The 57,671-nt window shown below is 64.5% G+C and carries 51 protein-coding genes (1 of these 51 running past the window's edge); 25 read left to right on the forward strand and 26 right to left on the reverse strand.

Annotated features, from left to right (window positions below):
- Positions 1–330 precede the first annotated feature (330 nt).
- The 5 genes from VFZ66_12740 to VFZ66_12760 all read left to right on the forward strand — a co-directional run bounded on the left by VFZ66_12740 (position 331) and on the right by VFZ66_12760 (position 6,216).
- The gene (locus VFZ66_12740) at positions 331–1,062 is read left to right on the forward strand and encodes an NUDIX domain-containing protein (GenBank protein HEX6290056.1); all 732 of its coding nucleotides are present in this window, start codon (positions 331–333) and stop codon (positions 1,060–1,062) included.
- 143 nt (positions 1,063–1,205) lie between these two features.
- Positions 1,206–2,450 (forward strand): quinolinate synthase NadA, encoded by a 1,245-nt coding sequence (gene nadA, locus VFZ66_12745; GenBank protein ID HEX6290057.1) that lies wholly within the window; start codon positions 1,206–1,208, stop codon positions 2,448–2,450.
- 30 nt (positions 2,451–2,480) lie between these two features.
- Positions 2,481–4,070 (forward strand): L-aspartate oxidase, encoded by a 1,590-nt coding sequence (nadB, locus tag VFZ66_12750; protein HEX6290058.1) that lies wholly within the window; start codon positions 2,481–2,483, stop codon positions 4,068–4,070.
- Between the two features lie 81 nt (positions 4,071–4,151).
- A complete protein-coding gene (gene nadC, locus VFZ66_12755) occupies positions 4,152–5,072 on the forward strand; it encodes a carboxylating nicotinate-nucleotide diphosphorylase (GenBank protein ID HEX6290059.1) in 921 nt (306 codons plus the stop codon).
- On the forward strand, positions 5,062–6,216 hold the full coding sequence (locus VFZ66_12760) for a cysteine desulfurase family protein (protein ID HEX6290060.1): 1,155 nt from the start codon (positions 5,062–5,064) through the stop codon (positions 6,214–6,216). Before nadC ends, VFZ66_12760 begins: the two co-directional genes overlap by 11 nt.
- Before the next feature lie 241 nt (positions 6,217–6,457).
- Here the strand turns inward: VFZ66_12760 and VFZ66_12765 are convergent, their stop codons facing one another.
- The 12 genes from VFZ66_12765 to VFZ66_12820 form a co-directional block, all read right to left on the reverse strand.
- The gene (locus tag VFZ66_12765) at positions 6,458–7,588 is read right to left on the reverse strand and encodes a TMEM43 family protein (GenBank protein ID HEX6290061.1); all 1,131 of its coding nucleotides are present in this window, start codon (positions 7,586–7,588) and stop codon (positions 6,458–6,460) included.
- Between the two features lie 192 nt (positions 7,589–7,780).
- Entirely contained in the window at positions 7,781–8,800 is a 1,020-nt protein-coding gene (locus VFZ66_12770; GenBank protein HEX6290062.1) for a zinc-dependent alcohol dehydrogenase family protein, read from the reverse strand.
- A gap of 18 nt (positions 8,801–8,818) precedes the next feature.
- Positions 8,819–9,319: a vitamin K epoxide reductase family protein gene (locus VFZ66_12775; GenBank protein HEX6290063.1), complete on the reverse strand. Its 501-nt coding sequence runs from the start codon at positions 9,317–9,319 to the stop codon at positions 8,819–8,821.
- A gap of 1 nt (position 9,320) precedes the next feature.
- Positions 9,321–10,040, reverse strand: coding sequence for a thioredoxin domain-containing protein (locus VFZ66_12780; GenBank protein ID HEX6290064.1), 720 nt, complete (start codon positions 10,038–10,040; stop codon positions 9,321–9,323).
- 82 nt (positions 10,041–10,122) lie between these two features.
- Positions 10,123–11,547, reverse strand: a complete 1,425-nt coding sequence (locus VFZ66_12785; protein HEX6290065.1) for a multicopper oxidase domain-containing protein — start codon at positions 11,545–11,547, stop codon at positions 10,123–10,125.
- A gap of 326 nt (positions 11,548–11,873) precedes the next feature.
- Positions 11,874–12,101 (reverse strand): DUF542 domain-containing protein, encoded by a 228-nt coding sequence (locus VFZ66_12790; GenBank protein HEX6290066.1) that lies wholly within the window; start codon positions 12,099–12,101, stop codon positions 11,874–11,876.
- 58 nt (positions 12,102–12,159) lie between these two features.
- A complete protein-coding gene (locus VFZ66_12795; GenBank protein ID HEX6290067.1) occupies positions 12,160–12,609 on the reverse strand; it encodes a hypothetical protein in 450 nt (149 codons plus the stop codon).
- Positions 12,610–12,612: 3 nt separating this feature from the next.
- Positions 12,613–13,044: a hypothetical protein gene (locus tag VFZ66_12800; GenBank protein ID HEX6290068.1), complete on the reverse strand. Its 432-nt coding sequence runs from the start codon at positions 13,042–13,044 to the stop codon at positions 12,613–12,615.
- Between the two features lie 115 nt (positions 13,045–13,159).
- Positions 13,160–14,155 carry an NAD(P)/FAD-dependent oxidoreductase gene (locus tag VFZ66_12805; protein HEX6290069.1) on the reverse strand — a complete coding sequence of 332 codons (996 nt, stop codon included), beginning with the start codon at positions 14,153–14,155 and terminating at the stop codon, positions 13,160–13,162.
- A gap of 29 nt (positions 14,156–14,184) precedes the next feature.
- Positions 14,185–15,435, reverse strand: a complete 1,251-nt coding sequence (locus tag VFZ66_12810) for a universal stress protein (GenBank protein HEX6290070.1) — start codon at positions 15,433–15,435, stop codon at positions 14,185–14,187.
- Between the two features lie 12 nt (positions 15,436–15,447).
- The gene (locus VFZ66_12815; GenBank protein HEX6290071.1) at positions 15,448–15,726 is read right to left on the reverse strand and encodes an SHOCT domain-containing protein; all 279 of its coding nucleotides are present in this window, start codon (positions 15,724–15,726) and stop codon (positions 15,448–15,450) included.
- 75 nt (positions 15,727–15,801) lie between these two features.
- A complete protein-coding gene (locus VFZ66_12820; GenBank protein ID HEX6290072.1) occupies positions 15,802–16,218 on the reverse strand; it encodes a response regulator in 417 nt (138 codons plus the stop codon).
- Between the two features lie 184 nt (positions 16,219–16,402).
- Here VFZ66_12820 and VFZ66_12825 point away from each other — a divergent pair, with 184 nt between their 5' ends.
- Both VFZ66_12825 and VFZ66_12830 read left to right on the forward strand, forming a co-directional pair.
- Positions 16,403–18,577, forward strand: a complete 2,175-nt coding sequence (locus VFZ66_12825) for a PAS domain S-box protein (protein HEX6290073.1) — start codon at positions 16,403–16,405, stop codon at positions 18,575–18,577.
- An 18-nt stretch (positions 18,578–18,595) separates the two neighbouring features.
- Positions 18,596–19,399: a response regulator transcription factor gene (locus VFZ66_12830; protein ID HEX6290074.1), complete on the forward strand. Its 804-nt coding sequence runs from the start codon at positions 18,596–18,598 to the stop codon at positions 19,397–19,399.
- A gap of 105 nt (positions 19,400–19,504) precedes the next feature.
- Here the strand turns inward: VFZ66_12830 and VFZ66_12835 are convergent, their stop codons facing one another.
- From VFZ66_12835 to VFZ66_12860, 6 genes are all read right to left on the reverse strand, one after another.
- The gene (locus VFZ66_12835; protein ID HEX6290075.1) at positions 19,505–19,954 is read right to left on the reverse strand and encodes a CBS domain-containing protein; all 450 of its coding nucleotides are present in this window, start codon (positions 19,952–19,954) and stop codon (positions 19,505–19,507) included.
- Positions 19,955–20,446: 492 nt separating this feature from the next.
- Entirely contained in the window at positions 20,447–21,469 is a 1,023-nt protein-coding gene (gene adhP, locus VFZ66_12840; GenBank protein HEX6290076.1) for an alcohol dehydrogenase AdhP, read from the reverse strand.
- A 160-nt stretch (positions 21,470–21,629) separates the two neighbouring features.
- Positions 21,630–22,217 carry a flavodoxin domain-containing protein gene (locus VFZ66_12845; protein HEX6290077.1) on the reverse strand — a complete coding sequence of 196 codons (588 nt, stop codon included), beginning with the start codon at positions 22,215–22,217 and terminating at the stop codon, positions 21,630–21,632.
- Between the two features lie 70 nt (positions 22,218–22,287).
- The gene (locus VFZ66_12850; GenBank protein HEX6290078.1) at positions 22,288–23,226 is read right to left on the reverse strand and encodes a DUF5668 domain-containing protein; all 939 of its coding nucleotides are present in this window, start codon (positions 23,224–23,226) and stop codon (positions 22,288–22,290) included.
- On the reverse strand, positions 23,223–23,690 hold the full coding sequence (locus VFZ66_12855; protein HEX6290079.1) for a PspC domain-containing protein: 468 nt from the start codon (positions 23,688–23,690) through the stop codon (positions 23,223–23,225). Before VFZ66_12855 ends, VFZ66_12850 begins: the two co-directional genes overlap by 4 nt.
- Entirely contained in the window at positions 23,659–24,387 is a 729-nt protein-coding gene (locus tag VFZ66_12860; GenBank protein HEX6290080.1) for a hypothetical protein, read from the reverse strand. Before VFZ66_12860 ends, VFZ66_12855 begins: the two co-directional genes overlap by 32 nt.
- Before the next feature lie 265 nt (positions 24,388–24,652).
- Here VFZ66_12860 and VFZ66_12865 point away from each other — a divergent pair, with 265 nt between their 5' ends.
- From VFZ66_12865 to VFZ66_12895, 7 genes are all read left to right on the forward strand, one after another.
- A complete protein-coding gene (locus VFZ66_12865) occupies positions 24,653–25,807 on the forward strand; it encodes a GntR family transcriptional regulator (GenBank protein ID HEX6290081.1) in 1,155 nt (384 codons plus the stop codon).
- A gap of 71 nt (positions 25,808–25,878) precedes the next feature.
- The gene (locus VFZ66_12870; GenBank protein HEX6290082.1) at positions 25,879–27,345 is read left to right on the forward strand and encodes a sugar ABC transporter substrate-binding protein; all 1,467 of its coding nucleotides are present in this window, start codon (positions 25,879–25,881) and stop codon (positions 27,343–27,345) included.
- A gap of 102 nt (positions 27,346–27,447) precedes the next feature.
- On the forward strand, positions 27,448–28,386 hold the full coding sequence (locus tag VFZ66_12875; GenBank protein ID HEX6290083.1) for a sugar ABC transporter permease: 939 nt from the start codon (positions 27,448–27,450) through the stop codon (positions 28,384–28,386).
- A 106-nt stretch (positions 28,387–28,492) separates the two neighbouring features.
- Positions 28,493–29,419 carry a carbohydrate ABC transporter permease gene (locus tag VFZ66_12880; GenBank protein ID HEX6290084.1) on the forward strand — a complete coding sequence of 309 codons (927 nt, stop codon included), beginning with the start codon at positions 28,493–28,495 and terminating at the stop codon, positions 29,417–29,419.
- Between the two features lie 2 nt (positions 29,420–29,421).
- On the forward strand, positions 29,422–32,031 hold the full coding sequence (locus VFZ66_12885) for a glycoside hydrolase family 38 C-terminal domain-containing protein (GenBank protein ID HEX6290085.1): 2,610 nt from the start codon (positions 29,422–29,424) through the stop codon (positions 32,029–32,031).
- Positions 32,028–34,337 carry a beta-L-arabinofuranosidase domain-containing protein gene (locus tag VFZ66_12890; protein HEX6290086.1) on the forward strand — a complete coding sequence of 770 codons (2,310 nt, stop codon included), beginning with the start codon at positions 32,028–32,030 and terminating at the stop codon, positions 34,335–34,337. The genes VFZ66_12885 and VFZ66_12890 overlap by 4 nt, the downstream gene beginning before the upstream one ends.
- Positions 34,321–35,397 (forward strand): glycoside hydrolase family 172 protein, encoded by a 1,077-nt coding sequence (locus tag VFZ66_12895; protein ID HEX6290087.1) that lies wholly within the window; start codon positions 34,321–34,323, stop codon positions 35,395–35,397. Before VFZ66_12890 ends, VFZ66_12895 begins: the two co-directional genes overlap by 17 nt.
- A 362-nt stretch (positions 35,398–35,759) precedes the next feature.
- Here VFZ66_12895 and VFZ66_12900 read toward each other — a convergent pair whose 3' ends face one another.
- On the reverse strand, positions 35,760–38,240 hold the full coding sequence (locus VFZ66_12900; protein HEX6290088.1) for an EAL domain-containing protein: 2,481 nt from the start codon (positions 38,238–38,240) through the stop codon (positions 35,760–35,762).
- Positions 38,237–40,048, reverse strand: coding sequence for a PAS domain S-box protein (locus tag VFZ66_12905; protein ID HEX6290089.1), 1,812 nt, complete (start codon positions 40,046–40,048; stop codon positions 38,237–38,239). The genes VFZ66_12900 and VFZ66_12905 overlap by 4 nt, the downstream gene beginning before the upstream one ends.
- A 510-nt stretch (positions 40,049–40,558) precedes the next feature.
- On the opposite strand from VFZ66_12905, the gene VFZ66_12910 reads away from it, so the two are divergent.
- On the forward strand, positions 40,559–41,296 hold the full coding sequence (locus tag VFZ66_12910) for an SDR family oxidoreductase (protein HEX6290090.1): 738 nt from the start codon (positions 40,559–40,561) through the stop codon (positions 41,294–41,296).
- Between the two features lie 47 nt (positions 41,297–41,343).
- Here VFZ66_12910 and VFZ66_12915 read toward each other — a convergent pair whose 3' ends face one another.
- Complete coding sequence (locus VFZ66_12915) at positions 41,344–43,074, reverse strand: hypothetical protein (protein ID HEX6290091.1); 1,731 nt, start codon at positions 43,072–43,074, stop codon at positions 41,344–41,346.
- 74 nt (positions 43,075–43,148) lie between these two features.
- Between VFZ66_12915 and nagA the strand changes: the two genes are divergently transcribed.
- The 6 genes from nagA (at position 43,149) to VFZ66_12945 (ending at position 50,487) form a co-directional block, all read left to right on the forward strand.
- The gene (nagA, locus tag VFZ66_12920; GenBank protein ID HEX6290092.1) at positions 43,149–44,336 is read left to right on the forward strand and encodes an N-acetylglucosamine-6-phosphate deacetylase; all 1,188 of its coding nucleotides are present in this window, start codon (positions 43,149–43,151) and stop codon (positions 44,334–44,336) included.
- Positions 44,337–44,494: 158 nt separating this feature from the next.
- Positions 44,495–46,270, forward strand: a complete 1,776-nt coding sequence (gene argS / locus VFZ66_12925) for an arginine--tRNA ligase (GenBank protein HEX6290093.1) — start codon at positions 44,495–44,497, stop codon at positions 46,268–46,270.
- Positions 46,271–46,335: 65 nt separating this feature from the next.
- Complete coding sequence (locus VFZ66_12930) at positions 46,336–47,172, forward strand: HAD-IIA family hydrolase (GenBank protein ID HEX6290094.1); 837 nt, start codon at positions 46,336–46,338, stop codon at positions 47,170–47,172.
- Complete coding sequence (locus VFZ66_12935; GenBank protein ID HEX6290095.1) at positions 47,165–47,938, forward strand: PIG-L family deacetylase; 774 nt, start codon at positions 47,165–47,167, stop codon at positions 47,936–47,938. The genes VFZ66_12930 and VFZ66_12935 overlap by 8 nt, the downstream gene beginning before the upstream one ends.
- Positions 47,939–48,348: 410 nt before the next feature.
- Positions 48,349–48,792 (forward strand): AP2 domain-containing protein, encoded by a 444-nt coding sequence (locus VFZ66_12940; protein HEX6290096.1) that lies wholly within the window; start codon positions 48,349–48,351, stop codon positions 48,790–48,792.
- A gap of 273 nt (positions 48,793–49,065) precedes the next feature.
- On the forward strand, positions 49,066–50,487 hold the full coding sequence (locus VFZ66_12945) for a hypothetical protein (protein HEX6290097.1): 1,422 nt from the start codon (positions 49,066–49,068) through the stop codon (positions 50,485–50,487).
- Between the two features lie 130 nt (positions 50,488–50,617).
- On the opposite strand, the gene VFZ66_12950 is transcribed toward VFZ66_12945, so the two are convergent.
- The 3 genes from VFZ66_12950 to VFZ66_12960 all read right to left on the reverse strand — a co-directional run bounded on the left by VFZ66_12950 (position 50,618) and on the right by VFZ66_12960 (position 53,664).
- Positions 50,618–51,682, reverse strand: a complete 1,065-nt coding sequence (locus VFZ66_12950) for a PLP-dependent cysteine synthase family protein (protein ID HEX6290098.1) — start codon at positions 51,680–51,682, stop codon at positions 50,618–50,620.
- 180 nt (positions 51,683–51,862) lie between these two features.
- Entirely contained in the window at positions 51,863–52,339 is a 477-nt protein-coding gene (locus VFZ66_12955; GenBank protein ID HEX6290099.1) for a hypothetical protein, read from the reverse strand.
- 68 nt (positions 52,340–52,407) lie between these two features.
- Positions 52,408–53,664, reverse strand: a complete 1,257-nt coding sequence (locus tag VFZ66_12960) for an ATP-binding protein (GenBank protein HEX6290100.1) — start codon at positions 53,662–53,664, stop codon at positions 52,408–52,410.
- Between the two features lie 281 nt (positions 53,665–53,945).
- Between VFZ66_12960 and VFZ66_12965 the strand changes: the two genes are divergently transcribed.
- The 3 genes from VFZ66_12965 to VFZ66_12975 all read left to right on the forward strand — a co-directional run bounded on the left by VFZ66_12965 (position 53,946) and on the right by VFZ66_12975 (position 56,512).
- Complete coding sequence (locus VFZ66_12965) at positions 53,946–55,148, forward strand: nucleoside hydrolase (protein ID HEX6290101.1); 1,203 nt, start codon at positions 53,946–53,948, stop codon at positions 55,146–55,148.
- Positions 55,149–55,353: 205 nt separating this feature from the next.
- Positions 55,354–56,136, forward strand: coding sequence for a HipA family kinase (locus VFZ66_12970; protein HEX6290102.1), 783 nt, complete (start codon positions 55,354–55,356; stop codon positions 56,134–56,136).
- Positions 56,114–56,512, forward strand: coding sequence for a DUF3037 domain-containing protein (locus VFZ66_12975; protein HEX6290103.1), 399 nt, complete (start codon positions 56,114–56,116; stop codon positions 56,510–56,512). Before VFZ66_12970 ends, VFZ66_12975 begins: the two co-directional genes overlap by 23 nt.
- A 56-nt stretch (positions 56,513–56,568) precedes the next feature.
- Here the strand turns inward: VFZ66_12975 and VFZ66_12980 are convergent, their stop codons facing one another.
- A complete protein-coding gene (locus tag VFZ66_12980; protein HEX6290104.1) occupies positions 56,569–56,997 on the reverse strand; it encodes a peptidylprolyl isomerase in 429 nt (142 codons plus the stop codon).
- A 223-nt stretch (positions 56,998–57,220) separates the two neighbouring features.
- Between VFZ66_12980 and VFZ66_12985 the strand changes: the two genes are divergently transcribed.
- Positions 57,221–57,622, forward strand: a complete 402-nt coding sequence (locus VFZ66_12985) for a hypothetical protein (GenBank protein HEX6290105.1) — start codon at positions 57,221–57,223, stop codon at positions 57,620–57,622.
- Here the strand turns inward: VFZ66_12985 and VFZ66_12990 are convergent.
- On the reverse strand, positions 57,619–57,671 hold the final stretch of the coding sequence (locus VFZ66_12990; GenBank protein ID HEX6290106.1) for a diguanylate cyclase. 1,189 nt of this gene lie beyond the right edge of the window; 53 of the gene's 1,242 nt are visible here — the last part of the coding sequence; its start codon lies beyond the right edge, outside the window — the gene reads right to left on this strand; its stop codon occupies positions 57,619–57,621. The two genes, VFZ66_12985 and VFZ66_12990, sit on opposite strands and share 4 nt — an antisense overlap.

Consider the following 57,671-nt stretch of genomic DNA (forward strand, 5'->3'; position numbering starts at 1 on the left):
CGCCCGTGATGGTCGAGCGACTTCTGGCGGAAGGCTGTATGCCCAACCTCCAGCGACTACGTGAGATGTGTCGTCGGCTGATTGTCGTTGACGAACCACAGGGAGTCCCCACTGGCTTCCACAATCGGGATACCGCGCTGGGGCTGCGATTCAGACGCAGCCCCACAACTGCACGCCTGTCAGAATCCAGACAGGCCAGTAGCGCTGCTCGCCTACTTCGTTCTCTCGATATTGCAGCTTCCCTGTTCGCTGCCGATGATGGATTTACCGAACACGCCGAATGTGGTATCATAGTTAGGGTAAAGGTACATCTAACTATTAGTATCAAGCATGAGCGATCAGCCGAGCCAGCTTCCAGCACAGAGCCCGCCCGATCTCGTCGATGCCGAACCCTGGCCGACGGTCGGCGTGAGCGTGGTTATCTTCAGCCTCCAGCCAGGCGCGCAGCAGCAAGAGCTATCGGTGCTGCTCGTGCGGCGCAAAAAGCCGCCCTACGCGGGCCTGTGGGCGCTGCCCGGCGGCTGGGTGCGTACCGGGGAGGGCCTGGAAGAGGCCGCGCGGCGGCATCTGCACACCAAAGCGGGGCTGACGCCGACCTATCTTGAGCAGCTGTACACCTTTGGGCGGCCCGACCGCGACCCGCGCGAGCACCGCATTGCGGTGGCCTACTACGCGCTTGTGTCCAGCACGGCGGCGCAGTTGCCGGAGGCGCAGACCGATCGCGAGGCGCGCTGGTTTCCGGCTGAGCAGGTGCCCAGGCCGCTGGCCTTCGATCATGATGCGATCTTGAGCTATGCGCTATGGCGGCTGCGCAATAAAGTCAGCTATGCCTATGTCGCCTACCAGTTGTTGCCGCCGACGTTTACCCTGGCCGATCTGCGCAATGCGTACGAGGTCATCCTGGGCCATCCGCTCGACCCGACCAACTTTCGGCGCAAGGTCGAGGCCAGCGGCACGATCGTCTCGACCGGCAAGCGCGTCGAGGGCGGCGCGCACCGACCGCCGCAGCTTTACCGCTGTAAGCTGACGCCCGAACAGCTCTTTCCAGGCCCGCCGAGCTGAAGCACCGAGAACCAGGTTCAAAGTTCAAAGTTCGACGAGCTCGAAACTTGAACCCTGGAACTCGAATCGTTGAACTTTGAACTCGTTTTTTTTATAGCTCAAGTAAAGGTATCTATAACCTTTACTTTCCAAAGGACACCGCTATGGCTATCCTGTTGCCCGAACGCCCGCTTGAGACGACATGCTCTCCGCAGCTCAGCTTCGATCCGTGGCACTTCGACGCGCCGCTACGCCCGCAGTACGGCCCCGGTGCCAGCCAGGCCGATCCGATACCGCTCCACGCGCCGACGCAGCCCGCGCTGCCCGCCGCGTACCGCAGCATGGATCTGACCGCGATCGATCGGCGGATTCGCCAGGCTAAAGCGGCGCTTGGCGCGCGGCTGCTGATCCTGGGCCATCACTACCAGCGCGACGAGATCATCCGCTACGCCGATCTACGCGGCGACTCGTTCAAGCTCTCGGAGCAGGCGGCGGCCCGCACAGAGGCCGACTACATTGTCTTCTGCGGCGTTCACTTCATGGCCGAGAGCGCCGACATCCTGGCGCAGCCTCACCAGCAGGTGATCTTGCCGAACATGGCGGCTGGCTGCTCGATGGCCGACATGGCGCACGTGGACGATGTGCTGGATGCCTGGGACGCCCTCTCCGATCTCTACGGAGCGGCGGACGGCCCACGGCAGCCGATCGTCCCGATCACCTACATGAACTCGGCGGCGGCGCTCAAGTCGTTCTGCGGCGAGCATGGCGGCGGCGTCTGCACGTCATCCAACGCCGATCGCGTGCTGCGCTGGGCTTTTGAGCGCGGCGAGCGCGTGCTGTTCTTTCCCGATCAGCACCTGGGCCGCAATACCGGCTGGGCAATGGGCATTCCGCTCGAGCAGATGGTGGTGTGGGACCCGCGCAGGCCGCTTGGTGGCAACACGCCCGAACAGTTGCGGCAGGCTCGCATCGTCCTCTGGAAAGGTCACTGCTCGGTCCACAAGCGCTTCACCGTCGCGCAGATCGCGCAGGCCCGCCGCGACTACCCCGGCATCACGGTGATCGTCCACCCGGAGTGCGAGCTGCCCGTGGTGCAGGCCGCCGATCTGTACGGCTCGACCGAGCTGATTCTTGCCAGGATTGCGGCTGCCGCGCCCGGCACGCAGTGGGCGGTCGGCACCGAGATCAGCATGGTGCGACGGCTGCAACAGGAGCATCCCGACAAGCTGATCTTCTGCCTCGATCCGGTGGTCTGCCCGTGCTCGACGATGTACCGCATTCACCCGGCGTATCTGGCCTGGGTGCTCGACAACCTGCTGGAAGACCGTGTCGTCAATCGGATCGGCGTGGACGATACCACTAGGCGTTGGGCGCGTGTCGCGCTGGAGCGCATGCTGGCGCTGCGGTAATCGGTTTTGATTCGTATGAGGGCATCAGCTATGTACGATTACATCATCATCGGCAGCGGGATCGCCGGGCTGTTTACGGCGCTTCAGGCCGCGCGGCACGGTCGCGTGCTGGTGATCACGAAGGCCGCGCTGGCCGAGAGCAACACGCGCTACGCGCAGGGCGGCATCGCGGCGGCGATCGGGATGGCCGACAGCCCGCAGTTGCACTACGACGATACGCTGGCGGCTGGCGCGGGCCTGTGCGATCCGACGGCGGTGCGCGTCCTGGCCGCTGAAGCACCAGCGCGGATCTACGACCTGATCCGCCTGGGCGTGCCTTTCGATACGCACGCGGGCCAGCTTGCGCTCGGCCTGGAGGCGGCGCATCAGGCGCGGCGGATTCTGCACGCGGGCGGCGATGCCACCGGGCGGCATATCGAGCTGACGCTGTGCGCGGCGCTGCACCAGGCCGGTGTCGCGATCCGCGAGCATACCTACGTTGTCGAGATCGTCGTGGAGCGGGGCCGGGCCGTGGGCGTCTGGGCGCAGCGCGGCGACGGCGAGCCGGAGCTGTTTCGCGCGCGGCACATAATTCTAGCCTGCGGCGGCGCGGGCCAGCTCTTCCGCTATACCACCAATCCCGGCGTTGCGACCGGCGATGGCGTGGCGCTGGCCTACCGCGCGGGCGCGGCGCTGGCCGATCTGGAGTTCTACCAGTTCCACCCGACCGCCTTGCAGGTTCCAGGCCAGCCAACGTTTTTGATCTCGGAGGCAGTGCGCGGCGAGGGCGCCTACCTGCGCAACACCGAGGGCGAGCGCTTCATGCCGCGCTACGCGGCGCAGGCCGAGCTTGCACCCCGCGATGTTGTGGCGCGCGCGATCGTCGCCGAGATGCAGCGCACGGGCGGGCCGGTCTTCCTCGATCTGCGCCACCTCGACGCCGCGAGCACACACCGGCGCTTCCCGACGATCAGCGCGTTCTGCGACAGCCTGGGCCTCGACATCGCCGCCGATCTTCTGCCGGTCGCGCCTGCCGCGCACTACTTCATGGGCGGCGTGTCCACCAACATCTGGGGCGAGACAACACTGCCGGGCCTCTATGCATGCGGCGAGGTCGCGTGTACGGGCGTGCATGGAGCTAACCGCCTGGCGAGTAACTCGCTGGTCGAAGGGATTGTCTTCGGCGGGCGAATCGTGCGGCGAACGATCGAGCGGTCAGCACAGAATGAGGAGCCGGATCGACGGCCTGCGCTACTGCCTGACCTCGTGATCGAGCCGACGCTGGATCTGAGGCAGCCGCCCGCGCCAGTGCCGCCGACCAAACAGGCCGCCCAGCAGGTGATGTGGGAGCATGTCGGGCTGGTGCGTACCGCCGCCGGTCTGGATCGGGCGATCGAAACGCTCGCGCGCTGGAATGCCCATCTGCCCGCGCCCCAGACGATCGCCGACCACGAGCTGTCGAATCAACTGCTGCTGAGCTGGCTGATGGCGACCGCAGCCCGGCAGCGCGCCGAGAGTCGCGGCGGACATTACCGCTCCGATCTGCCGCAGAGCCGCCCGCTGTGGCAGCGTCGCATCGTCGTCACGGGTGGGCGGCGGCAGGCCGTCGAGATGCGCGAGGCTTGCGTGGCGGCCTGTTGAGTACGTTATGTCACGTGGAAATGCTTACGCCTGTTCATCGTTATTCAACCATGCTGTTGACACTATATACGGAGCACATCGATGATCAATCCAGAAACGGCTTCCTTCGCGCTGCCCGCCGTCGATCTCTCGCACTATCTCACGCCGGGCGAGCTTCAGCAGATCGTCGAGCGAGCGCTGGCCGAAGATCTCGGTCGCGGCGATATTACCTCGGATCTGCTCGTGCCGTCGGCAGTGCAGGCGACGGCGGTATTTCGGGCACGGCGGGCGGGGGTGATCGCCGGGCTCGACGTGGCGGCGGCGGTCTATCGGCTGGTCGATCCGGCGCTGCGCTTCGGAGCGCAGGTGACGGACGGCACCTTCGTGACGCCCGATCAGCCGATCGCCAGCGTGAGCGGCTCGGCGCGCAGCCTGCTGCGGGGTGAGCGCGTGGCGCTCAATTTTATGCAGCGGCTCAGCGGCATCGCTAGCCTGACGGCGCGCTACGTCGCGGCGGTGCGCGGCACACGGGCGCGCATCGTCGATACGCGCAAGACGACGCCGGGGCTGCGCGCGCTGGAGAAGTACGCCGTGCGCGCGGGCGGCGGCCATAACCATCGCCGCGACCTGAGCGACATGATGCTGGTGAAAGATAACCATCTGGTCGCGCTGCGGCAGCACGGCCTGACGCTGCCGGAGGCGATCGATCGGGCGCGGCAAGCGCTGCCGCACGCGATCAAGATCGAGGTCGAGGTCGATCGCGTCGATCAGATTCCGGCGGCGCTCGAAGCCCGCGTTGATGCGATCCTGCTCGACAACATGCCGCCCGCGACGCTGCGCGAGGCGGTCGCGCTGATCGATGGGCGGGCGCTGACCGAGGCATCCGGCGGCGTGAATCTGGAGACGGTGCGCGCGCTGGCGGCGGCGGGCGTCGATCTGATCTCGGTGGGCGCGCTCACGCACTCCGCCCCGGCGCTCGACATCGGCCTTGACTTTGTCTGGGAGCGCGGCGATGGACGCTGAGACGATCTACCTCGATCACGCCGCGACCACGCCGGTCCATGCGCGCGTGCTCGACGCGATGCTGCCCTACTTCACGCAGCAGTTCGGCAACCCGTCGGGGCGCTACCCGATGGCGGAGCAGGCGCGCGCTGCGGTCGATTGGGCGCGGCAGACGGTAGCGACCACCATCGGCGCGCGATCGAGCGAGATCGTGTTTACCGGCGGCGGCAGCGAGAGCAATAATCTCGCGTTGCAGGGCGTGGCCTTCGCCGCGCGCGACCGTGGCGATCACATCGTCACCACGCAGATCGAGCATCATGCCGTGCTGCGCACCTGCGCCTACCTTGAGCGCGTGCATGGCTTTCGGGTCACGTATCTGCCCGTCGATCGATCCGGGCTGGTCGATCTTGTGGCGCTGGAGCACGCCCTCGACGATCGCACGATCCTGGTCAGCGTCATGCTCGCCAACAACGAGGTCGGCACGATCCAGCCGCTCGCCGAGATCGCGGCGCTGACTCGCCCGCGCGGCATTGCGCTGCACACCGACGCGGTGCAGGCGCTACCGACGCTGCCGGTCGACATACGGGCGCTGGGCGTCGATCTGCTGACGATCTCGGCGCATAAGTGCTACGGTCCTAAGGGCGTGGGCGCGCTCTACGTGCGGCGGGGCACGCCCCTGCTGCCGCAGATCTACGGCGGGCACCAGGAGCGCGATCGGCGGGCGGGCACCGAGAATGTCGCCGGGATCGTCGGGCTGGCGACCGCGCTGCAACTGGTTCGCAGCCACGACTCACGCACGCTCGCTGATCTGCGCGATCGGCTGATCCGGAGCGTTCTTGAAGACGTGCCCGGCGCGATCCTGACGGGCCATCCGACGCTGCGGCTGCCGGGCCATGCGAGCTTCTGCTTCGGAGGCGTCGCGGGCGAGGCCGTGCTGGTCGCGCTGGCCGATCACGGCATCGCCTGCTCCAGCGGCTCGGCCTGCGCGGCGGGCGAAAGCGAGCCGTCGCATGTGCTGACGGCGATGGGCATCCCCGACGATCTGGCGCATACCGCCGTGCGGCTCACGCTGGGACTCACCAACACGCCGGAGCAGATCGAGTGGGTGGCCGAGCGGCTGCCCGCGATTGTGGCGGCGGTGCGTGGCGTGGAGCACGTGATCTAAAGCAGGTGCTTCAAACTGTGCTCGGTGGTAAGGTGTACGGTAAGGTCGACCGACTATAGTAGAGACAGGCTCGATGTGCTACGACATCTCCTACATTCCCCACCAGCACCAAAGCGTGCAGAGCGGAGTCAGCGGTAAGGAATTTCCTTCCCTGTTACAAAAACAAAGAAACCTGTTATGCCAGCCGCTCGACCAGTTATTGGTCGAGCGGCTGGCAGTTTTTGGGCTGTGGTAGCGGCGGTCAGATTGACGCTGGCTGCGCTGCCAGCCTTGGCCGACGGATGCGGCTCCAGAGCACAATGCCGCCGAGCAACAGCAGCAGCAGACCGATCAGCAGGAAGATGTTGTGGGCGATGATCGAGGCCACGATCGTCACGATCGACAGCGGGAGCGCGATACAGAACATGATCAGGCCCGTCAGGAAGCTGCTGGCGCTGCCGAGGAAAGGTAGAATATTCAGCACCGTGTTGACCGGCGAGAAGCAGAGCATCAGGCCGATCCACATCATCATGAAGCCGATCGCGCGGACGATCCAGATCCACAGGTGATACTCCGTGTCGAGCGTCTCGATCGCCTGCTCGCGATTCTCGGTGAAGGCGCGGTAGAGCGACGTGCCTTTAGCCTCGTATGGCACGATCTGCGCGCCGCTGGCCTTGCCGAAGAGCGTCACATCCGTGTTATTTGGCACCGCCGCGTAGCGGATACGAACATCGCCGATCTTCGGCTGCGTCAGCGCGCTTGCGCTGCTGACGAGGTAATTATTCCGCACCAGCCAAGACGCGCTGGCCTCGGTGTTTTCCTCGTCGAGCGCGACCGCCGTCGCTTCGGGCAGCTCCAGCTCGCGGGGATTGACGCTGTACGCGCCGATGGTCGCGCTGCTGGCCGTCCAGCTCTGGCTCTCGAACTCCAGCTCAGGATTTTCATGGCCTCCGGGGTACCTGAAGGAGCTTGACCGCTCCGGGTCGGAGGTCCACTCCTTCTCGTAGCTGTAGGTCGTCTCGGTCGTCGAGCTGCCGCCGACGTTCTTGGTCGTGCTGCTGCGGGTATGCTCGACCCACGCATACATTTCGACGCTGCGCTCTAGCCGCAGGTAGCGCTGAGCGCGCAGCAACGAGGCATCGCCTAGCGCTTCGGTCGTCGCAAGCTTGCCGGTCGCGGCGATCAGCTTGCCCTCCATCGCCGGATCGACGGAGGCGGCGGTAACGGGCGTGCTCTGCCGGGCGATCGTCGCCAGATTGACCGTGCCCTCGTTGATCCACAAGACCACGAAGGATGCGAAGAAGAGGAGCACGCCGAGCAGCGCGCCGATAAACGAGTTGAACAGGTTGCTGAAAAAGCCGGTATGCGTTACTTCCGTGTGCTGGTCGGGCATTGCGATGCTCTCCATGATGAGTGTGCGCCAGTCTACGACGAGCTACCCACGGGCGCGGCATAGCTCCAAAGCATGGATAATCCTGAGGGGAGTTGATCTGGCGCACGAATGTCGATCTATTATCGCGACGCCGCCGCCGATCGGCATGCTCCAAAAGTCCCGACGAGCGGTAGGCAGAGCATAGCGCTGCGGTTATCGGAGCGGGCGCTCCTCCGGCATGAGCGCCGGATCGACGACCAGCACCGCCGCGCCGTGGATCTGACCGCTGCGCAGCGCCGCGAGCGCCTCGTTGGCCGCCGCGAGCGGAAACGGCTGGATGCTGGTCCGTACCGGCACCTGAGGCGCGAGCGCCAGAAACTCCTCGGCGTCGCGTCGCGTCAGGTTTGCCACCGAGCGCACGCTGCGCTCGCCCCACAGGATCGCGTACGGAAACGAGGGAATGTCGCTCATGTGGATGCCGCCGCAGACCACGGTGCCGCCTTTGCCCACAGCGCGCAGCGCGGCTGGCACCAGCGCCCCGACCGGCGCGAAAATGATCGCGGCGTCCAGCTCTTCGGGCGGTGCCTGGCCCGAATCGCCCGCCCAGATCGCGCCAAGGTCGCGCGCGAACTGCTGGGCCTCGTGATCGCCGGGACGGGTAAAGGCGAAGACGCGCCGCCCCTGATGCCGCGCCACCTGAATCACGATATGCGCCGCCGCGCCAAAGCCGTACAGCCCGATTCGCTCGGCATCTTCGGCCATGCGCAGCGAGCGGTAGCCGATCAGCCCGGCGCAGAGCAGCGGCGCGGCCTGAAGGTCGGGATAGTCGGCGGGCAGCGGGAAGCAGAAGCGCTGATCGGCGACGGTGTACTCCGCGTAGCCGCCATCGATCTGGTAGCCGGTGAAGCGCGCCTGATCGCACAGGTTCTCGCGGCCTGAGCGGCAGTAGCGGCAGTGGGTGCAGGTCGCGCCCAGCCAGGGCACTCCCACGCGCTCGCCGGTGACAAAGCGCTCTACCCGCTCGCCGCACGCCGCCACGCTGCCCACGATCTGATGACCGGGGATCAGCGGCAGCTTCGGCTGTGTCAGCTCGCCGTCGACGACATGCAGATCGGTGCGGCACAGCCCGCAGGCATGAACGCGAATCAGCACCTCGTCGTCGGCGGGCGTTGGGATCGGCACCTCGGCGGCGCGCAGCGGTTGTCGCGGCCTGTCCAGCAGCATTGCAAACATAGGACCTCGTTTCAAGTTTCAAGTTTCGAGTTCTTTAAACGGTGGGCTGTGAACGGTGAGCTGTGAACGTCGTTCTTTCTGCACGATCCAGCCGTAGAGCGCCGCGCCGAAGATTCCTAGCTCCAGCAGCGCCGAAATGATACACCAGAAGCAGAGCGCCCGAATCACAAAGAGCTGAAGCGCCATGAAGTAGTTTGACAGCAGCAGCCCACCGCCTGCCAGCGCCAGCAGCGCCGTCGCGATCGACAGCGGCCCCAGGCGCTCACGATGCAACCCGGCCAGCGCCAGAGCCAGCAGCAGGCCGTAGCCCGCCATGCCGATCACCGACACCGGAAGGCCGCCGCCGGGTGGCAGCGTGCTCCATCGGCTGGCCTGAACCGCCTCGCAACCAGCGCCAACCGGACAGACCAGCGCAATGTTATGCTGATAGCGGTTGAGCGTGAGATACGCGGCGTCGAGCAGACCCAGCAGCGCCAGCAGCGCCGCGATCATCCGCGCATACAGTATTCGGGCCTGCATCTCAGTTGCCCTTCGCCTGAAGCGCGGCCTCGATCGCCGCTTCGAGTTCGGGGGCCGTCACCTTCGTGCCGTCTACGAGGTACGTCGGCGTGCTGTCGATGCCGCTCCCGATCGCGGCGGCGGCGCTGTCGCGCAGCGCTGGCACGTACTTCTCGCTGACGAGACAGGTTGAGAAGGCCGCCTGATCGAGGCCCAGATCGCTGGCATAGCCCAGCAGACGCGGCGTGATGTCGCGATCGTCGCTCCATGTGCGCTGGCGGGCAAAGAGCAGATTATGCATCGGCCAGAACTTGCCCTGCTCACCGGCACAGCGCGACGCCGCGGCGGTTGGGATCGCGTTGTCGTGCTGCTGAAGCGGGAAGTCGTGGAAGATCAACTGGATCTTGCCTGTCTCGACGTAGCGCTGGTCGATCGTACCCTCAATCGCCTGGAAGACATTGGCGCAGGCCGGGCACTGGAAATCGGCGTACTCGATCACTTTGACCGGCGCGTCGGGGCTGCCCTTGTAGTAAAACCCTTCGGGCGTCGTGCCGACCGGCGCGCTCAGCGGGTGGACGCCGCTGGTGTTGCCCTCGCCTGTGGGCGCTGCCGGACGCGCGGCGATGCTCCAAAGTAACGCGCCGCCGCCGACAAGGGCGATCAGCGCGATGATCGTATAAAAGATCGGCAGAGGTGAGCGTTTGGCAGGAACCTCGCGGCCTCGTTGTCGTTGTGCCTGCATAATGATTGCTCCCTTCTCCTGAGAAACAGGCTATGCGCGTCGCCGGATCGACGACACGCACAACCATCAACGGTATGTCAGGCTACTTCAGCGGATCGCCGTCGCCAGCCTGGATGAGGCCGAGCGCGCCGCGTCCCACGAAGTTGAAGGCGTGCGTGACGATCGGATAGAGTCCATCCTCCGCTGTCGTGAACTCGACGATCGCTCCCTGGGCTGGCGAGAGATCGACGACCTGCGAGCCGTAGTGGCCCGGATTGTCGCGCGTGAGCTGGTAGCCTTCCTTGATCACCGTATCGAAGATCGTGCCGACCACATGAAACGAGCTATCGACGCTCGGCCCGGCGTTGAGCACGAACATGCGCACGCGCTCTCCGGTGCCCACCTGGAGCGGATGATCTTTGTACTGGTTGGCAACGCCGTTGAAGACCACATAGTCCGGCGCGGGCGCGGCAGCCGCCGCCTTATCCAGGCTGGTCAGATCCTTCTGCGGGCCGAGATACCACTCGCTCTGCACCAGCGCGAACTCTTTATCAACCTGCGGCAGGCCATCGCTCGGCTCGACGATCACCATGCCGTACATGCCGTTGGCGATGTGGTGCAGCGCCGGAGCCGTGCCGCAGTGATACATCCACACGCCCGCGTAATCGGCTTTCCACTCGTACAGCTTCTCCTCGCCCGGCTTGATCGAGGTCATCTCGTCGTTCCAGGCCACCTGGCTGGAGTGGAAGTCGATCGAGTGCGGCAGCTCGCTGCTCGTCGGGTTCTTGAGATGGATACGCACGGTATCGCCCACGCGGACACGGATAACCGGGCCGGGCACCGTGCCGCCGAAAGTCCAGACCTTCTGCACAAAGCCCTCGGCGACGGTCATCTCTTTTTCTTCGATCACCAGATCGATGTCGTGGGTCGTGCCGCTCAGCGCCTTGGGCGCGGCTGCATCGAAGGGCGTGTACCTGGGAGCGCTCGCGTCGGGCTGCACATCGCTGGCGGGCGGTGGACCGCCATGATCGCCGCCTGCGTTGCCGCCGCCCGCGCCTGTCGCGGCAGTTGCCCCAACGGTGATCGTGCCTTTCATCCCCGCCTGCGCATGGCCTGGCACCGAGCAGATAAACGTAAAGCCTTCTGCCGGAATATCCACCTCCGCGCTCGCACTCTGGCCGCCGTCCGCCACGATCTTAACGCCGTTCGGGAACGTCACATCATGCAGTATCACGCCGTCGTTGACGAACTTGACCGTGTAGCGTCCCGGCTGCTCGACGTTCAGCGTAGCGGGCTTGAAGCCCATGTCGAAGCCGTGGATCTCGATCGTGCCGACCACCGTAGCATTGCTGACTTGCTGTGTCGCCAGGCCCGAACCTGTGAGCCGGGTCGTCGGCGGGTTGGCATTTGCTTTTGCCGGAGTAGCGCCGGATGTTGTCGGAGGGGTGTTGCTGTAAAACGCGATCCCGAAGACGAGGACCAGCAGCGCGCTCAACGCGACCCAACGTAGACGGTGAAACTGGTGCATAGGGCTTGCCTCTTTTGCTAATCCGACGTGCGCCAGATCTCGGATCAGCGCGCCATCGAACAGGTGAGAAAGACTTGAGGTTACTAACCTGCACTATAGCGGTCGCGGGCGGAGCGATGCGGAAAGAAGTAGTTACGCTCGGTTGCGCTTTCGTCACAGATCGCGCTGTGATACGGCACGCCGAGAACACAGGAGCAAAGAACAAGGGGAGAGCCGGGAGCCAGGAACCAGGAGGATGAGCTTTCCCTGGCCTGCGCAGGCGAAATCCTGCATCAGCCAGCCCGCGCTCACCAGCGCCGTGATCGCGAATAAGGGTGTGCCGCTGCTCACCGCTCGTCTCCTTCGACGATCGCCTGAAGCACCCGCAGCACTTGATCGGGGTCGAGATGGTGGTGCTCAGCCGTAGTCCGCAGCAGTAGCCCGCCGCCGCAGCAGGTATCGAGGCCAAAGCCTTGCAGCGCCGGGAGCGTCTGCGGGTAGCGCGCGACGATCTCGTTGAGGGTGTCGGCACCGTCGATCGCTGCCGACACCGGAAGGTGTTGATTAATAGTCACGGTTGTGTTCCTTTCGACAACGAAGGGTGTTCACTCGCCGACAGCAGCTTATAACGCGCTAGGCTCGCTGCGCCGGTACGGGCTGCGGGATCGGCTGAAGACGCGGCCAGGCGTGCCAGATGAACGCGCCGAGCGCCACCACCTGCAACAGCGCCGCCAGCGCCAGCGTGCCGCCCAGCCACGGCGTGCGGTACAGCGACCAAAGCGGCAGGGCCAGCGCCGCGCCGAGCACACCGGCGTTGAGCGCGCCGAAGCTTAGCCAGGCCCAACGCGGACGACCGCGCTCGCCCGCGCCCGTGAGACGCGGCAAGATCCAGTAGGCCACGCCGAGCGCAAGCTGGATCAGCCAGCCGCCGACCAGCAGTTGAATATGCGTCGGCAGTAGCAGCCAGGCCCAGCCGAAGATCGTCGGGAGGCCCTTTGCGCTGAGGATCAGCCCGCCCAGGAGCACGCCGACCGCCAGATGCAGCAGCGCGGCCTTGACAAACCAGCAGCTTAGACGCGGCATCGGCTACCTCCCGCCGTGCCTGGCGCGCACACGGCTCCACACCAGCCCGACGAAGATCCAGACCGCCAGCACGTGCAGCGCCGACGATAGCACCAGCGTCCAGGCCAGCGCCGCCCCTGGCCGATAGCCGTTGAGCGGCTCCGCCACCAGACGCAGCAGCAGCCCGGCGTTCAACAGCCCGTAGCAGAGCCAGGTGAGCCACTCAGCGCCGCGTGGCTGCTCCTTCGACCAGATCGGGAACATCCAGAGCGCCACGCCGAAGATCAGTTGGGTCAGCCAGCCGACGACGATCAGATGAATCGCGGTCGGCTGAAGATACGCAAGCAGGGGATAGATCGGCCAGGCGAGCTGCACCAGCCAGAGCGCGCTCAGCAGCATTCCGCCGAGCAGATAGACCATCGCGGTTTTAATCAGCGTACGTGTGATGGTTGGCATAGGAATCGTTTGTAAGAACCAAGAACCAAACGAATGAACAATAGAGCAACCGAACAATAGACCAAAACGTACAACTTCTTTGTTTCGTCGTTCCCGTGCTCCCCGCCGCCTGAAGCTACGCGGGCCGCGCCATGCGCTCGGTAGCCAGCCAGCGGCTCAGAATGTAGGTATACGCGCTGATCGCCGCCCGCGCGCCGTCGCCGATCGCTACCATCACCTGCTCGGCTGCGGTCGTTGTCACGTCGCCCGCCGCGAAGATCCCAGGCGCGGACGTGGCGTTGTGCTGATCGACGACGATAAAGCCATGCGCGTCGGTCTTGACGAGCGCACGGACGACCTCGCTGTTAGGCACCAGCCCCAGATCGACGAAGGCATGCTGTACCGTGATCGTATGGATCTCGCCTCCGCGCATCAGCACCAGCTCTCGGAGCGTCTGCGTGCCGCTGACCTCGACCACCTCGTAGCCGGGAAAGACCTCGACGTTCGGCTGCTGGATCAGCATGTGCGCCAATGGATTCGCCAACTGCTCGGCGTTCGGCACCACCAGATAGACCCGCGCCGCCGTCCAGACCAGCTCGGCAGCGCCCAGCAGCGCCCGCGTGGTGCCGCCGATCACCGCGACCGACTGATCGGCAACCTGCTGCGCGTACGTCGCGATCGAGTAGCTCATGCCAGGATCGATCAGCCGGTGCGCGCCCGGCACGTTCAGGCGCAGCGGTGTCGCGCCCGTAGCAACCAGAATCGCGGTCGCTTGCAGCACACCCTGCGCCTGCGTTTCGACGCTGAAGAACGACAGACCCGGCGAGATACCAAGCACGCGATCATGGATCACGCGGCCCGATTTCATCGCGCGGCTGATCAGCATGCGTACCAGGTCGTTGGCTGGCAGGTATGGCGTCGTATGCTGCACCTGCGCTGTCGACCACTGAACCTGCCAACGCGCCTCGCGGTGACGCTGCTGATCCAGATCGTGACCGACCAGACTTTCGCGCCAGCCAACCTTACCGCCCAGATCTTCGTAGATCATGACGGCATCGAGCTGTTTTTCCTGGGCATGAAAGGCCGCCGCGACCGCTGCCGGTCCTCCGCCGATGATGATCAGGTCATACATGCCTGTGCTCCCCTCAACCTGTGGCGCGTCTAATCGCGCGCCGTGATCTGCCGCGCGCTCAGCTCAAGGAGTGTTGCGTTCTGCGGCCCGTGGCGCGCGATCAGCACCGGACAGGAGGCTTGCTGAAGCACGCGGCGACTGACGCTGCCAAGGATCGAGCTGATCGATCCCATGCCACGCGAGCCCATCACGATCAGGTCGGCGCCGTGCGCCTCGGAGACGCGCAGGATCGCCTCCGCCGCCGGACCCTCCACCACCTCGCACTGCGGTAGCAGATCCGCCACATAGAACGCCGCCGATTCCAGCAGATGCTCGCCCTGCGCTATACGCTTGCCGACCGTATCCTCAAGGTAGGGCTCGCCCAGAACCGTGCGCACCGACTCGAAGGCATAGACCAGCGTCAGTTGCGCACTCGACGTATGCGCCAGGCCCGCCGCCAGCTCCAGCGCGCGCCACGACTCCAGTGATCCGTCAAGCGCGACCGTGATCGAGCGGAACAGCGTCGGCGTGGACGGAATCGGCTCAGGCAGCAGCTCAACCCGCACCTGATCATGGTCTAGATCGGCGATGGCGTACGAGCCATCGGCCAGCGAGCCAGGGTTGACCACGTGGGCTCCATTGATCACCTCGATGCCGCGCCCGCTGGCAGGGCCGCCGCAGCAGACCAGATGCGGCTGATACGCGCCGATCAGATAGTTGAGCAGCTGCACGCCGACATGCATGCCGCCCTGGAGATCGATATGCTTGCCGCGCGGCGGCGTCGCAAACAGAAAGATCCGGCGGTGTGCCGTTTTGAACATGGTGTTGTACGCCGACAGGTGCTCGAACGCAACACGGGCCTCCCATGCCGGAAACTGGATCGGCGAGGTAATCTCCTGGGTCGTCGTCAGCAGCCCGCCAAAACCGGCGACCACATCTTCGACGCCCAGCGGCGCTGCGGTGCGATGGATCAGATGCAGCCTGGTGGCTCCCTGGTACAGGTGCAGCGCCTGACTCACCGCCGCCACTGAGGGATCGTGCTCGCCGGGGATCAGGTACACCGGGGCCTGAAACAGGCCGAGCGTATCGAAGATCCGCCCCATCTCCTGATAGAGCAGCGTACCGTTCTTGGGCGCAGCACCCGTCACAGGGTGCGAGCCGGAAGCTTGAGCAGCCGGTTGTCGGGCCAGGAGGCTACCCAGCAGGAGCACCGCGTCGACCTGCGTGAGTCGCTCGCGCTCGTGCAGCGCCTCCAGACGATCGTGACGACCGGCGATATCATGTATTACGAGAACATGCATAGCTGTATCCTTCTACTCTATCGAGCCGATCGTTGCCGCCGAAGGCGTGCTCGTCTCGCCGACGGATGCTGGCGCCTGGCTCAGCACGCGGCGTACCTCCTCGAACTCCGCCCGGCCTATCTCGCCCATGGCGAAGCGCCGCTGCGCAACCTCCAGCGGCGTTTCACGTCGTGGCTGAATGCTGCGCGTTAGTTGGACGACGATCAACAGGATCAGCGTCGCTATCACAATCCAGAACGCGATCATGCTGATGATCATCCACCACGGCATGGTCGCATAGGCTTGCATCATGACGATCCACCTCCCTTGCATCGCGCTTCTAGGTGTAGCATAAGCGCGCACCGGGAGCGTGGGGTATCTATTGCTCTACGGATGGTGAATATTCGGCAACGGGATGACGAGTCCTGCTGCTTCGCGGCTTAAGATGAGGGTGCGCAGCTTATCCGCCAGTGCCGCCATCGCCGCCGGTTTTTCCAGATACACGTCGATGTTCAGACGCTTCACGGTAGCGCGCAGCGCGGGCGTCGGCAGCGAAGCCAGCACGACGATCCGCATCGCCGGATGTTCTTCTTTGCAGAGTTGAATCAAGAGCGTGCCGCCGGGGCCTTGGACGACCGGATCGATAATCAGCACGTCCGGGGTCATCTGCTGGATACTCAGCCAGCCCCGGTCGGACGTTGACTCACATACCACCGTCGCCTCAGGCGCTACACGCTTGACAATCGCATGTGTCACCGCAGCCGCGCTCATATCAGCATCGACAATCAGAACATGTACCGCCATGATAATCATTCCTGCTTACACATATCTATCGTTCTGCTAGTATAGGCAGTGAGGATCGACCTGAGGTAGTTATACACTTACGGAACGTGTTAACATCGCAACCAAGGCTAGTTGATCGGCCTGTTAGAAACGAGTATCATACCAAGGAGGTTGCAACGTATACCCCCTAGGAAGTAGGATGCCCATGCGCAAGACAGGATCAGAGCAGGCGGCGCAGCCCTCCGATCACGCTCAAGCCGAGCTGAGCATGAATCGGGTGGAAATAGCCGCTGTTCAGCAGTTGCAGGCGGAGCCCACCTTTCAGGCGCTGCTGCACGCCGCTCCCGATGCGATCGTCATTGTGGATCACATGGGCCGCGTGGTCGTAGCCAATCAGGTCGCCGAGTCGATCTTCGGCTATACGCAGCACGAGCTGCTCGGACAGCCGATCGAGCTGCTGATGCCCGATCGCTTCCATACGCTACATCTCAAGCATCGCGCCGCATATAAGGCCGATCCGCGCACGCGCCCGATGGGCATCTGCAAAGATCTGATCGCGCGGCGCAAAGACGGCACCGAGTTCCCGGTTGAGGTCAGCCTCAGCCCGCTTCAGACCGCCGACGGACTCCTGGTGACAAGCGTGATCCGCGACGTCACCGAGCGCAAACGCATCGAAGTTGAGCTGCGGGCATCGCAGGCCCGGCTCGCGGGCGTGCTCGACATCGCCGAAGACGCGATTATTTCGGTGGACACGGCGCAGATCATCCGGCTCTTCAACCAGGGCGCGGAAAAGATCTTCGGCTACAGCGCGCAGCAGGTGATCGGGCAGCCGCTCAACATCCTGCTGCCAGAGCGCTTCCGCGCGATCCATCGCCAGCATGTCCAGATGTTCGGCGAGTCGGGGCAGGTTGCGCGGCGGATGGGCGAGCGCAAGGAGATCTTCGGGCTGCGCAAAAATGGCGAGGAGTTTCCCGCCGACGCCTCGATCTCGCAGCTGAGCAGCGGCGACGACAAAACCTTCACCGTGATTCTGCGCGACATCACCGATCGTAAGCGGGCCGCAGAAGAGCTTGAGCGCCAGGTTCAGCGCCGCACCGCCTACCTGAATACGCTGCTGACCTTCAGCAAAGAGCTGTTCGGGGCGCGCGGTCTGGATGCCGTGCTGGAGCGCGCCTTGAGCCACGCGCTGACAGTCGTGCCCGAAGCGCAGCGCGGCGCGATCTATCTTGCCGAGGACGAAGGGCAGCGGTTGTCGCTGCGGGCAAGCGCCGGGTTTAACCGCGTGCCGAGCTTCACCCGCCCGATCGATTTTGGCATCATTGGCCTGGCCTTCACCACGCAGCGTTTGCAGATCACCAACAGCGCGGCTGAGTTCGAGGCGCTGGTGCCCGAAATGCGGACGAATGACCGGGAGCGCGTGTTGCGCGGGCTGTGTCTCGACGCGCCGCCGACGGGCGCGGTGGCAATCCCGCTGCGCGCGCATCGTGACGTGATCGGCGTGCTCCTCTTGCTGCGCGTCTCAGGAGATGGGCCGTTTGCCGCCGACGCGCAGACGACGCTGGAGGGCCTGGCGAACTTTACGGCGGCGGCAATCCTTGAGGAGCACAACCAGCAGCGCCAGATGACGCTCTCGAACCAGCTGGCGCGGCTGGAAGAGCAGCAGCGCTCGATGGCCGAGCGCCTGGACTACGCAGAGGCCGGAATGCTCCAGGCAGCGCGGCTCGCTGCCGTTGGGCAGCTTGCGGCGTCGATCGCCCACGAGATCAACAACCCGCTCTACGCCGCGCGCAACAGCCTGTTTTTGCTGGAAGAAGATCTGCCCGCCGAGCTGCGGTCGTCGCCCTATTTCAGCATGGCGAGCGATCAACTGACGCGCATCGCAGGCATCATCGAGCGCATGCGCGACTTTTACCGCCCCGCGCGCGGCGAGATGGCACAGAACGATCTCAACCAGTTGCTGGAGGAAACCCTGGCGCTGGCCGGCCTTAATCTGCGCCACGGCGCGATCAATATGATCTTCGCCCCGGCGCACGACCTGCTGCCCGTGATCTGTAACGCCGACCAACTGCGACAGGTGTTTCTCAACCTCGTCCTCAACGCGATCGACGCGATGCCTGAGGGCGGCACGCTGACCGTGCGCACCGAGGCCGGGCCGACCGTCGCGCTGGTTGAGATTCAGGATACCGGCATCGGTATTCCGGAAGAGGCCCGCGAGCATTTGTTCGAGCCGTTCTGGACCAATAAGCCGCATGGCACGGGCCTGGGCTTATCGATCAGCGCTCATATTGTCACACAGCACGGTGGCCGCATCGAGGTGGAGAGTAGCGTTGGTGAGGGCAGCACATTTCGCGTGATACTGCCCTACGAGACACACGTTTAACCAAAGGAGCACGTGTTTATGACCCAAGAACCGGCCCGTGTGCTCGTCGTAGACGATGAGGAGCCAATCCGGCTGACGATGAGCGATCTGCTGCGGCGGCGCGGATACGAGGTGTTGACGGCAGAGAACGGCGAGGCCGCGCTCGCGCTCGTCCACCAGCGTCCATTCGATCTCCTGCTGCTCGACCTGAAAATGCCGGGGTTGAGCGGGACGGACGTGGCGAAACGCGCGCGCGAGCTACAGCCAGAGGTGGCGATCATTATTTTGACGGGACACGGATCGTTAGATAGCGCCCTGGATAGTATGCACATGGGCGTCTTCGACTATATGCTCAAAACCGCCAGCCCCCGCGATGTGCTGGATCGGGTCGCGTCGGCGCTGAAGCAGCAGCAGGAGCAGCGCCGCCAGCAGCAATTGATGACGATGCTGCAATCGGTGGTACACCAGCTCGGCGGCCACAACGAGGCCGAACAGCAGCGCGCTGAGTCGTCCGAGCGCTGGCTATCCGTGGGCGATATCCAGATCTCGACCTGGAATCAGACGGTGCGGCGCGGCGATCAAACGCTGAATCTGACGCCGACCGAGTTCCGGATTCTGGTCTGTCTCGCGCAGCAGGCCGGGCAGGTGATGAGCTATCAGCAGATTGTGCAGTGCGCGCAGGGCTACGAGGCCAATTCGATCGAGGCGGCTGAGCTGGTCAAGCCCCACATGTACCATCTCCGCCAAAAGCTGGAGCCCGATCCGTCCAATCCGCGCTATATTCTGACGGTTCGCGGCACGGGCTATCTGCTCTCGGCGTCAGCCAGCGAGGCGGCTGGCTAGGGCACAGAACGAGGGAACAAGAGAGCAAACGGAGCACCAAGAACCAAGAACCGGAACCTTGGAACTTGGAACTTGGGACTCCCGAACAGGCTCCTGGAGGCTGCGCTAATAGACCAGCCCTACATTCGCGGCGGCTGGCTGCTTCAGGTGGTAGGTATCTGCCGCCTGCCGTGCGTAGGCGACCATCGCCCGCGACATTGCCTGCTCCGAAAGCAAGCCGACCAGCAGGCCGTCGGCCAGGACGGGCAGCGCATCGACGCGCTGCTTAATCAGCAGCTCGGCGGCGTGTAGAATCGATGCGCTCGCGTCGATCGTCACCGGCATCCTGGTCATGATCTCGCCGGCAATGGCCGTCTCGTAGTGCGCGCCTGAGACAGCCAGATGAATCGGCAGGTTCGACGACCACATCGCGCGCTGGATGTTGCGCTCGGTGATAATCCCCACGAGCTGGCCCTGGTCGATGACAAGCAGGTGACTGGCATTCTGCTCTGCAAACAAACGATTGATCAGCGATAACGGTGCGGAAGGCGCAACTGCCACCACTGTATTGTGCATGACATCCTGTACACACGGGAGATTCATAGTAACTCCTTATTGCCAGCGCTTAGATCGTGGATTGAAGTCATCGGCGGTCGCGTGATAGCTTTGAAAAGCGGCTGTGGTCAAGGTAAATGTTTGACGTGGCAAGGATTAGGGTTGTTGCAGCCGTCAGCGTTAAGTGGTTTATACACCGCTTGACGGACCACACGTGTGTTTGACGCTCAGCCATCGTACCCTACCCGTGTGTCAGGTACGGTCACACCACAAGAGACGATCCGCTCCGCTGCAAATCGCGGATTTCCACACTACCATCTCGATCAATGCGGCGTGCCAGCGGTTTATCAAGGATCGACAGGGCTACCGAGGACCAGAGAACAAGGGAGCACCAGAGCACGGGAACCGGGGATCACATGGGCACGCAACGCAGAACTCAAACCGTCCTGACCCCCGGACGTTGAACTCGAAGCCTGGAACCGATGTTTCCCGACCATCCGCCGTGATTCCGCGCTAGAATTGCAGCACAACCCGGCCCTGGACATCGCCACTCCGCAGCCGATCGAAAACCGAGTTGATCGCTTCCAGCGGCTCGACCTCGGTGGTCGCCTGGATCTTACCCGCAGCAGCAAATTCCAGCGCTTCCTGCAAATCTTTGCGCGTGCCGACGATCGAGCCGCGAATGGTCAGCCGCCGCAGCACGACATCAAAGATCGGAGTGGAAAAATCGCCTGGCGGCAGGCCAACCAGTACGCAGGTGCCGCCCCGCCGCAGCATCCCGATCGCCTGACGGAACGCGCCGGACGAGGCTGCCGTGATCAGCACGCCGTGCGCGCCGCCGATCTGCCGCTGAATCTCCGCGACCGGATCGGCTCTCGCCGCGTTGATCACCACCTCCGCGCCCAGCTCGCGCGCGAGCGCCAGCTTGTCGTCGGCAATATCCACCGCCGCAATACGGCGGCCCATTGCCTGCGCGTACTGCACGGCGATATGGCCCAGCCCGCCGATGCCCGAAATCACCACCCAGTCGCCGGGCTTCGTGTCGGTTTCTTTCAACCCTTTATACGTGGTCACGCCAGCGCACAGAATCGGCGCTGCGTCGACAAAGCCCAGCGCATCGGGCAGCCGACCGACGTAACGGGCCGGGGCTACGATGTACTCGGCGTAGCTGCCATCGACGGAGTAGCCGGTATTTTGCTGCTCAGGACAGAGCGTTTCCCAGCCTGTCAGGCAGTACTCGCAGGCGCCGCACGCGCTGTGGAGCCAGGGCACGCCCACTCGATCGCCCTCTTTGAGCAGAGTGATGCCGGAGCCGAGCGCGGCGACATAGCCGACGCCCTCGTGTCCGGGGATGAACGGTAGCCTGGGGCGGATCGGCCAGTCGCCATCGGCGGCATGCAGATCGGTGTGGCACACGCCGCTGGCGACGACGCGAATCAATACCTGTCCAGGGCCGGGCGTCGGCACCGCAACGTGTTCGATCGTCAGCGGCTCGTGGAATGAGTGTACAACCGCAGCTTTCATCGTCTGGCGCATGGCTGCCGTCCTTTCCTTGCACACCACTGCGTGTAGCATACGTGCCGGGACGGCGCATCTCGTGAAGAAAGGACAACTGATCGTAGAGGTATCTTAACGTCGGGGAACAGGCGGACACGAAGGAAGTTGGACGTTTGGTTCTATGCTCTTGTTCTTTTGCTCAGTTCTTGGTTAGCTCTGGACGAACACGCTCCACCCAGGTGCGGACGACGTTCCAGTTGCGGAAGTCGCCGCTCGGCAGACGCTCGCGCAGCCAGAAGAGCACGCGGTCCAGCAGCGGCAAGTTGTGGTAATCCAGCTTTCCGGCGAAGAGTCCGATGTCCACCGGCTCGATCGTCGGCGCGGCCTCTCGAACCATCGCGAGGTACTCCAGCACCCGCTGGCGATGTTCGGGAGTGTCTTCGCGCATCGTCATCGAAACCACGAAATAGGCCACCGGCATCTGGCGCAGCGTCGCCTCGTAATGCTGGACAAAATAGATCGCCTCCGGTAGCCACTGTCCGTTGTAGATCGGGCTGCCGACGATCACGGCCTGATAGCCGCTCAGATCGTTCACATCCAGCACCAGGCGCACGTCGACCTCCGCCCCGGCCTCGCGCAGCGCCGCGCCGATCGTCTCGGCGATGGCCTGCGTCGCGCCGAACTGGCTGGCGTATGATACCAACACTCGCGCGCCCATCGTATCCCGTCGCTCCCGCCCGGTCGCGTATAGACGATTGGCGGGATCGACACCGGCTCGTCCCGCCAATCGCCAGGCCTTGACGCCTGATATACCCTACAGGTCATGCCACCAAGATATGTACCACGTTCCTCCGCGCTCACCGCTCCGCCGCCTGCTGCACCGTGATGTTGCCTAAGCCGCCTTGAATCCTGAGATCGACGCGACTCGTGGCCGTGGCATAGTCGGGCGACGTGTAGGTCTTATCCTGCTGGCTATAGCTGTCGGGCACCGTCACATGGCCCAGGCCGGTCTGCACATCGATCTTGGCGGCCATGCCATTAGGCACGACGACCACCGCGTCGCCGACGCCGCCCTCGATGCGGGCGCGCACCGTGCCGCTCTCCGGCAGGGTCACGGTGGTCTGACCAACGCCGGTATTGATCGTCAGGTCCGTCACCTGGAGCTGGCTCAGGTTGAGCAGCGCCGTGCCGACGCCGCTGTTGATCCTGAGCTGCAACGGCAGATCGGGGCTGAGCTTAATGTCCCAGACACGATCGCCCTGCCAGCTGCGCCAGAAGCCCCTGGTCTGCGTGGACTGGCTGCGCAGCGTGACATAGGCCGTGCCGCTCCGATCCGACACGTCGCTGATCACGCGCTCATTGCTGGGCAGCGTAAACGCGCCTTCGATCAGATTGGCCGATTCGGGCAGCGCGTTCACGCGCAGCGTGCCCACGCCAAACTCAACGTTGATATTCGCCTGTCGGGCTTCGCCGATCGGCTGGCTAAAGGTCGTGCCCGCCGGAATAGCCTGGCCGACCGACCACGTGCCGTAGATCAGCGTGGCACCTACCAGCACCGCCAGCAGCACCAGAATGAACAGCGCGCTGAGCGCCTGCCCGATGCGCCGCCCGACGAGCAGATCCAGGCCGATCGCGATCAGCACCACCGGCCAGAAGCGCCACAGCATATCCCAGACGCTCCAGGCCAGAATGCCCATGTTGTTCAGCAGAAACACAACGCCGACGGCGACAAGGAGCGCGGGACCGACCAGCCCGCCGTGACGGGCTGGCCTGGCTTGCTCTTGCATCACGCTCATGACTCTACTCCTTTCATCCGCCGCCACATCAGGGCCATGCCGCCGACGATCAGCAGCAGCGGCCACAGCATCCCGCTATCCACCCAGCGGAACCCCGGCAGGTCAAGGTTTTCTACGAGGAAGAACGCGCCGAAGAACAGCAGCGCCCAGCCGATTAACATCCCCGCCTGTGGGTTAGCGCCGCTGAACGCGCTGCGCGCCTCGCTGCCCAGGTTGCGCGCGTGGCCCGCGATCTCGCTCGCGCCGGAGCGGACCGTCGTGGTGCTGGCGAGCGCTCCTTCGCCTTCCAGCGGAAGGATGATCCAGAGAATGATGTAAATCAGGACGCCCGGCCCGTTGCCGAGCGCAAGCAGCACAAAGAATAGCCGCACGATCGTCACGTCGATGCCGAGATAGTCGGCAAGACCGCCGCAGACGCCGCCGATCATCGAGTTAGTGCGGCTGCGGTAAAGTTTGGTCTTCATAGCGTTCCTCCTGCGTCTCCGAGATCGGCGCTGCTGGCGGGCTGGGTGTCGCCTCCGGCTGGCGCGGCTGGAGCGTGCGGTAGATCAGGTAGAGGCCGACGATCATCACCGCGACCGGCCAGATATAGTTGAAGGCCCAGGCGACGCTGCTCAACGTTACCGCGCCAAGCACCAGCGCGGCTGCTGCCGGAAACAGCGGCCACGTCATGTGCCCGCTGGGCGTCGGGATCAGATAGAGCAGCCCAAACGTCACCGCCAGGCCCAGGAAGAAGATACTGCCGCTGGCTTGATCGGAGAATACCCGATCGGAACCGGCGACCGCCGATAGCGTCAGCAGCACGCCGCCGGGGATCATCGCCCACCAGTAGCGGGGATGCGTCAGAAAGATCAGCACGAAGCTCAGGCCGATCATCCCCAGGAAGATCGAGCCGCCCCAGATCTCGGCCATGCGCGGGAAGATCTGATCGAGGCCGATCAGCGTGCCGATGCCCATCAGCGTGAAGCCCGGAATAGCCGCCCACCACTGGGCCTGCTCGCGTAGGAAGAGAGTCAGGAATGCCAGGCCGCCCAGGATGAACAGCAGCGACCAGATCAGATCGCTCGCCGCGCCGAAGAAGCCGAAGTTCTCAAGCAGAATCAGCAACCCGGCGACGACCAGAGCGAAGCCGATCATTCCCGATGCATTGGTGCGTTTCATGGCAACCTCCATGAGGTTCAATCGAGGATGCCAGGAACACCATCAGCCGTTGACGACGAGCGCGCATGGTTCTATCTGGTGGCTGCCCTGGCTTCTCACACTTCAAGACCATGATCGATCTTCGGCGCGGCTTTGGCGGAAAGGGTTGTCCATCCAGAGGAAAGGTTTGTTCACCAGCGCGATCCTGGATCTGAGACGGGCTGGGCCGCTGGCTTGACAGGGCATTCATCATTGTCTATATTTGTCCAGACATTTGGAGACAAACATGGCAGCGCTTGATCCGGCCAGTCCTCGTCCGCTCTATGCACAGCTTGCCGCCTACCTGCGCCAGCAGATCGAGTCAGGAGTATGGCAGCGCAACAGCCGCCTGCCGCCTGAGATCGAGCTGGCAGCGCAGTTCGAGGTCAGCCGAGGCACGGTGCGACAGGCGATGGACCTGCTCGTCAAGCAGGGCTTGCTTCAGCGCATACCGGGCAAAGGCACCTTTGTCACCCTCCCCGACACGCACGCACGCTCCCAACTGATCGGCATCGTCGTGCCGTATCTGCGCGACTCGCTCACCACCGATATGCTGCGCGGCGCCGAGAGCGTGCTCCGCCGCAGTGGCTATAGCCTGATCTTCTGCCACTCGGAGGGCGATCTTCAGCTTGAGCAGGCGCAGATCGAACAGCTCCAGCGCGAGGGCGTCGGCGGGCTGATCGTGTTTCCCGTCGCGGCGGCAGGCGAGTCGACCCTGCTGCGGCAAGCGCTGCAGCCACGGCTCCCGCTGGTGATCATCGATCGACGGCTGCCGCACCTGTCAGCGTATCACGTCCTCGCCGATAACATTGGCGGCGCATACCGCGCTGTCGAGCATCTGCTGGCGCAGGGCCACAGCCGGATCGCCTGCATCAGCCTGCCTGAGCGTCCCAGCAGCATCGAGGAGCGCATCCGGGGCTACGAGCAGGCGCTGCGCGACGCCGGGATTTTGCCGCTGGCAGCCGTCGCGCTCGCGCTCGGCAAGCACGCGGCGGGGGATAGCGTGCCGCGCTACACCGCCGAGGAGCTTGCGCCGATCGATCAACTGCTGGCCGTGCGCGAGCGTCCGACCGCGCTCTTTTGCGTCAACGATTTTATTGCGTTGGGCGTGATGCAGCACGTTCTGGCCCGTGGCCTGCGCGTGCCGCAGGATCTTGCGATCGTTGGCTTCGACGACATCGCGCTCGCGCCGTACATGCCCGTGCCGCTGACCACCGTGGCACAGCCCAAGTATGAGATCGGCGCGCGCGCGGCGCAACTGCTGCTCGATCAGATCGCCGGCGTCGCTCCCGCCGACCGCGAGATCGTGCTCCCGACCGATCTGGTCGTGCGCGCGTCAACGGGCTTGCCAGCCGCGACGACCGCCGAAGCGCCGACGGTTGTCGCGCAACCGCAACGCTGAAAGGAGGCCTGTCCACCGCGACCCACGAAGCTCGCTCGATCATTGTCAACACCCCAAGGAGGAGACTCATTATGTCAGGTTTCATAGTCCGAAGCCTACGCCTTTGCTCACTGCTGGTCGTCGTCGCGCTGGTTTTAGCGGCGTGCGGCGCGCCCACAACCACTACACCGGCCACCGGCACCGCCGAGCCATCCACCGCAGCATCGCCTGCGACGACCGCCGAGGCATCGGCCTCACCGGCTACCGCAGAAACAGCGACCGGCGGCTCGTCGCCGCGCGGCCAGGGGATCAGAGTCACCACTACCAACGCACCCGACGAGAACAACCCATCCGACATCGCGCGGCACAAACAACTGCTGGAAGAGTTCAAGAAGGTGCGGCCCGATGTCGAGATCGAGGCGCATCAGGGCGGCTTCGACAAGGAAGCCTTCACCGCGAAGTTCGCCGCCGGGACGATGGAGGATACCTATCTGGTGCCCTTCACTGAGCCGCAGGAGCTGATCGCGCGCGGCCAGGCCGCCGACATCACCGACCTGATCAAGGGCTGGGAGAACTTCGACAGCTTCAATCCTGAGGTGCTGCGCATCGTCCAGGACCAGCAGGGCCGCATCTATGGCGTGCCAGTCGGCGGCTACGCGCTGGGCCTGCTCTACAATCGCAAGCTCTTCCAGGAGGCCGGTCTTGATCCGAACAAGCCGCCGACAACCTGGGACGAGGTGCGCGAGTACGCCAAGAAGCTGACCGATCCGAGCAAGGGCCGCGCGGGCTTTGCCGAGCTGAGCAAGGGCAACCAGGGCGGCTGGCACTTCACCGCGTGGAAATATAGCTTCGGCGGCGATCTGGTGCAGCAGAAGGACGGCAAGTGGACGGCAACCTTCAACGACGAGAACGGCGTGAAGGCGCTTCAGACGCTCAAAGACATGCGCTGGACCGACAAGTCGATGACCGAGCAGCAACTCCTGACCGTCGGCGATGTGCTGCCGCTGCTGGCGAACGAGCAGGTGGCGATGGCGGTGATGGCGCCCGACGCGCTGCGCGACATGAAGAATAAGTTCCAGGCCAAGATCGAAGATTTCGGCATGGCTCCGCTGCCCCAGGGCGGCGGCAACGGCACGCTGGCGGGCGGCGCGGCCTGGCTCTTCAATCCCAAGTCGTCCCCTGAGGTGCTCCAGGCCGCCTTCGACTGGACCGTCAACCGCGACTTCAACCTGACCGCGTTCGAGGCCGATCTCAAGAGCCGCCAGGAGCGCGGCGATCTCGTGGGCTTCCCCGAACTGCCGCTCTTCACGGGCGAGTTCGAGCAGCAGCGCCAGGCGATCGTCGCCAAGTACGCCAACGCGCCGGTCGAGAACTACAAGCCGTACATGGAGGCCAAGATCCAGCTACGGACCGAGCCGCCGGTCAAGACGCAGGAGCTCTACGCCGTGATCGACACCGCGATGCAGGCTGTGCTGACCGACCAGAACGCCGATCCGAAGCAGGTGCTCGACGAGGCCGCGCAGCAGTTCCAGACGCAGGTGCTCGATCAGATTAAGTAGCGGAGTACAAACAGAGAGCAAAGAACAAAGAACAACGGCAGCTCCGAGCAATCCCTGTTCTTTGTTCTTTGTTCCGTCGTTCTTTGTTCTTCGGAGTCTTTGATGCGCGAAAGCCTGACCACCCGCAGCGCCGCTCGTTCGCGGACCGGCTCACGCTCCCGCTGGCGCAAGATCCTGGCGCACAACCTGGCCGCCTATCTGTTTTTGCTGCCCGCGCTGATCCTGTTCGCCACGTTCTCGTGGTATCCGATCGCGCGGGGCTTCATCATCAGCTTCCAGCGCATCGACCTGATCAACCCGCCGCAGTGGGTCGGGCTGGACAACTTCCGGCACGTGCTCAGCGACCCGCTTTTTTTTCGCGCGTGGCGCAACACGCTTCAGTTCACGCTGCTGGCGCTGCTGCTGGGCTACCTCGTGCCCGTGGTGCTGGCGATTGCCGTCAACGAGATGCGCCACGCGAGGGCCTATTTTCGGCTGGCCTTCTACCTGCCGGTGATCCTGCCGCCGATGGTGACGATCCTGCTCTGGAAGTGGTTCTACGATCCCGGCCCCGGCCTGGCGAATAGCGTTCTGCGCCTCCTGGGGCTGAGCCAGCAGCCCTGGCTGCAATCGCCGCGCACGGCGATGTTCTCGCTGGTGATCATGTCCACCTGGGCCAACGCGGGCGGTACGATGCTGCTCTACCTGGCCGCGCTCCAGGGCATTCCCGCACACCTGTACGACGCCGCCGAGATCGACGGGGCTAACCTCTGGCAGCGCTTGATCCATATCACGCTGCCGCAGATCCGCACAGTGATGCTGATTCTGCTGGTATTACAGATTATCGGCACGATGCAGGTCTTTACCGAGCCGTTCGTCATGACCGATGGCGGGCCGGTCAACGCGACGATCACTGTGCTGCTGCTGCTGTACCGCTACGCCTTCAAGTTCCAAAACTTCGGCGCTGCCAGCGCGCTGGGCCTGATCTTGTTTGTGGTGCTGGTGATCTTTTCGCTGCTGTATCTCTGGCTGACGCGCAAGACGATGAGCAACGAGTTATAGCCAATCGCATTTTGTAGGGGCGCGGCGGTGCCTCGCCCTGGGCGTATCGCAATACGCCCCTAGGATCAATCAGTATTGATCATTGTCGAAACCTTTGGAGCAGAGCATGACGACACGCACGATCCGGCGACGTATCAGCCGCCGCCTCTACGATTCGAGCGAGCGCACGCTGATCTCGCCGATCGAGATGCATAAGCCGGGCGGTCGGCTGCTGTACTGGCTGGTGTTCGGGCTGCTGCTGGCGCTGACGCTCTCGACGATCTTTCCGCTCTACTGGATGTTCAGCGGCGCGCTCAAGACCACGCCCGAAATGTTCAGGATGCCGCCGACGCTGGTGCCGAGCGATCCGCAGTGGAGCAACTATCCCCAGGCCTGGAGTCGGCTGCGCTACAGCGTGTATTTCCGCAACACGCTGCTGCTGGCGCTCGGCTCGTGGCTCTTCCAGATCTTCGTCTCGACCACGGCGGCGTTTTCGCTGTCGAAGCTGCAACCGGCGTTCGGCAGGGTGATCCTGTTTCTGTTCCTGAGCACGCTGATGGTGCCGCCCGCCGCGTATCTGATCCCGCAATATCTGACCGTGGTCAGCCTGCCGCTGCTCAACATCCGGCTGATCGACACATGGTGGGCCGTCTGGCTGCCGGGCGCGGTCAGCGCCTTCAATATCTTTGTGCTCAAAAACTTCTTCGACGAGATCCCGCGCGATCTGACCGACGCGGCGCGCATCGACGGAGCCAACGCCTGGCAGCTCTTCACGCGGATCATCCTGCCGCTCTCGAAACCGGCGCTGGCGGTCGTCTCGATCTTCGCGGTGATCGGCGCGTGGAAAGATTTCTTCTGGCCGTTCCTGGTGCTGACCAACGCCGACCTTCAGCCGATCATGGTCGCGCTCTACCGGCTGGCGAATCGCTCCCAGGAGCCGCTCAACCTGGTCGTCGCGGCGCTCGCCATCGCCAGCATCCCGCCGATCGTGCTGTTTCTGCTCTTCCAACGGCAAATCCTACGCGGCATTACCCTCACGGGCTTGAAAGGCTAGTCATGCATCAACCGCTCAATCTCCACGTTATCTCGCACACCCACTGGGATCGCGAATGGTACCTGACCTTTCAGCAGTTCCGATTTCGGCTGGTCGAGCTGATCGACGAGCTGATCGAGCTGCTGGGCCGCGACCCTGAGTTTCGCTATTTTCACCTGGACGGCCAGACGATCGTGCTTGAGGATTATCTTCAGATCCGACCGCAGCGCGAGGCCGAGCTGCGCGAGCTGATCCGCAGCGGGCGCGTGCTGGTCGGGCCGTGGTACGTGCAGCCCGACGAGTTCCTGGTGTCGGGCGAGTCGATCGTGCGTAATCTTCAGATCGGCATGCGCATCGCCCGCGACTACGGCGAGCCGATGATGATCGGCTACCTGCCCGACTCGTTCGGGCATATCGGGCAGATGCCGCAGATCATGCAGGGCTTTGGGCTGGATACCTTCGTCCACGGGCGCGGCGTCTTCGTCAGTCAGACCGGCGGCACGGAGTACTGGTGGGAGGGGCTGGACGGCTCGCGGCTGCTTGGGATTTTCCTCGCCAACTGGTACGACAACGCGCGGCGCTTCCCGGAGGACGCCGACGAGGCGCTGCACTTCGTCGAGCGCGTGGTCGGGCGGCTCAAGGCGGCCAACGCGGGCCAGGACCTGATCCTGATGAACGGCGTCGATCATCTGGTAGCGCAGGAGAACCTGAGCGCGATCCGCAAAAGCCTTGAGGGCCGCTACACCGAGGGAACGCTGCATCACACCACGCTGCCGGAGGCGATCGACCGGCTGCGGGGCGCGGCGGGCACGCATCTGCGCACGATCGCGGGCGAGCTGCGCGACGAGAGCGAGGGCACGCTGCTGACGGGCGTGCTCTCGGCGCGGGTCCACCTCAAACAGCGCAACAACGCGGTCGAGCGCCTGCTGGAGACGTGGGTCGAGCCGTACGAGACGTGGGCCGCGCTGCTCGGCAAGCGCTACGATCGCGATTTTCTGCGCTACGCCTGGAAGACGCTGCTGCACAACCATCCCCACGACTCGATCTGCGGCTGCTCGATCGATCAGGTCCACCGCGAGATGCTGCCGCGCTTCGATCAGGCGGAGCAGGTGGGAAACGAGCTGCTCGACCGCGCGCTGGCGTTCATCGCGGCGCAGGCCGATACGACGCCCTATGAGGTTGGCGACGCGCTCGAAACGACCGCTGTGCAGGTCCATAACCCGCTGCCGCGCCCCCGCAGCGATGTCGCGATCTTCGAGCTGGACTTTGCGCAGCGGCCCGACTACTGCACGATCGAGCTGCTGGACGACGCTGGAGGCCGCGCGCCGGTGCAGATGTTGCGCCGCACCCAGCGCTATCGCAAGCACCTATCGCCGATCGACACGCCGCAGGAGATTCCGGTCAGCCGCTACACGGTCGCCGCGTATCTTGAGGACCTGCCCGCCTACGGCTATCGGACCTACACCGCGCGGCTGCTCAAGGCGCTACCCAGGACCGATGGCGATATGGCGCTCGTCGGCGGGATGCAGAACGAGCGGCTGCATCTTCAGGTGGCGGCGGACGGCACGCTGACGATCACCGACAAGCAGAGCGGCGCGATCTTCGACCGGCTCAACTTCTTCCGCGATGAGGGCGACATCGGCGATCAGTACAACTACTACAAGCCGGTCGCCGATCGCACGGTCGAGACGCTGGGCGGCATCGCCGAGGTCAGCGTGCTGACCAATGGGCCGGTGATCGCCGAGCTTGAGGTTGTGGTGCGGCCCCGGCTGCCAATCGCCGCCCGCCCCGACCACGAGAGCCGTGCCGATGAGACGGTCGAGGTGCCGATCCGCTCGCGGGTGCGGCTCCTGCGCGGCAGCGACCGCGTCGAGATCACGACCGAGATCGACAACACGGTCAGGGATCACCGGCTGCGGGCGATCTTCCCGCTGCACGCGCCCGTGAGCGCGGCGCTCGCGGATACCGCCTTCGGCGTGATCGACCGAGCGGTCGAGATTCCGTCGTTCTGGCCCTTCGCCAGCCGCGATCGTCCGCATCGCAGCTTCGTGGACGTGCGCGCGCCGCAGCGGGGCCTCACCGTCCTGAGCCGTGGTCTGTATGAGCACGACGTGCGGCCCGACGGACAGCTTGAGCTAACGCTGCTGCGCTGTGTCGGGCAGATGTTCGTCGATTTCTCGACGCTCGAGCCGCGCGATCCGGTCGTCGAGGGGCAGTGTCCCGGCGCGTATCGCTTCGAGTACGCGATCATGCCCCACGACGGCGAGCGCTCGCTGGCCGAGATCGCGGAGGCCGCCGCCGCGTTCAGCGCGCCGATGCGCGCCTGGCAGACCAATCATCACGCCGGCTCGCAGCCGTCCGCACACAGCTTCCTGCGACTGGAGCCCGCCGGAATCCAGCTCTCGGCGGTCAAGCGCGCCGAAGACCGCGACAGCATCATCGTGCGCTGCTTCAACACAACCGATCAGCCGATCCTTGGCACGCTGCACGTTCCCGGCGCGTGGCGCGCGGCCTATCGCACCGACCTCGACGAGCAGCGGCTCGACTCGATCGCGGTGAGCAATGAGGGCACGCTCACGCTGCACGCCGAGCCGTGGCAGATCGTCACCGTGGAGCTGGAGCCAGACCGATGACTCTTCATCCATTGCTCAAAGACGCAGCGGGCATCGCGCGGTTCGCGGAAGGGCCACGGCTGCGCGTGCTCCTCACAACCCCCTCGACAAACGCCACGCTGCGCGCAGAGTCGGACGCAGAGAACGGCGGCGGTAGCTGGGAGATGAGCGGCGGGGTACACGGAGAGGACCAACGGACCAACGGACCAACGGACCAAGGGGAGAGCACGGAACTCGAAACCGGGAACGTGGAACTTGAAACGTGGAACGTGGAACTCGAAGCCTGGACCTGGCGCGCGACGATCCAGCCGGTGGCGGAACGTGTGGGCCGCTGGCGCTGCGATCTGGTGGTCGCGGCTGCAACCAGCGCCGAGGTCGCGCTGACGATCCGGCTGGAGGAGCTGGGAGCAGAGCCGTACTGGCTGATCCCGGCTACGTTCTACGATGTGAATCGCCCCGCCGACGCGCCCCGGCGCTATCCGCGCTACGGCTTCGAGGACGATCCGTGGACGGCTGCGGCCTGGTGCTTTTCGGCGGAGCGCGCGGCAGCGCCGTTCGCCTCGGTGCGCACCACGCAGCACAGCGCGGCGCTGATCGCCGAATCGCCGTACTGGAACGGGGCGATCGTCGGGCTGGGCCTGGATGGAGCGCAGGGCACCAGCCTGCTGCTGCGCTACCCGTACGCCGAGACGCCGCGCTCGTACGCGCCCTATCGCCACGACGATTGCGCGCCCGTGGTCACGTGGCAGCCTGTCGCAGCCGGAGAGCAGATCGCGCTCAGCTTTGAGATCGTGCTCGACGCGCCCGCGCCGATCTACGCGCCGCTGCTGCGCGACCTGTACGATCGGGCCAGCGCTGCAAATGCGCTGCAAACAAAGCCCTGGATGCCGATGGACGCGGCGGCGGCGCTGCTGGCGGATGGCCTCGTGCGCTGGCACTACGATCCTGAGACGGCGACGCTGGCCGAGACAACCGCGTTCGAGCACTACTTTCGCCAGAATGAGCGGCAGGTCGACCGCCCGACGATGCATGTGGCCTGGCTGTCGGGCATTCCCTCGGCGTTTCCGCTGCTGCGCGAGGGCGGCGCTGCGGCGGAGGCCGGACGCCGCGTGATCGATCATATTGCCCGCGAGGGCCTGGCTCCCTGCGGCGCGTTCTGGGCGCAGTGGACGCCCCACGGCTGGCGGCGCTGCTGGTACGGCGGTCCCGATAACTCGTCGGCGTGGATTCAGGCCGCGACGACCGCCGAGGCGACGATCTTTCTGCTTCGCGCTGCGGCCTACGAGCGCGCCGAGGGCCGACCGCAGCCCGCGTGGGAGGCGGCGGCGCTCAGCAATCTGCGCTTCGTCGCCGAGCGGCAGCGCGCCGACGGCAACCTTGGCTCGTACTACGACGCGCACACGGGCGAGGTGGCGATCTGGGACGGCACGCCCGGCGTCAAGTGGATCGCGCCGCTGGTCGAGGGCTGGCATCTGACGGGCGACGATCATCTGCTGCGCGTGGCGGAGCGCGCCGCCGCCTACTACGAGCCGTTCGTCTACGGCGATCGGCTGCGCGGCTCGCCCGAAGATGTGCCGCTCGGCCCGACCTCCGAGGACGGCTACTGCGCGCTGCTGGCCTACTGGAACCTGTACGCCGCGACGAACGATCAGCGCTGGCTGGATGCCGCGCGTCATGCCGCCGACTGGATGCTGACGTTTCGCTGGCTGTACAACGTCCGCTTCGATCCGCGCACCTTTCTGGGCCACCTCGACTTTCGCAGCGTCGGCGCGGACCTGGCCTCGCCCTCGAATCAACATCTGCACACCTACGGCCTGATCGTGCTGCCGGAGCAGCTCAAGCTCTGGCGCGCGACCGGCGATGATTATTATTTCGATACCGCGCGCGCTCTGCTTGGCTTTGCCCGCCAGACACTCGCCCGCGTCGACGGCGAGTGCAACGCGCGCCGGGGCATGCTGACCGAGCAGTGGTACCACGTCGACTGGACGCATCCCAAGGGCGCGATGCTGCCGCTGGCGCACGCCTGGTGCAACGGCCTGGCGATCTACGCCTTTCAGGAGGCCGCCCGCTGGGGTCATCTCTGGCTCGGCCAGCGCGTCTGGATGCTTGAGCCGTCGGCGCTGGTCGATGCCGACGCGCGGCCCGAACGGGTGCGATTGCGCAATCCCTTTGCCGAGCCGCTCACGCTGCGGGTGCGATTGCTCGATCCGTGGCGCGCGCTCCGCTGCGATGATCGCCCTCTGGCGCTGGCAGCCGACGATCTCGGCTCCTGGGCTGAGATTACGCTTGAATCCAACATGGAGGTGACGCTTGCTCCCCAATCATGACGATCCGTTCAGCGGCGGGCCGCTGCGCTCGCTGGCTCGTCGCCGGGCCTGCCGCAGCCGCCGCCTGTCGTCCTTCGATCGCAGCGGCGGCAATGCCGATTTCATCGTAATCCAGCCGGGCGAGACGGCGCTGCTGGGCGAGATCGCGGGCGCTGGCTGCATCACGCATATCTGGATGACCTGCGCCTCCAAGGAGGCGGCCTTTCTGCGGCGGCTGGTGCTGCGCATCTGGTGGGACGGCGAGGCCACGCCGAGCGTCGAGGTGCCGCTTGGCGATTTCTTCGGCGTGGGCCACGGGCGGACGGTGACGTTCGCCTCGCTGCCGTTGCAGATGAGCCCGCAGGATGGTCGCGCGTTCAACTGCTGGTTTCCGATGCCCTTCGCCAGCGGCGCGCGGATCGAGGTCACGAGCGAGTGCAGCGATCATCCGACGACGCTGTACTATCATGTCGACTACGAGCAGCACGCGCGCATCCCCGACGATCTGCTGCGCTTCCACGCGCAGTGGCGCTGCGAGCATCCGACGACCGCGACGCTGCCGCTGCGCGATGACAACTTCGACGAGTGGTTTGCTGGCGGCTCCAACGCCGACGGCAGCGAGAATTATGTCATTCTGGAGGCCGAGGGCGCGGGGCACTACGTCGGCTGCTCGCTCAATGTCTTCAACGGCCATCCCGACGCGCGCTATAGCTGGTACGGTGAGGGCGACGAGATGATCTTTATCGACGGCGAGGGCTGGCCGCCGAGCATCCACGGCACCGGCACCGAGGACTACGCGGGATCGGCGTGGTCGCCCACGCAGCCGTTCTCCGCGCCGTACCACGGCCTGCCGCTGGCGGGCGGCGAGAACTATCGCGGCTGCTCGACGCTCTACCGCTTCCACATCGAGGACCCGATCGTTTTCGAGCAGGCGATCCGCGTGACGATCGAGCACGGCCACGCCAATCACCGCGCCGACGATGTTTCGAGCACGGCGTACTGGTATCAGGCCGAGCCGCACGCGCCCTTTCCGGCGCTGCCTGCGGTCGCAGCGCGCCTGCCGAGGGAGGCGGAGGGGTAGGCCCTCACCCCGCTTCGCTGCGCTCAGCACCCCGCTCCCACTGCCGTAGGAGAGGAGAGGATCGTGTCTCCGTATGCATGCTCCCCTTGCCTATGCCGCAGGCCGCGAAGGCGGAAGCCCGCCTGAGCGTGGGGAAGTGCGCGGGTGCCATGCCGGGTGCCCTCTGGGCATGGCACCCGGCATGGCACCCGGCATGGTGAGGCCCTGCCCGTCCCGCACCGCCGTGTCCCACGTCATTGCCCCTCTCCTATCGCATTGGGAGAGGGGCGGCGCGGCAGCGCCGGGGTGAGGGCCTGCTCCACATCTCCCCCTCGCCTATCGCAATGGGAGAGGGGCGGGTGCCCTCTGGACATGGAGAGGGCCTACACCGCCCGCATGACACCGCCCTCCTTGAGCAAGCCCTCGATCGCATCCCGATCGAGCGGCGGCGCGAAGAAATAGCCCTGCCCGCCGTCGCAGCCCCAGGCCCGAAGCTGCCGATACTGCGCCTCCGTCTCCACGCCCTCGCCGACCACCCGCATCCCCAGGTTATGCGCCAGCGCGATGATCGTCCGCACGATCTCCGCGTTTTCGGGATTATCCAGATCCTTGACGAACGACTGATCGATCTTGAGCACGCTGATCGGCAGGCGGCGCAGCAGGCTCAGCGACGAGTAGCCCGTTCCGAAATCATCCAGCGCGAGCTGCGTGCCGCGCGTGCGCAGATGATCGAGGATCGTGCGGGCGATACTGCTCGTCTCCATCAGCATACTCTCGGTGATCTCCATCCGCACACAGTCCACACCGACGTGCGTCTCGCTCAGCGTCAGATCGATCTGATCGAGCAGCAGCGTGTCGATAAGCTGGCGTCCCGACAGATTCACATTCACCGTCAAGGCGGCATGGCCGGGGAACAGCGCATGCCACGCGCCCAGTTGCCGACACGCCTCCCGCAGCACCCAGGCCCCGATCGGCACGATCAGCCCCGTCTCCTCCGCGACGTTCAGAAACGCCGCCGGGTAGAGCAGCCCATGCTGCGGATGCTGCCAGCGCACCAGCGCCTCAAGCCCGGTGATTGCCCCCGACTGAAGATCGACGATCGGCTGGTAGTGCAGCACAAACTCGCGGCGCTCGACGGCGTTACGCAGATCGGTTTCAAGCCGAAGCCGCTCGCGCACCAGCACATGCATCTCCTGATTGAAGAACTGATAGGCCGCCCGCCCGCCGTGCTTGGCATGATACAGCGCGCTATCGGCGTCGCGCATCATCGTCTGAGCATCGGTATAGCCCGCCGAGCTGAGCGCAATCCCGATGCTGGTCGAGGCGAACAGCTCATGGCCCTCAAGCGAGAACGGCACCTTAAGCACATGCTGAATGCGCTCCGCCACGCGCACCGCATCGCTCTTATCGGTAATCCCGTCGAGCAGAATCGTAAACTCGTCGCCGCCGAGCCGCGCCAGCGTATCGCCGGTGCGCAGGCACGACTCCAGACGATGCGCCAGGGCGCGCAGCAGATCATCGCCCACGGCATGGCCCAGGCTGTCGTTGATCGTCTTGAAGTGATCCAGATCCAGAAACAGCAGCGCGCACTGATAGGTCGGATGGCGCTGCGCATAGTCCAGCGCGTGGTGCAGCCGATCGAGAAAGAGCGTGCGATTGGGCAGGCCCGTCAGCGCATCGTGAAGCGCATCATGCCGCAGTTGATCCTCGGCCTGCTTATGCGCGGTAATATCGGTGATCGATCCGGCCATCCGCACGGGCAAGCCCGCCTGATCGCGCACCACCAGGCCGCGTACCAGCATCCAGCGATACGTGCCGTCGGCGTGACGTATGCGCTGCTCGATCTCCAGGCGCGGCGCGGGACCGTGCAGATACTCGGTGATCGCGGTATGCAGCGCCTCGCGATCCTCAGGATGGACCCGATCAAACCACTCGTCGGGCTTGCCGCCGACCTCATGCTCGGCATGGCCGAGCATCGACTTCCAGCGCGGCGAGTAATAGATCCTATCGGATTGCAGATCCCAATCCCACAGCCCGTCGTTGGCGCCCTGCGCAGCCAGCGCGTAGCGCTCCTCGCTGGCCCGCAGCGCCTCCTCGGCGGCCTTGCGCTCCGTCACATCGCGGAACACGATCACTACGCCCGTAATCTTGCCGTAGTCGTCGCGGATCGGCGCGGCGGTATCATCCACCGCAATCTGGTGTCCATCCCGCGCCACGAGCATCGTCTCATCGTCCAGCTCGATGGTCATCCCGTCGTGCAGCACGCGCGGCACCAGATCCTCCACCGGCTGGCGCGTCGTCGCCGAGATCAGGCACAGCACCTCGGCGACGGGACGACCCACCGCCGTATCCTGCAACCACATCGTGAGCTGCTCGGCCTTGGGATTCATAAAGCTGATCGTACCGGACGTATCGGTCGTAATCACCGCATCGCCGATGCTCGTCAGCGTCGCCGAAAGCCAGCGCTCAAGCTGGTGCAGCTTGCGCTCGATCTGATCCTTGTAGAGCGCCATCTCGATCTGAATATGCAGCTCGCGCTCCTCAAAAGGCTTCAGCACATAGCCGTACGGCTCCGTCAGCTTGGCCCGCTGAAGCGTTGCGGTATCGGCGTGCGCCGTGAGATAGATCACCGGAATGCCGAATTGCCGACGCAGCCGCTCGGCAGCGTCGATGCCGTCGAGCGCTCCTTGCAGCTTAATATCCATCAGCGCCAGATCGGGCCGCGCCCTGGCAGCCTGGTCCAGCGCCTCCTCGCCGGATGCGACCAGCGCCGCCACGCAGTACCCCAGCCGCTCCAGAGTCTCCCGAAGGTCGAGCGCGATGATCTGCTCATCTTCGACCACCATGATCCGCGTTCGCGTCATAGCGCGCCCTCCTTGATCGAAACGACGACGGTCGTGCCGGAATCGGAGAAGAACCGCACGCTTCCATGCAACTGCCGGACCAGCGCATGAACCAGCCGCAGGCCAAGCGTCTGCGGACGATCCACATCCAGCGTATCGGGCAGGCCGATGCCGTTATCGCGCACCGTCAGCGCCAGCGTCCCCGTGTCGGACTGAACATCGATCATGATCTCGCCGCCCCGGCTGCCGGGAAACGCATACTTCAGCGCATTCGACACCAGCTCGTTGATGATCAGCCCCAGCGGAACCGCGCGCTCGATGTCGAGCGGCAGCTTGCTGGCGCTGATGCGCAGATCGATCGTGCCGCCGCGCTCGCCATACGCGCGCAGCAAAAAATCCGTCAAGCTTTTGAGATAGTCCGCAAAATCGATATGCGCAACATCATGTGTCTGGTAGAGCTTCTCGTGTACCAGCGCCATCGAGCGCACCCGATGCTGGCTGTCGCGGAAGAGTTCGAGCACATCGGGATCGCGGAGCTGGCTGGCCTGAAGCTTCAGCAGGCTGGAGATCACCTGCAAATTATTCTTGACGCGGTGATGAATCTCGGCCAGCAGAATCTCCTTCTCTTTCAGCGTCGCACGGATCTGCTCGTCGGCCTGCTTGCGCTCGGTAATATCCTGCGCAATGCCCACCGACTGGAGCACCCGCCCATCCACATCGCGCGTGAAGACGACATCGCGGCTATAAAACCAGCGCCAGGTGCCATCTGCCCGCCGCAGCCGAAACTCCGTCTCGACAACTTCGTTATCCTGCGCGCGTCGCAGGCGCTCCACAGAATCCAGCAGTTGCGGAAAATCGTCGGGATGGCGGATCAGCGTGCCAAACATCGCGCCCATCGCCTGCACCTCGGCGGGCGTATAGCCCAGGACCGCAGCGGGCGTGCGATTCTCGTACACGTGTCGCAGCCTGTCCAGATCGAGCACATACACCATATCCGGCGTCGTCTCGACGATCGAATTGGCAAAGCGTCGGCTTTCTTCCAGCGCGGCCTCGGCGGCTTTACGCGGCGTAATATCCTGAATCTGGGCAATAAAATACCAGGGCTGTCCCGCGTCGTTCCGCACCAGCGAGCCGCTTAACAAGATCCATACCACGTCGCCGCACTTATGAATATAGCGCTTTTCCATCTGGTAGGTGCGAATTTCACCACCTAGCAACTGCCGCATATACGACAGATCGGCCTTGAGATCGTCGGGATAGGTGATCGCCTGGAAGGTCGTCGCCAGCAGCTCGTGCTCGGAGTAGCCGGTGATGTCGCAGAGCGACTGGTTGACCTGGAGAAAGCGGCCATCCAGATCGACGAGCGCCATACCGATTGCGGCATCGTCGAAGGCGCGCCGAAAGCCCTCCTCGCTGGCGCGCAGCGCGACCTCGGCCTGCTTCTGCCAGGTCGTATCGCGAAACAGGATCATCGCGCTCTGCACCCGGGCAATGTCGGGATCGAGCGGACGGACGCTCACCGTCAGCCACAGGTTGCCCGGCACATCGGCGGCGCGCACAAAGAAATCGCGCGCGTCGATCGTCTCGCCGCGCAGCGCGCGGGCCGATGGCAAGTCATCGGACGCGATCGGCGTCACCGTATCGACATCGTACAGCCGATACATGGCGAAGACCTCGTCGATCGTTCCGGCGGCGGTATGCCGAGGCAGGATCTCCTTCGCCGCGCGGTTCGACAGCAACATCTTGCCGGTGATATCGAAGACCAGCACGCCGCCGACCATGCTATCCAGCACCAGGCGCAAAATAGCCTGCTGTTGCTCTAGCTCCACGGCGGCGCTCCATGATCGGCAGGGCCGGGCAGCGGAGGCTTCCAGACGAAGCAGACGCCGCGTTGAAGGGCGGGGAAGAGCCGCTGTTGCGGAGCTAATCGCATACGATTCTCCGAGTGCATGCCAGGAGCGAGATAGCGAGTGACGGCTAACATGTCATCTCGGTGTGGCTCGTGCAGAACCGAGGCGCGTCTGGGGGAGCCAGCGCGTGCGATGCTGCATCGGCAAGAGAAATACTTGGGCGACGCTCCTGCCCAACGTGTACCCGCGTGGTCTGGCAGCAGATGCGTCATGTAGAGCAGATGCGCTGCGCAGGCGTGATGTGGTTAGGCGTACAGCGCACGAGGGGTTTTCCGTTCGACGGCGGTACTATAACATACTACTACAGTGCTGCAAAGATCAAGCCGGGTTAAACCGAGTGAGCGCATCGAGCGGCTGAGCGACAGCCGCGCGACCGGGAGTACAATGTACCAGGAGCTAGCGCGCGCGTCGGCGCTGACAGGAGGATCCATGCCCGACTATGGCCTGACCAACAAGGTCGCGCTCGTGACCGGCGGCAATACCGGCATCGGCGCGGCGATCGTGCGCGCGCTGGCGGCGGAAGGCGCGGCTGTGTGCATCGCGTACTATCGCGCGCCTGAGCAGGCGGAGTCGCTTGTCGCCGCGCTGCGCGCGGGCGGCACATCAGCGCATGCCTACCAGATCGATCTGGGCGATCCCGCCGCGATCCCGCCGCTGTTCGATTGGATCGAGCGCGCGCTGGGTCCGGCGCAGATCCTGATCAACAACGCCGCCCACTCGGAGCGCGACGGCTGGCAGGCGCTCGCGGCAGCCTCGCTCGACCGGCATTACGCGGTGAATGCCCGCGCTACCGCGCTGCTGACGACGGAGTTTGCGCAGCGCTATCCCGGCGGCGCGGGCGGTCGCGTGATCAATCTCACGTCGGGCCAGGGCCTCGGCGCGATGCCCGGCGAGCTGGCGTATGTCGCCAGCAAAGGCGCGATCGAAGCGCTGACCGTGACGTTTGCCGCAGAGCTTGCGCCGCTCGGCCTGACGGTCAACGCGGTCGATCCCGGCATCACCGACACCGGCTGGATCGACGACGATCTTCGCGCCGCGCTGCTGGCCCGCGCGCCCTTCGGTCGGATCGGCACGCCTGAGGACGCGGCCCGGCTGATCCTGTTCCTGGCATCGGCGCAGGCGGGCTGGATCACGGGCCAGATCATCCGCTCGCGCGGTGGGTTTTGAGTTTCGCGTTTCAAGTTTCGAGTCCATCGAACTTTGAACCTGGAGCTTTATGTCTCGATGAGCCGCTCGATGCAGCGCCGCAGCCCGCGCTCAGGATCGTCTCCGAGATCGACATGCACGAACGGTCGCTGCATCCGCGTCCACGCCTCGGCATCCGCCGCAATCCGCATCCGGCGCAGATCGTCGAGCGTCCAGCCCACACCAGGCACCGCAGCGTCCGTCGACGAGTCCGCCGTCACGAGCAGCGCCGCGCAGGGCCGTCCAGCGTGCAGCACTTGCGTGGCAAAGCCCAGGTCACGCAGCGGATCGATCAGCACCGTTGCCGCGCCAAAGCGCCGGTGCAGCAGCGCGCGCAGCGCGTGCAGCCGCTCCGCGACGGCGGGTGTCGGCGGCAGGTAGGCGGCGATGAGCAGGCAGCCCGCGCTGCGGATCGTCGGCGCGATGCGCTCCAGCGCCGATGGCAGCGTCTCGGCCTCGATCGACACAGGCTGTACGCGCGCCTCAGGCTGTCGGAGTCGTCGCCAGAGGTAGGCGTGCCGCGCGGCGGTATCCGGCTCATCGAATGGATTAAGCCCGATCACCACGGCGGTCGTCGCCACCGCCACCTGCCACCAGACGATCAGCGCGGCTGCCGCGTCCACATCCGCCAGCTCGATCGTGATCACGGGCGCTCCCGCCTCGCGCAGCGCAGCGCAGCGCTGATCGAGATCGGAGTCGCTCATGCGCGCCAGGCGCAGCTCAACGATTAGAGATCGGGCGTCCGGAGTCGGGGGGCGGGAGTCGAGTTCAACGTTCTCGGTTCGTGCTTGGTGTGCCGGTTGTTCTTTGTTCTTTGTTCTCTGTGCTTCGACTCCCGCTACAAACCCCCGCCCGTGCTTGCTGAGCGAGCCGGAGACGAACCCCGCGATCCATCGCGCCAGCGGCAGCAGCGCGGTCGGCGCGAGCAGCGTCAGCCGATCGTGGTCATGCTGGGCAAGTACCGCCAGCGTCGTGCCCAGCCACACGCCGGGATTGCGCGCCGGATCGTCGGAGCGCCTGCACGCGGCGCGCGGCTCGAAGGCCGCCGCTCCGAGCCGCGCAACGTCCCAGCCTGTCAGGGCGGCGGGCACCAGGCCCAGGAGCGAGAGCGTGCCGAAGCGCGCGCCAGGATTCGATGGGAGCGGCAGCAGCGCCGCATGGGTCTGCGACTGAATCCACTGCACCAGCGGCGAGTCGGGCGGCGCGAGTACCAGCAGCGGAAGATCGGCGTGGAGCGCGGCCAGCGCGTGCGCCGCGACAACCAGCCGTGCCAGCGCGTCCTGATCGGGCGTGAGGTCGGCATCGACCGCCAGCGCCAGCGCCGTACGCTCCCAGGCCACCGCATCGAGCGTCGCCCGCACAGTTCCAGGCTCGATCGTGTCGAGCAGCGCCACGTTGAGGCCGTGCCGCGCAGCTCCGGCAAGATCGCGCCAGAGCCGCGCCGCGCCGCCAGCATCGCCCGTCGCAGCGTAGAGCAGATCGGTCATGCCCTGAGCGCGCGCCTGCCGCAGCCAATCGTCGAGCAGCGGCGGAAGCGAGGCGGGCAGATCGAGCCAGCCCAGGCGCTCGCGAATCCTGGCCTGCGTCTCGGCGGAAGGATGCCACAGGCTGGAATCGCGCGCCCACAGCCGCTCGACCAGCAGCTCATCGAAGAGTCGGCTGAGCATCGCCTCAATTGGTCGCCGGTAGGCTTCAAGCCCTGCGGCGTACACGCTGAGCTGCGCGGAGTCCTGATACACTGGCTGCGGTGGTCTATCCATCGCTCTGCTTCTTACAATTGCACAACCTATGCTACCCTAGCAGGAGCATTCATTCTAACCCAAAGGAGCTTGCGATGCGCTGGACCCTTCATCATGCTCATCTGGTCGAGGCCGCTGGCGAGCAGCACAACGCCGCGCTAACCGTCGAGGACGAGCGGATCGTCGCCGCCGGACAGGATGCCGGATCGCAGGAGCTCGCGCTGGACGTGGACGGCGCGATCGTCGTGCCCGGCTTCGTCGATGTTCACACCCACGGCGGCGGCAGCTTCAACTTGCATACCACCGATCCCGACGAGATTCACGCCTATGCGCGCTGGGCGCCCAGCACCGGCACCACCTCGTTTTTGCTCGGCGTTGTGGGCGTGCCCGGAACGCTGCCCGAAGCCCAGATCCGCGCCGCCATCGCCGCGATCGAGGCGGGCGAGCGAGGTGCCGAGCCGCTGGGCATTCACCTTGAGGGGCCGTACATGAGCGTCAAGCGACGCGGCGCGCACGATCCGTCGTGGCTGCGACGGCCCGATCCCGCCGAGACTGAGCGGCTTCTGGCGCTGACCCAGGGCTACCTGCGGCTGATCACCCTCGCGCCGGAGCTGCCCAACGCCGACGCCATGATCCAGCGGCTGGTCGCCGCAGGAGTGACGGTCAGCATCGGCCACACCGATGCCTCATACGAAGAGGCGCGCGACGCGATCCCGCTGGGCATCACCCACGCCACCCACTGCTTCAACGCGATGCGTCCGCTGCATCACCGCGAGCCGGGACCGCTTGGCGCGATCGTCGAGGCGCAGAGCGTGCGCGGCGAGCTGATCGCCGATGGCGTGCATGTCCATCCCGCCGCGCTGCGCATCATGCTCAGGGCGCTGGGACCGGAGCGCGCGATCGTCGTCACCGATGCGCTCTCCTGCGCGGGATTGCCCGACGCCGAGTTTACCTTCGGGGGACAGCCCGCCCGCGTGATCGACGGCGTGGCGCGGCTCAGCGACGGCACGATCACCGGCAGCGTGCTGACGATGGACCAGGCGCTACGTAATCTGGTCGAGCGCGTGGACGTGCCGCTGCCCGCTGCGGTCGGCATGCTGACGCTCAACCCGGCGCGATCAGCGGGCGTGACGCAGCGCAAGGGACGGCTCCAGCCCGGCTACGACGCCGACCTGGCGATCTTCGACGCCGACTTGCAGCTTCAGGCCACGATCTGCCGGGGTCGGCTGGCCTTTGCCACGGATGCCTGGCGCGATCGGCTGGCGGCGCTGGATGCGGCGTAAGGGCAAATAGGCCGGGTCAGGTGTTCCCCAAATCGTACTTGCGCGTCCGGGGCATCATCAGCGTCGATGCAGGACAGCTTGAGTATCGTCTCAAGACGCATGTCACCTCAGCGCGCGGTGGTACAATTTTGAAGAGTAGATCGTTACAGGAGCTTTCTATGGAGTATGCCCTCGACCGCTTTGCCGGTGAGATACAGCACGCCATCGTCGCCACGGGCCTGGTCCCGCCCGATCAGATCGATCTGGCGGAGCCGAAGGCGAATGTGCCCGCCGACCTGGCCTTTCCGTGCTTCCGGGCAGCCAAGCAGGCGGGTACGGCACCGCCACAACTGGCGCAGCAGCTCGCGGCGGCGCTGCGCTTCGACGAGAACAGTCTGATCGGAAGCGTCCAGGCGGCTGGTCCGTTTCTCAACTTCACGCTCAACCCGCCGCAGCTTGTGCGCGCCGTGCTCGACGAGGTCGCGCGGCTCGGCGAGCGCTACGGCAGCGACGACCAGGGCCAGAATCAGACGGTGATCGTCGAATATTCGTCGCCCAACATCGCCAAGCGCATGCACGTCGGGCATATCCGCTCGACGATCATCGGCCAGTCGATCCGTAACATCCTCGATTTTCTGGGCTACCACACGCTCAGCGATAACCACCTGGGCGACTACGGCAAGCAGTTCGGCACGAACATCGCCGCGATCCAGCGCTTCGGGCGGCCTGAGGGCGAGGGCGAGGAGGTGCTGAGTAAGATCGAGGAGATCTATACGCGCTACAATCGGCTGATGGGCAGCAAAATCGACGAAGACGAGGATAATCCCGACGCCGAAAACCTGGACGATGAGGCCCGCAGTTGGTCGCTCAAGCTGGAGCAGAACGATCCGACCGCTCGCGAGCTGTGGGAGTGGATGGTGACGACGACCAAGCGCGCCAATCAGCCCAACTACGATCGGCTGGGCGTCCACTTCGACATGCAGCACGGCGAGAGCTTCTACGCCGATATGCTGCCGTCGGTGATCGGCAGGGTCGAGCAATCGGGGCTGGGCCATCGGGAGCCGGGCGGCGCGCTGATCGTCAAGGAGCTGCGCGACAAAAACGGCAAAGAGCTGCCGCTGTTCCTTGTCCAGCGCTCGGACGGCGCGACGCTCTACCTGACGCGCGATATTGCGACGATCATCTACCGCGAGCGCGAGTATCACCCGGCCAAGCTCATCTACGTCGTGGGACAGCCGCAGGAATTGCACTTCCGCCAGGTCTTCGCGCTGGCGCGCGCGCTGGGCCATGCCCAGGAGATCGAGCTGGTGCATATCTATTTCGGCACCGTCTTCAGCGCCGAGGGCCAGCCGCTCTCGACGCGCCGGGGCAACATGATCTACCTCGAATCGCTGCTCAACGAGGCCAAAGCGCGGGCGAGAGCGCTGATCGAGCAGAAGATCGCGGAGGGCAAGACCGAGCTTACGCCGGAGGAGATCGACTCAGTCGCGGAGGCCGTCGGCGTCGGCGCGGTGATCTACAACGATCTGTATCAAGATCCGAAGCGCAACATCACGATCGACTGGGATCGGATGATCTCGTTCGAGGGCAACAGCGCGCCGTATCTGCAATACACGCACGCCCGCTGCTGCTCGATCCTGCGCGAGGCGGGCGAGCTACCCGCCGAGTTCGATCCGCACAGCCTGCTGACCGAGGAGGAGCTGGCGGTGATCAAGCAGATCGCGCGCTTTCCCGGCGTCGTGCGGCGGGCCGGAGCGGCGTACGCGCCCTACAGCATCGCGGAGTGGCTCTACGCCACGGCGCGCGAGTTTGCCCGATTCTACCGCGATCACCGCGTGCTCAACGCGCCCACACCTGAGATTCGCGCGGCGCGGCTGCATCTGGTCGCGGCGACCGCACAGGCGCTCCGCAACGGCCTGCGGCTGCTGGCGATCCAGGCACCGGAGCGCATGTAGTTTCATTGGTGGCCCTCACGCCGCCGGGTACGCGCTGGGCGCGTGTGAGGGCTTGGAGAGTCAGCATGCCACTCGATCTACGCGCAATCCGCGCGGTCCTGTTCGATATGGACGGCGTTCTGTACCGAGGCGCGCAAGCGCTGCCGGGCGTCAACGAGCTGCTGGCGTTTCTGGAAGCGCGGCGGCTGCCCTATGCCTGCATCACCAACAACGCCAGCCGCACGCCGGAGCAGTTCGCGGCCAACGTCCAGGCGATGGGCCTGAAGATCGCGCCGGAGCGGATCATCACCTCGGCGATTGCGACCAACGTCTATCTGCGGTCGGTCGCGCCGCCTGGCACGCCGATCTATGCCGTCGGCATGGACGGCCTGATCCAGCCGCTCTTCGGCGACGGCTACTTCGTGCTCGAAGAACAAGCGCCGTCGTTCGTCGTCGTCGGCGCGGACTTCGAGGTCACGTACGCCAAGCTGCGCGCCGCGTGCCTGGCGATCCGCGCGGGAGCGACGTTCGTCGGCACCAATCCCGACAAGACGTTTCCCGCCGAGGATGGAATCGTGCCGGGCTGCGGCGCGCTCCTGGCGGCGCTGGAGGCGGCCACCGATCAAAAACCAATGATTATCGGAAAGCCGGAGCCGGGAATGTTCATTGCCGCGCTGAAGCTGCTGGAAGCCCAGGCGCCCACGACGCTCGTGATCGGCGACCGCTACGATACGGATATTGTCGGCGGCGCAACCGCCGGGCTGCGTACGGCGATGGTCCTGACTGGCATCTCGACCGCTGCCGAGGCCGAGGATGGCCTGGTCGTGCCCGACGCGATCGTCGCCGATCTGCCGGAGCTGCTGCGTATCTGGCGCGTTGCCGTCGACGATCCAGGGTACTCAACAAGGAGCGATTATGCCTGAACTTGTCCCTAATCCCCATCCCAAGCGCGTGCTGATCGTCGCGCCGCACCCCGACGACGGCGAATTTATGGCAGGCGGCACGCTCGCGCACTGGGCGGCGAACGGCGCGAGCATTCACTACCTGCTGATCACCGATGGCACGGGCGGCAGCCGCGATCCGAACCAGACCCAGGAGCAGCTTGCCCAGATTCGCCGCGAGGAGCAGCGCAACGCCGCCAGGGTGCTTGGCTCGAACGATGTAACCTTTCTTGGCTACGTCGACGGTCGGGTCGAGCCGACGCTGGAGCTGCGCCTTGAGATCGCGCGGGTCATTCGCCGCGTGCGTCCCGATGTGATCATCACCCAGGACCCGCTCTTCCGCTATAGCCCGACCTACATCAACCACCCCGATCACCGCGCCGTCGCCGATGCGACGCTGGCGGCGATCATGCCCACGGCCAATACGCGGCTGTCGGCGCTGGAGCTGCTTGAGGAAGGACTGGAGCCGCACGATGTTAGCGAGGTCTATCTGTCGGTGCCGGTGACGCCAACCGTGTGGGTGCCGCTGACCCAGGCCGACATCGAGCGCAAGATCGATTCGCTGCGGGCGCATGCCAGCCAGATGGGCGACTGGAATCCGGAGCCGATGGTGCGCGAGTGGGCGATGCACGCAGCCCAGGAGGCGCGTGAGCGCGGCATCGACTGTGAGTTTGCCGAGAGCTTCGCCTACGTCCGGCTGCGCGCGCCGGAGGAAACGCAGCCCGCCAGCGCCGAGCCGGAGGTCTAGCGACGAAGAACCAAGACCTGGCTGCTCCCCTTCTCCTATGCCGCAGGCCGAGCGGGAACGGGACCCGCGAAGGTGGGGAAGGGGAAGACGCGACAGCGCCGGGGGTGAGGGCCGCAACGCAGAACGCAGATCCCCGAAAAGGTGCTTTGATTCTGCATAGCGCAAGGCGACCGATCTGCTTGTGGATCGATCGCCTTGTGTATTCAGCGCGTAGAGCGAGATCCGTATAGCCACCCTGTACTTCCAGCCTCCACACAGCACGCTCTGAGGTACGAGCGGTCGCCTCAGTATCGCAGAATCAGCCAAGTTCGCAGCGCCGACCGTGGAAATCGAGGGATCTTGCACATTAGTGGTCATGAGTAGTGTATAATGCTTAGCATCACTAAAGTTTATGCATGATACTAAGCAAAATGAAAACGCGAACCGTCAGGCACAAGAACCTAACCCGAATCGACCATCCTAAGAAGAACACGCACGGCTATTTTGTGCGCATCCAGTGGAAAGGTGAGCGCCGGTCGAAATTCTTCTCCGACCGCGTGTACGGCGACCGTCTGGCTGCGCTGGGTGCCGCTCTCGACTGGCGCGACGCGACGGAAAAAGAGCTTGGCAAGCCACGCACCGAGCGCCAGGTTCTCGGCACCGTGTACTCATCCACCGGCATCCCCGGCGTGCGGCGGCGGCGCGAAGGCCACACCGACTACTACGAGGCTACCTGGACGACCACGGTCGGGAAGCAGCGCCGCACCAAGTTTTCGATCGCCCGGCATGGCGAGAAGCGAGCATTGGCGCTCGCTCGTAAGGCGCGGCAGCAAGGCGAGCGCGCCAGACTCCGCACACCCGCACGCGAAGAATAGGCTTGCTACCCCGGCAAGGGACGATACTGCTTCGTACCTTGCGTGATCACAGCTCGCTGCACCCTCGCAGCATACCTGCCCCAACCCCGATCCGCCCCATAGATCTGGAACCCCTGAGAGCGCCAGCCCGATCACAGGACTATCGGCCTACTTGTGCTGCGTCGATCGGCTGCGTATGCTGGTATCATGGCCCACCTCCCAGGCTCGTCAACCTCAAGCCTGGCGAACGCGCTGCTGGCGCGGGAGCCGATCGATCGCAGAAGGAGTTTGGCCGTGGATGCCATCGAAGCGAGGATGCTCAAGATCACGCTGCCGCGCAGCACCATGCTGCGCAACCTGCTCTGCTGCCTGTGCAGCCTTACGCTCGTGCTGATGTCGAACGCTGCCTCAAAAGCGGCCACCCAGACCATCCAGTTGAATCTGCTGTACGTGCATGGCGTGAAAGGCGGCACGTCGGATCGGCAGAACGCCCAGTATTCGCTGGATGAGCTTGAGGCGGCGGTCAATGCCGAGATCGGCAGCCGCATTCAAACCTACCAGAGCGCCCATCCCGGCGTGACGATCGCCTACCGGTCGGCGCGGGCCAACCTTTACACCGCCACGCCATCGCCCTACCACCCGTCCGACTCGCTCGGCCCGCTCTACATGGACGACTGGGAGGTCGGCGATCCCGGCTGCACAACGACCAAGCAGGGACAGCCGTGTACCACCGCGTACGAGTGGCGCTATCGGCTGGCGCGCGAGATCGAGAGCAAGTTTCCCGGCGATGCCAAGAATGTGATCCTGGTGGGCCACAGCACCGGCGGGCGCGTCGCGATGGAGGTCGCGGCCAACGTCGGGCCGGACGGCGTGGGCACGATGAACTGGGGCGTGCAGCACAAAATCGCGGGCGTGGTTTCGGTGCAGGGCATGCTCGACGCGCTCAACAGCAGCAAGTACAACGTCGTGGGCTCGGCCAGCTTCGTCACCACCTGCAAGAACGGCGATCCGATCCTGGGCTTCGGATCGAGCACGGCGCTGGGCAATGGCTGGTGCGAGTACGCGGGCTATATCGGCGGCTTTCCGGCGGCGGACTGGGTCGCTAAGAATAAGCGCGCGCTGATGCTGATCTCCTATGCAAGCTGCTCGCCCTCGCTCTGGACCGGCTACAGCGACGGCCCGCTGCCGTACGATGCCCAGGGTAGTACCGCCGCCACCGGCATCCAGATGACGCCCGCTCCCGGCCAGACCTGGCGACCGGCACACGGCGTGAAGTACGGCTCGTTCTGCCACAGCGCGATCACCAGCACCAGCGATAGCAACCATGCGGCAGCGGTCAGCGCCGCCAAGACGCGCCTGCTCAACTGGATCTTCGATAGCGCGCCGCGCACTGCCGCCCAGGGCTCGGTGACAACCGACACGCTGAGCTACAACACCTCAAGCCCGGTCTATGCGATCGGCGGCTCGTGCGGCACGGGCGAGATCGACAGCGGCGTCGCCGTCACGGGCGTGTGCAAGCATCCCGGCTACTTCGACGGCGACGACCATGTCGTCGCGGCCAGCGAGCTGACGATCATCGACGGCGCGAGCTGCGGCGGCAGCTTCAAATGGACGCAGCGACACGACAGCAGCAATAGGCACGCAGCCACACTCTGGTGGAAGACGTACTCACAGCCCGCGTCGCGCGACCTGATCGGTACGCTCACGCCGAACTAGGGCGGAGAACGAAACCAAGAACCAAGAACCGAGAACCGAACAGGGAACACAGAACAGGCGGCGCAGAGCAGGGGAACAAACGATCAAAAGAACAAAGGCTTAAACCGCGTGTTCGCTTGTTCCCTTATCTCTATGATTCCCAGACGCCGGTTGTATAGAACGTACGAAGCTGGTGCAGATACGGCGCGAGATCGTAGCGCTGCTCCTGAAGCCACTCGTGGTTGTAGTACGTGTCGAGATAGCGCACACCCGCATCGCCGATCGGCAGCACCACCGAGCCGTGCTCGTCGCGCTCCGCCATCTCGGCGATCAGCCTGAGCGCGCCATAGAGCGCGGTGCCCGTCGAGCCGCCGTACTGCCTGCTGCTGATCTCGGAGAGAAAGTGGAGCGCCGCATATGAGGCTGCATTCGGCACCTGAAGCATCCGGTCGATACAATCGGGCAGAAACGAGGGCTCGACCTGCGGACGCCCGATGCCTTCTACGCCTGAGCTGCCGGATACCGTAATGCTCGGATCGCGCTGGTGGTAGTAGCTGTAAAACACCGAATGCTCCGGGTCGACGACACAGACCTGCGTGTCGAAGCCCCGATAGCGGATATAGCGTGATACCGTGGCCGAGGTACCGCCCGTGCCCGCGCCGCAGACAAACCAGCGCGGGATCGGGTGCGGCTCCTGCGCGAGCTGTGTGAAGATCGACTCGGCGATATTATTATTGCCGCGCCAGTCGGTCGCGCGCTCAGCGTAGGTAAACTGGTCCATGAAATGGCCGCCGATCTCCTCGGCCAGTTGCTTCGCCGTCTGACAGTCCTGGCTGGGATCATCCACCTGCACATACTCGCCGCCGTACTGCGTCAGCCGCCTGATCTTGGCGGGCGAGGTGGTCTTTGCCATCACCGCGATAAACCGCAGGCCGAGCAGACGCGCAAAGTAGGCCTCGGAGATCGCGGTGCTGCCCGACGACGCCTCGATGATCGGGGTCTGCTCGGTGATCCAGCCGTTGCACAGCGCATACAAGAACAGGGATCGCGCCAGACGATGCTTCAGGCTGCCGGTGACATGCGTCGACTCGTCTTTCATGTAGAGATGGATCTGCGGCGTTGCCGGTAGCGGCACATGGATCAGATGCGTGTCAGCCGAGCGATTAAAATCGGCATGAATCCTGGCAATCGCGGCGCGCACCCAAGAGCTTGACATTCGCACAGTCCTTCGTTGTTCAGATCTCGGAGGCGCCGCCTGGCTACCGCTGGCAGCACAGCCCTCCGGTGTCTCGATAAACTGCGCTATTCTAGCATGGAGGAAGGAAAACAAAGAACAAAGGAACAAGGCTTAACTCCCTTGTTCCCTTGTTCCTTTAATCGCAGGAAGGTGTGTGGACTAGCGTAGCTCAGCCCAATTGGCATGGCTCAGCTCTTGAAGCAGCCGCAGGATGTCTTGGATCAGCTCTTTCGGATCGCGATGTTTGGAGATAAAGCCATCGGCACCTGCGGCGCGGAAGGTTGTCACCGACTGCTCGTTGCCGCTCCAGCCAATGATCTTTGCCTCACGATGCAGCGCGGGATGCGCGTTCTGGCCGGCATCATCGCGCAGCCGCGCCAACACCGGCATACAGTCGCCATCGGAGAGCGAATAGTCCATCACGATCAGCCGAACCGTCTCATCCGGCAGAGAATCCAGCGTGCGCAGCAGGCGGTAGCCGCTGGCCACGATCTGGTGCTGACCATACATTTCGAACGTTTGCAGGTGCTCTGCCTCGGTGCGTAGCTGCTCCGCCAGCAAAAACGCGATCCCGATGTTGTCTTCGACGATGATCACTGGCGTTCGTGTCGTAGATGCAGTGACTATTGGTACCATACGCCCTCGATTCTGCTACAAGTTGTCAACGAGATGTGCTGCGACACCGGACAGATCAAGCTGTCGCTTCAGGCCTGAGCGCGCTCCGGGTTTGGCAACATAATCTGAACCCAGGCGCCGCCGCCAGCGAGATTCCCACAGCTAAACGTACCGTTATGCAGCCGCGCCACCCGATCCATCAGCGGCAAGCCAAGGCCGGTGCCGCCGATTTTAGTGGTAAAGGTGCCGATCGGCAGCGCGCTGGTCGTGCCCATCGCCTGGAGCTGCGCCAGGAGACGCGGCGAAAAGCCCGGCCCCGAATCTTCGACACGGATTGTACACTGCTGCTCGGTTTGACTTGCTCGGATGGTAACGGTGGGACGCCCCGTGACCTGCATCGCCTCAGCCGCGTTGCGCAGCGCGGTGGTACAGGCCATCCATAGATAGGCCGGATCAGCCTGAACTTCGAGATCGGGCGGCACGTCCAGCTTGATCTCGATCGGCAGATCCAGCGCCATGAGCTCATTGATCGCTTCCTTGAGCAGCGGCGCGAGCGCGACGCGGCGGATCTGTTCTGATGATAATACTCCTGCGCGCGTAATAATCAACAGGCGTTGAAGCAGATCGTTGATCCGCTTGGTGGTATCCGCATACGCGGTGTAGGCCGCTGCGCCGTCGATGCTAGCCCACTGGTCAGGCGGCGCGGTAAGCCGCGCGTGTAAGGTCGGAGCGAGCACCGAGAGCACGCTCGCCGCGCCCCGCAGCTCGTGCGCGATAAAGCGCATAAACGTCGTCAGCACCTGCTCCTGCTGAAGCTTGGCCGCCGCCTCCGCCCGCTGCGCGCCCTGCCACGCGGCGTGCTCTCTGATGCTCCACATCACCAGAAAGAGCAGCAGGGCAAAGCCGAACTCGAAGCCGGAAAATTGCTCCTTCATCGGCAGATTCAGGAGCAGGATCAGCCCAACGATGACCGGATAGAATAAAATCGGCAGGATGCGTCCCGTGGCGACGACGGCGAACAGGATCGGCAGGATCAGACCTGCCGAGCGCGCAGTTGGAACCGTCGAAACCGATAGCCCGACAAAGCTGCCAATCGCAATCAGCGTCACCACAATGACGCGCGGCGCTTTGGCGAAGGGATTGCGGATCATCCAGCGCCCCAGCCAGAAGAGCAGCGCCCCGACGATAAAATCGACGACGATGATAATCGTCGGCGGCGTGCCGCTCGGATCGAGGTTGAACAGCCCAAGCGTTCCCACGCCCACGAGTATCACGGCAAAGATCAACGTCAGAAGTACGATCGGCTCTTGCGGACGCCAGCTATCTGCGATTCGACGCCGTAGCACGTGAGAGAACACTATGCTCCTCCCGATGTAAGAACATCCAGGACATACGAGGATAGGCTATAGGGGGTGCTGGTTCGACCATATAATACCATCACCTCAGGCACCAATTAGTCCTATTATGATAAGACCACCGTTGCCTTAGCTAACTGCCCCCATAGTGCGCGGATCGCGCACGACTGTGGAACCCGGCTGCCAGGGTGCTGGATCGGCTGATCACCGTCGATCCCCATTCGGGTGCCGTGGTGAGCGACTGTGGAACCATACCTAATTTAAGGAGCTACATGATGAATCAAGATCGGCGGACGTTTCTGACGCGGACAGGGATGGGCTTACTGGCTGCCATGGCAGCCCTTCGCCTCGATCACAACCTTTTGGATAGTCCGATAGCCTATGCCCACCCGAACGAGCCAACATCGCGCTCGGCCCAGACCCGCCCCGCGAATGAACCGATCGCCGTTGTGATCGACAGCGACCCAGGCGTTGACGATGCATCAGCGCTCGTCTGGCTGCTGAGCCAGCAGATGTACCAGTTCGATCTCCTGGGAATTTGTACCGTCGCCGGTAACACCTCGCTGGAAAACGCGACGCAGAACGTGCTGACCGTGCTGGATGTGGTCGCGCCCGGTCGGCCTATTCCCGTGGTGATGGGCGCGGAGAAGCCGCTCAGCGGCAAGCTGAGCCATATCCCCAAGCTGATCCACGGCCCCGACGGGCTGTGGTTCTCCCAGCGGCGCTACCCGATCCAGCAGCTTCCTAACAACACGCCGCTGTTCTACCGCAGCATGGCTGAGTCGCGCCCAGGCTTCACTGTCGTCGCGCTCGGCCCGCTGACCAATCTGGCGGAGGCGGTGCGGCGCTTCCCCGACACCGCCGACGGGATCGGGCGGATCGTGTGGCTGGGCGGCGCGAAGTGTGGCGGGAATCACACGCCGGTCAGCGAGTTCAATGCGTGGCAAGATCCTGAAGCCGCCGAGATCGTGCTTGGTTCGGGCATTCCCGTGACGATGGTGCCGCTCGATACGTTCACCGGCTTCGTCGTCACGCCCGAAGATGTACAGCGGCTTGAGAGCGGCAATGCCGGTGGCCGGTTCCTGGTGCAGCCTTTGCGCGGTCTGCTGGGCGCGTTCGAGCGGCTGACGGGCCAAGCCCTCGCCAACCTGCCGGATGTGATCGCAATGATGCTGGCCTTTGACTCCTCCCTGGCGCAGACGACCCAGGACGCGCTCGTCAAGATCGTCGCCGATCGGAGCCTGACGCACGGCCAGACGATCGTCGCGCTGACATTCATTGAGCATCTCACGCTGATCGCCTCGGACGCCGAGCTGAGCGCGCTGGTCGATCGTGCGTTTAGCGATCCGTCGTTCGATCTCTTCGCGGCGTTTCTGGCGATCGTGGCGCGCGAGCCCGCTAATGTGCAGTGGGTGTCGAAGGTCGATGCCGCTGCCGTGCGCGATCGGTTTTTACAGGCGCTCACAGCTTCTTGATCAGGGTCGATCGTGCTGCCAGGAAGCTATGGAGCGCGGCCTGCGCTGCGGGCCTTTCCACTCTACGGTATCATAGAGGATGACATAGAGCAGCATCCAACACCCTTTTCGGGAAAGCGTGTATGCGATTCTACATCAGCAAGGGGAAGGGTTTGGGGGGCCACCCCAAACCCCCGGCCTCCCGGCGCATAGGAATGGAGAAACCATGCTGAGGACGGTGACAGCCACCCGCTACGTCACGCCGCTCCGCGAGGGCGGCTCGCTACCGGCGATTGTCGAGGCCGACGACGACGGCCTGTACGTGCTCAAATTTCGTGGCGCGGGGCAGGGGCCAAAAGTGCTGATCGCCGAGCTGATCTGTGGCGAGATCGGGCGGGCGCTTGGGCTGCCGATTCCGGAGATTGTCTTTGTCGAGCTTGATCCGGCGCTGGGGCGGAACGAGCCCGACGGCGAGATCCAAGAGCTGATCAATGCCAGCGCGGGGCTGAACCTTGCGCTCGACTTCCTGCCGGGCTCGCTCGGCTTCGATAGCGTCACGCTGCCCACGATCGAGCCGACGCTGGCCTCGACGATCGTCTGGTTCGACGCCTACATCACCAACGTCGATCGGACGCCGCGCAACCCGAATCTGCTGTGGTGGCACCGCCGACTCTGGCTGATCGATCATGGCGCGGCGCTCTACTTCCACCATACCTGGCGCGACTACCAGACGCGCGCCCGGAGCGGCTTTGCGCAGATCAAGGATCATGTGCTGCTGCCGATCGCCGATACGCTGCGCGACGCCGATGAGGCGCTGGCCTCGCGCATTACGTCAGCGTTGATCGAGCAGGTGGTCGCCGCCATCCCCGATGTGTGGCTGGAGGATGAGCCAGGCTTCGTCGATCGGGCAGCGCAGCGCGACGCCTACATCACCTATCTGCTGAGCCGCCTGGAGTCGCCGCGCATGTTTGTGGAGGAGGCGATCGATGCCCGCGCGAAACATCTTTGAGTACGCGATCATCCGCGTAGTGCCCCGGATCGAGCGCGGCGAGTGCATCAACGTGGGCGTTGTGCTCTTTTGCCGCACCCGTCGCTTCCTTGAGGCGCGGATCGAAATCGATCCGGCTCGTCTTGCGGCGTTCGCGCCCGGCCTCGACATCGCGCCGATCCGCGAGCAGCTCGACCATATTCCGCTGGTCTGTCAGGGCGGCGCTGTCGCGGGTCCGATCGGGCTGCTGCCGCCGCAGGAGCGCTTTCGCTGGCTGGCAGCGCCGCGCAGCACGATCGTACAGCCCTCGCCGGTTCACTGCGGCCTCTGCGACAATCCAGAGGCGGCGCTGGAGCATCTGTTCGCGACGATGGTCCGTCCCATCAGCGGCGATTAAGCGAGAATCGCCAGCACAGGCCGGCGATTCTTGGGCTATCTCAGGCTGGCAGGGTGCTACCCGATGTCGACCAGCTCGATCTCGAAGGTCAGATCCTTCCCCGCCAGCGGGTGATTCGCATCGAACGTAACCTGCGACGGCGATACGTCGGTCGCGGTGACGACCACCGCCTGGCCGTCCGGCTGCTGAAATTGATACTGCTGCCCGACCTCCAGCGCCAGCTCCTGGGGTAGCTGGCTGCGATCGACTGTCGCCACCAGCTCCGGATGATGCGCGCCGTAGCCTTGCGCGGCGGGGATCTGCACCGTTTTGGTATCGCCCGATTGCATGCCGACCACGGCCTGCTCAAAGCCGGGGATCAGCTGCCCGGCACCGATCGTGAATTCAAGGGGCTCGCGACCGTGCGACGTATCGAAAACCGTGTTATCCTCAAGCCTGCCGGTGTAGTGGACCTTCACCGTATCGCCCTGCTGTGCATTCGCCATACGTGCCTCCTTCGCAGTTCCCCTCTGAAGAAACGCGCATCGTTCAACGTAGATAACCAGGCGCAGCAAGATAGGTGCCACTTCTCGGCATGTGCGCCGAGCCGCAGCCGCCTGACCGTATCTCGCCGACATACAACCAAAGCCTCATGCCTCGTGTTCTCGCAGAGATTATATTTAGGACAACCTAAATTTCCATTTATGATGCCCGAATAATGAGGTGCTTATGTGGTTTAAAGTCTTGAGCCTGCTGATCGCGCTGCTTTGCCTTGGCAAGGCGGGCACGGCCCTGCTGATCCCCCAGACATTCTATCGCCGACGACGCCAGCAGTACGCCTCGACGCGCATTCCACTATCGGTCCTGATCCCGCCCGCGCTCATCCTGGTTCTCGCAGGCTTGGCCTGGTATGCAACGATCGCGCATTATGTCGCCTGGAGCTGGCTCGTCACCGGCTTTCTGACGCCGATCGCGCTGCTGGGCGTGGTCAATCTGCTGCGCTGGCCGCAGCACCGCAGGCGGCTGCAAGCGGCAATCACCGAAGCGCAGGCCGCGCAGCTTCGACGGGCCGATCTGGCAATTCTGGGCCTCAGCGCGCTCTTTGGCCTGCTGGGCGTGATGGTCTTCTAGGGATCATCGTCGGTGATGCGCGCGTAGCGCTCCGCCACCGGCTCCAGCG

The sequence above is a fragment of the Herpetosiphonaceae bacterium genome, from assembly GCA_036374795.1.
Lineage (GTDB): Bacteria > Chloroflexota > Chloroflexia > Chloroflexales > Kallotenuaceae > LB3-1.

What these genes read in the sequence shown, in the direction of transcription:
- VFZ66_12740 (HEX6290056.1), top strand. Translation starts at nt 331, where the DNA reads ATGAGCGATCAGCCGAGCCAGCTTCCAGCACAGAGCCCGCCCGATCTC.
- nadA (HEX6290057.1), top strand. Translation starts at nt 1,206, where the DNA reads ATGGCTATCCTGTTGCCCGAACGCCCGCTTGAGACGACATGCTCTCCG.
- nadB (HEX6290058.1), top strand. Translation starts at nt 2,481, where the DNA reads ATGTACGATTACATCATCATCGGCAGCGGGATCGCCGGGCTGTTTACG.
- nadC (HEX6290059.1), top strand. Translation starts at nt 4,152, where the DNA reads ATGATCAATCCAGAAACGGCTTCCTTCGCGCTGCCCGCCGTCGATCTC.
- VFZ66_12760 (HEX6290060.1), top strand. Translation starts at nt 5,062, where the DNA reads ATGGACGCTGAGACGATCTACCTCGATCACGCCGCGACCACGCCGGTC.
- VFZ66_12765 (HEX6290061.1), bottom strand. Translation starts at nt 7,588, where the DNA reads ATGCCCGACCAGCACACGGAAGTAACGCATACCGGCTTTTTCAGCAAC.
- VFZ66_12770 (HEX6290062.1), bottom strand. Translation starts at nt 8,800, where the DNA reads ATGTTTGCAATGCTGCTGGACAGGCCGCGACAACCGCTGCGCGCCGCC.
- VFZ66_12775 (HEX6290063.1), bottom strand. Translation starts at nt 9,319, where the DNA reads ATGCAGGCCCGAATACTGTATGCGCGGATGATCGCGGCGCTGCTGGCG.
- VFZ66_12780 (HEX6290064.1), bottom strand. Translation starts at nt 10,040, where the DNA reads ATGCAGGCACAACGACAACGAGGCCGCGAGGTTCCTGCCAAACGCTCA.
- VFZ66_12785 (HEX6290065.1), bottom strand. Translation starts at nt 11,547, where the DNA reads ATGCACCAGTTTCACCGTCTACGTTGGGTCGCGTTGAGCGCGCTGCTG.
- VFZ66_12795 (HEX6290067.1), bottom strand. Translation starts at nt 12,609, where the DNA reads ATGCCGCGTCTAAGCTGCTGGTTTGTCAAGGCCGCGCTGCTGCATCTG.
- VFZ66_12800 (HEX6290068.1), bottom strand. Translation starts at nt 13,044, where the DNA reads ATGCCAACCATCACACGTACGCTGATTAAAACCGCGATGGTCTATCTG.
- VFZ66_12805 (HEX6290069.1), bottom strand. Translation starts at nt 14,155, where the DNA reads ATGTATGACCTGATCATCATCGGCGGAGGACCGGCAGCGGTCGCGGCG.
- VFZ66_12810 (HEX6290070.1), bottom strand. Translation starts at nt 15,435, where the DNA reads ATGCATGTTCTCGTAATACATGATATCGCCGGTCGTCACGATCGTCTG.
- VFZ66_12815 (HEX6290071.1), bottom strand. Translation starts at nt 15,726, where the DNA reads ATGATGCAAGCCTATGCGACCATGCCGTGGTGGATGATCATCAGCATG.
- VFZ66_12820 (HEX6290072.1), bottom strand. Translation starts at nt 16,218, where the DNA reads ATGGCGGTACATGTTCTGATTGTCGATGCTGATATGAGCGCGGCTGCG.
- VFZ66_12825 (HEX6290073.1), top strand. Translation starts at nt 16,403, where the DNA reads ATGCGCAAGACAGGATCAGAGCAGGCGGCGCAGCCCTCCGATCACGCT.
- VFZ66_12830 (HEX6290074.1), top strand. Translation starts at nt 18,596, where the DNA reads ATGACCCAAGAACCGGCCCGTGTGCTCGTCGTAGACGATGAGGAGCCA.
- VFZ66_12835 (HEX6290075.1), bottom strand. Translation starts at nt 19,954, where the DNA reads ATGCACAATACAGTGGTGGCAGTTGCGCCTTCCGCACCGTTATCGCTG.
- adhP (HEX6290076.1), bottom strand. Translation starts at nt 21,469, where the DNA reads ATGCGCCAGACGATGAAAGCTGCGGTTGTACACTCATTCCACGAGCCG.
- VFZ66_12850 (HEX6290078.1), bottom strand. Translation starts at nt 23,226, where the DNA reads ATGAGCGTGATGCAAGAGCAAGCCAGGCCAGCCCGTCACGGCGGGCTG.
- VFZ66_12855 (HEX6290079.1), bottom strand. Translation starts at nt 23,690, where the DNA reads ATGAAGACCAAACTTTACCGCAGCCGCACTAACTCGATGATCGGCGGC.
- VFZ66_12860 (HEX6290080.1), bottom strand. Translation starts at nt 24,387, where the DNA reads ATGAAACGCACCAATGCATCGGGAATGATCGGCTTCGCTCTGGTCGTC.
- VFZ66_12865 (HEX6290081.1), top strand. Translation starts at nt 24,653, where the DNA reads ATGGCAGCGCTTGATCCGGCCAGTCCTCGTCCGCTCTATGCACAGCTT.
- VFZ66_12870 (HEX6290082.1), top strand. Translation starts at nt 25,879, where the DNA reads ATGTCAGGTTTCATAGTCCGAAGCCTACGCCTTTGCTCACTGCTGGTC.
- VFZ66_12875 (HEX6290083.1), top strand. Translation starts at nt 27,448, where the DNA reads ATGCGCGAAAGCCTGACCACCCGCAGCGCCGCTCGTTCGCGGACCGGC.
- VFZ66_12880 (HEX6290084.1), top strand. Translation starts at nt 28,493, where the DNA reads ATGACGACACGCACGATCCGGCGACGTATCAGCCGCCGCCTCTACGAT.
- VFZ66_12885 (HEX6290085.1), top strand. Translation starts at nt 29,422, where the DNA reads ATGCATCAACCGCTCAATCTCCACGTTATCTCGCACACCCACTGGGAT.
- VFZ66_12890 (HEX6290086.1), top strand. Translation starts at nt 32,028, where the DNA reads ATGACTCTTCATCCATTGCTCAAAGACGCAGCGGGCATCGCGCGGTTC.
- VFZ66_12900 (HEX6290088.1), bottom strand. Translation starts at nt 38,240, where the DNA reads ATGACGCGAACGCGGATCATGGTGGTCGAAGATGAGCAGATCATCGCG.
- VFZ66_12910 (HEX6290090.1), top strand. Translation starts at nt 40,559, where the DNA reads ATGCCCGACTATGGCCTGACCAACAAGGTCGCGCTCGTGACCGGCGGC.
- VFZ66_12915 (HEX6290091.1), bottom strand. Translation starts at nt 43,074, where the DNA reads ATGGATAGACCACCGCAGCCAGTGTATCAGGACTCCGCGCAGCTCAGC.
- nagA (HEX6290092.1), top strand. Translation starts at nt 43,149, where the DNA reads ATGCGCTGGACCCTTCATCATGCTCATCTGGTCGAGGCCGCTGGCGAG.
- argS (HEX6290093.1), top strand. Translation starts at nt 44,495, where the DNA reads ATGGAGTATGCCCTCGACCGCTTTGCCGGTGAGATACAGCACGCCATC.
- VFZ66_12930 (HEX6290094.1), top strand. Translation starts at nt 46,336, where the DNA reads ATGCCACTCGATCTACGCGCAATCCGCGCGGTCCTGTTCGATATGGAC.
- VFZ66_12935 (HEX6290095.1), top strand. Translation starts at nt 47,165, where the DNA reads ATGCCTGAACTTGTCCCTAATCCCCATCCCAAGCGCGTGCTGATCGTC.
- VFZ66_12940 (HEX6290096.1), top strand. Translation starts at nt 48,349, where the DNA reads ATGAAAACGCGAACCGTCAGGCACAAGAACCTAACCCGAATCGACCAT.
- VFZ66_12950 (HEX6290098.1), bottom strand. Translation starts at nt 51,682, where the DNA reads ATGTCAAGCTCTTGGGTGCGCGCCGCGATTGCCAGGATTCATGCCGAT.
- VFZ66_12955 (HEX6290099.1), bottom strand. Translation starts at nt 52,339, where the DNA reads ATGGTACCAATAGTCACTGCATCTACGACACGAACGCCAGTGATCATC.
- VFZ66_12965 (HEX6290101.1), top strand. Translation starts at nt 53,946, where the DNA reads ATGATGAATCAAGATCGGCGGACGTTTCTGACGCGGACAGGGATGGGC.
- VFZ66_12970 (HEX6290102.1), top strand. Translation starts at nt 55,354, where the DNA reads ATGCTGAGGACGGTGACAGCCACCCGCTACGTCACGCCGCTCCGCGAG.
- VFZ66_12975 (HEX6290103.1), top strand. Translation starts at nt 56,114, where the DNA reads ATGCCCGCGCGAAACATCTTTGAGTACGCGATCATCCGCGTAGTGCCC.
- VFZ66_12980 (HEX6290104.1), bottom strand. Translation starts at nt 56,997, where the DNA reads ATGGCGAATGCACAGCAGGGCGATACGGTGAAGGTCCACTACACCGGC.
- VFZ66_12985 (HEX6290105.1), top strand. Translation starts at nt 57,221, where the DNA reads ATGTGGTTTAAAGTCTTGAGCCTGCTGATCGCGCTGCTTTGCCTTGGC.